We start from the raw sequence: 51447 nt of genomic DNA on the forward strand, positions 1-51447 counted from the left end.
TGCCTTGCATTATATTATTTCAGTCAGTCACCACTATTAATCTACTAGACTGAAAGTAGTTGCCATGCTGGGATAGATTCCCATAAAATCGATGACTGAACAAACTCCTAGAATATGTATCCTTGGTGGAGGCTTTGGTGGTCTCTACACCGCGCTGCGTTTAAGCCAGTTACCTTGGGAAAACGACGAAAAACCCGAAATTGTCCTAGTTGATCAAAGCGATCGCTTTATTTTTACACCTTTACTGTACGAATTACTCACAGGAGAATTGCAAACCTGGGAAATTGCGCCTCCTTTTGTAGAACTCCTGCAAAATACAGGTGTACGTTTTTGTCAAGGAATTGTATCCGGAATTGACACTGAGGAAAAAAAGGTACAACTACAAGATAATACAGAAATTCCCTATGATCGCTTAGTATTAGCTTTGGGTGGAGAAACACCATTAGATATTGTTCCCGGTGCTAGATATTATGCTTACCCATTCCGCAATCTTACTGATGTCTATCGTTTAGAACAACGATTGCGAGTGCTAGAAGCATCAGCAGCAGACAAAATTCGTGTAGCGGTTGTTGGTGGTGGTTACAGTGGTGTAGAATTAGCCTGTAAATTAGCTGATAGATTAGGAGACAGGGGACGTTTCCGGCTAATTGAAGTCAACGACCAAATTTTACGCACTTCTCCAGAATTTAACCGCGAAGCAGCCACCAAAGCATTAACAGCCAAAAAAGTATTTCTAGATTTAGAAACTAAAGTTGAATCCATAGAAGAGGAGACAATTTCCCTAGAATATAAAAATCAGGTAGATACAATTCCTGTAGATTTAGTAATTTGGACTGTAGGAACCAAAGTTGCACCTGTAGTTAAATCGATGGATTTACAGCACAATCAGCGTGGTCAAATTACGACTAATCAGACTTTACAAGTTGTAGAACATCCAGAAATATTTGCCTTGGGAGATTTAGCCGACTGTTGTGATGCTGAAGGTCAACAAGTCCCAGCCACAGCCCAAGTTGCTTTTCAACAAGCTGATTATACTGCATGGAATATCTGGGCTTCTCTGAGCGATCGCCCTCTGTTACCCTTCCGTTACCAGCCATTAGGAGAAATGATGGCATTAGGTAAAGATAACGCGACTCTCACTGGTTTAGGTATAAAGTTAGATGGTTCCTTCGCTTACCTGGCGCGTCGTCTAGCTTATCTCTATCGGATGCCGACTTTAGACCATCAACTCAAAGTTGGTTTTAATTGGCTAGTTCGTCCGATCATAGATACACTTTCACAGTAGAATTTGGTATATTCACCAAGGGTTCAAATCACAATTTACAATTAATAATACAAAGTTTGATGGAACGACCGCAAGTTATTCTGGTAGATGCTGTCGGCACACTCTTCGGCGTAAAAGGCAGTGTGGGAGAGGTTTATAGTCAAATAGCCCAGGAATTTGATGTGCAAGTCGCACCAGAAGTATTGAATAACAAATTTCTGGAAAGCTTTAAAGCTGCACCCGCTCCGATATTTCCTGATGCAGAGTTACATGATATTCCTCAACGAGAGTTTGATTGGTGGCGCAAAATAGCCTTCAATACTTTTAAAAGTGCAGGTGTGCTACCCCAATTTTCTGATTTTTCCAGTTTTTTTAGTGAACTGTATATTCACTTCGGCACTGCTGAACCTTGGTTTATTTATCCCGATGTCTTGTCATCTTTAAAAGAGTGGCGACAAAATGATATTCAATTAGGAATAGTGTCTAATTTTGATTCCCGAATTTTTTCAGTATTGGAAAGTTTAGAATTGAGTGGTTATTTTCGCTCAGTGACTATTTCTACTCAAGCTCGTGTGGCTAAACCTGATCCCCAAATTTTTGCGATCGCGTTAGAAAAACATGATTGTCTACCCTCGGCTGCATGGCACATTGGCGATAGCATCTTTGAAGATTATCAAGGAGCGAAAGCAGCAGGTTTAAGAGGTATATGGATTAATCGCCCAGGAAACTCTTAACAAGAAACCCACCCCCAAGCCCTTCCCATATCAAAGGTTTATCCTTTTCTTCCGCCCGTTGCGGGGGGATTAAGGGGGGTGCGAGGAGGGGAGATCAAACAAAAGTTTGGCATATTTTCGCGTTTCGTAAAAGGGAAACTTGGGGGAATTATTGCAAAAATGGGCGGGCTAACATAAAACTACATATAGATTTAGCATCCACCGCCTCACCTTGCAGGATAGCTGTATGAAATTCATCAGGAGTCATCAATACAGTTTCCATGTCTTCATCTGCATCTTGTTTGGGTGGGGTTTCTAACTTAACTAAATCTCTTGCTAAAAAAGCATAAATAATTTCGTCAGAATAACCTGGGGCTAGAAAAAACTCCCCTAATTTATCCCATTTTTGCGAAGTATAACCGGTTTCCTCCTCAATTTCGCGCTGTATTGTTTCTAGGGGATCTTCGTTCAGTTCCAGAGTGCCGGCGGGAAACTCTAATATCCTTCCCTGAATGGCAAAACGATACTGGCGAACGAGTACCAGTTTACCTTCTGCTGTCACTGGTACAGCTAAGGCTCCTCCAGGATGACGAATACATTCCCAATCTCCTACTGCTTTATTGGGTAAACGCAGGCGATTCACTTCAAAATCAAACTTGCGTCCTTTGTAAAACAAGCACTGCTTGAGTAATTGTGGTAATTCTCTACCTAATGGCATGGTTAATTTCTATTACAGGTACATAGATATACACACAGCGTGTAATTTGTCAAATCAGTATTTTTTACATTTATTTTGGGTAACTTTAATAGCTGCTGCATAACTCTACATCAGAACAGTCTACCTCTTTTACTAGATCTTTAATCACATATCCAGAAATTGGTTCTACCCAATCTGGGGCAATTTCTGCCAAGGGGATTAAGACAAAGGCTCTTTCTACCATTCGGGGATGAGGAATTTGCAGGTGAGGAGTATTTATGATTAAGTCATCAAATAATAACAAATCTAAATCAAGCGATCGCGCCCCCCAGCGCTGTTGACGCACCCGCCCAAATTTTTGTTCTGTGGCTAATAATGTCTCTAATAATAAATCTGGTGACATTGTTACTTGCAAAATGGCACAGCCGTTTAAATAATCAGGCTGCGGTGGTCCCACGGCTTTCGTGCGATACCAACTAGATTTAGTTTGCAATTTAATTCCCGGTGTTTGGGCTAATGTCTTGATAGCCTCTTCTAAAATCCGATATGAATCACCAATATTACCACCAAGGGCAATGGCACAAACCGCAACTCCACCAGATTTGTTGAATGAATTTATGGGGTTTAACAATGACTTAGATGTTTAGAAATATTTCAATACTCACACAAAAACGTTTTCGTATTTTTTAATTCATTTAATTACATATAGGGTAATATACTAACACAAGTATGGTGTGCTGACCCCAAGATTTTTGATAATAGTTAAATTTCAGGTACTTTAAAAATAGGCATTTGTGTGGGAAAGCTCACCTCCTAGTTCCAGGCAAAATCAACAAATTATAGAAACTCTTTCTCAATAGAGAAAGGGCTATTAATTCCTGATGATCATGAGAACAAGGAAGTCACAAATGAGAGATTACCACTGACAAAATTTATGAGTACAAGGCAGTTCTGGAGTCAAATCAACAGTGTTTCTTCTAGTATCACCAGGATGCTGAGAAGGTGCGATCGCCCCTGTTATCGTCAGGTGTGGTTTTGGACAAGCGTAAGTGTAACTGCAACTATTAGTGGTAGCATATTTGCTTCATACTACTTGATCAACCGAATCGATCAAAGTTTGCCAGATAGATCAGCACTAAAAGTAGTTAGTCGGGCCGAAACCTTGACTATCAAAGCTGTTGATGGAAGTATTTTACAGCAACAAGGGGAAGCTACCAGAGAAAGGTTAAGGCTAGAAGAAATACCCGAATCACTCCAACAAGCTTTTATTGCCTCAGAAGATCGAAGGTTTGCCAATCATCATGGTATCGATCCTCAAGGAATTGTCAGAGCAGCTGTGAAGAATGTGCGATCGCAAAGTGTGATCCAAGGTGGTAGCACCATCACCCAACAACTAGCCAGAATACTCTTCCTCACACAAGATCGGACAATTTGGCGCAAACTCAAAGAAGTGCGTCTAGCTCAAAAACTAGAGCAGGAATTAACTAAAAACGAGATATTAGAACGTTATCTCAACTTAGTTTATTTAGGCTCAGGAGCTTATGGTGTAGCAGATGCCGCCTGGGTATACTTCAGTAAACCAGTATACCAACTCACACTAGGGGAAACAGCGATGTTGGCTGGATTAGCACCCGCACCCAGTTTATATTCCCCCATCCAAAATCCCACACTGGCCATCCACAGGCGTAATTTAGTGTTGCAACGGATGTATGAAGACCAATTAATTACAGCCACCGCCAGACAAGCAGCTAGCACCGAAACTCTCAACCTGAATAGCAGTTTTCCCAAACGGTTACAAGTAGAATCTCCCTACTTCACCAGTTATATCCTTAAAGAATTACCAAAATATGTTTCTCCAGAATTGCTCATGCAAGGAGGATTACTAGTAGAAACCACCCTGAATCCCACTTGGCAAGAAGCCGCAGAAGCCGCAGTCAACAAAACCCTGCAAAACCAAGGACGGAGGCAGAAGTTTAATCAAGGAGCATTAGTAGCCATAGACCCCCGCAACGGTGAAATTCAGGTAATGGTGGGCGGAAAAGACTTTAGTAAAAACCAGTTTAATCGGGCTACCCAAGCCCAACGTCAGCCAGGTTCGACATTTAAAAGTTTCGTTTATGCCGCAGCGATCGCCACAGGCAAAAGCCCCAACAACAGCTACCTAGATGCACCTTTCATCGTTGATGGCTACGAACCACAAAACTATGCTAGAACCTTTCGCGGCTCCATGACCATTCGAGATGCCCTCAGCCGTTCCATTAACGTCATAGCCGTCAAAGTATTGATAGATACAGGATTTCAACCAATTATTAATACCGCTCAGAATTTAGGGATTAAATCACCACTCCAGCCCACCTACTCCTTAGCCCTCGGCGCGCATGAAACAAACCTACTAGAATTAACCAACGCTTATGGCTCCTTTGCCACTCAGGGATTACACATAGAAGCTCATGGCATTCGCCGTATCCTCGACCGTCAGGGAAACGTAGTCTGGTCAAATAACTCTCAACATCAGCGAGTCCTGGACACCACCACCGCCGGCATTATGACCTGGATGTTACGCCACGTTGTCGAATCCGGCACAGGTAGACCAGCCCAATTAAAAAATAGACCTGTTGCGGGTAAAACTGGAACCTCCGACGAATCAAGGGATTTGTGGTTTATTGGATACATACCCCAAATAGTCACAGGTGTATGGCTAGGTAATGATAATAACCAGCCCACTTCCGGTGCAAGTAGCAGTGCTGCTGTGACTTGGAGAGAATTTATGGAACAAGCAGTAGAAGGAATGCCGATAGAAAAGTTTCCTGAACGACCGAAACTAGAAGGGCGGGTAGGTAGCATTAAAGCCGAACCAATCAAACCCAAATCAATCCAGCATGGTTCTATTTCCCCTCCGACAAACCAGCAGTCATCACCCACATCACCTAATGTGAGGCTTTCATCTCCTTCGCCAAGACGTTCACGTCCACAACCCTCCAGCGCCTCTCCCCCTCGCAGACAGCCTAGAAGAGTACAATCAAATCCTGCACCCAGTACCAAAACTCCCCAAACTTCACCCCCTCCCAGCAATACTTCTCCTCCCGCAACTTCCCAACCTTCATGGAGAGAGAGACTTAGACCTGGATCAAGTTCTACCGATGACAATTAGTGGGGTAGAGAACAGGGAACAGGGAACAGTTTTATATCTATATCTTGTTGCAGAAGTGTTGAGGACATAAACTGCAATTAAAGAGTTTTAAGCCCACTTCCCACACTCCCCACACTCCCTACTCCCCACTCCCTACTCCCCAATTAACTTCCAAAATCTCTGTAGCCTTTTCCGCCGAAAGCGCTTTGTAAAAAAGAAACCCTTGGACATCCTCACAATCTATTGATGCCAAAAAATCTAATTCTTCTTGATTCTCTACCCCTTCGGCCGTTAATCTCAATCCGAGACTACGCCCCAAACTGACGATCGCCTGCACAATATGAGCAACTTTCACATCCTTAGTTAACTGACGGATGAAAGATTGATCAATTTTTAAATTGTGAAATGGTAACAGTTGGAGACGAGAGAGGGAAGAATGACCAGTACCAAAGTCATCAATAGAAAGATGAACGCCCATATCAGCTAAATGCTGCAACACATTGGTTGTAAAGTCTAAATCTTCAATGGCTATAGTTTCTGTAATTTCTAATTCTAACAACTCCGGTTTTAAACCAGTCTGTTCTAAAATATTAGCGACTATATTCACTAGTTTGGGTTGGCGGAACTGTTTAGGAGATAAATTAACGGCAATGGTCAACGGTGGTAGTCCTGCTGTCTGCCAAATTTGATTCTGAATGCAGGCTGTCCGTAATACCCATTCCCCTATAGGGATAATTAATCCAGTTTCTTCAGCTATGGGAATGAAAACACTGGGTGCGATTACTCCCATATCTGGATGGTGCCAACGTAATAATGCCTCCATACCAGTAATCTTTCTAGTTTTAATATTTACCCTGGGCTGATAATGTACCGTTAATTCTTTCCGTTCTAGGGCATAGCGTAAACTCTTCTCGAAAGTCAAAAGTTCCGGGTTTTTGGTATTTAAACTGGTTGTATAAAACTGGTAGTTATTCCTGCCTTTATCTTTGGCATAATATAACGCAGTATCTGCGTGTTTAATTAAAGTTTCGCCATCAGGACTGTGTTCATCAAATAGGGCAATACCAATACTGGCACTGACATAAAGCTCGTGTCCATCCAAATGAAATACATTTTCTAAAGATACTAAAATTCTTTGTGCAATCTGGCAAATCTCTTCCAGATATGTCATTCTAGGTAGTAGAATTGTAAACTCATCTCCTCCCCAGCGAGCAATAGTATCCCCGCTTCTCAGGGAATCTTTGACTCTTTGAGCTACTGCTTGTAACAATCGATCTCCCAAAGTGTGACCCAATGTGTCATTGATAACTTTAAAACGATCTAAATCCAGAAACATCACAACTAAACTTTCACCGTTACGGAGAGAATTGGGTAAAGCTATATCCAGCATTTCATTAAATAACAGCCGATTGGGTAATCCAGTCAGGACATCGTGCAGAGCCTGAAAACGGATTTTTTCTTCCACTTGCTGACGTTGCCAAGCCGCACTGATACTAGCAGCCATTGTCAATAGTGTAGATTCTTCATGGTTTGACCACAGGCGTTCCGTTGAACAATCTGCCAAGCCCAGAAAACCCCAAAAATTTTCCTCTAGCCGCAGGGGTAATAGCAGTAAAGATTGGATTTTGTCTGAGGAAAGTAATTCTTGCTCAGATGGGGGCAATTTTGTGATTAGTCCCTTAATGGGTTCTCCCCCAGATAGGACATTATACCAACGTTCTAATCCTGTTGACTGATAGGATTGATTGTGCCATTGGTTGAAGGTTGAGGGAGTTTTCTGGTTTGTCCACTCACACTTGAGGTTAACTACTATTTTTCCTGGAACTGCATTAATATCGTTAGTAAAAAGATAAACGCGATCTACGTTGGCTGCTTCACCTAACACAGCTAATGCTTTTTCAATAGCTATTTCGTAGTTCATTTCCACAAGTAAATAATTAACCGCTTCAGCAACAGCTTGTAGTAAGCGATCGCGTTGCTTGAGTTCGGCTTCAGCTTGTTTTTGCGCTGTAATATCTCTAGCAATAAAAGTTCTAATTAAATAACTCTCTGGAAGAAAATGTACTGATTGTTCAAAATATTTTTCTCCCACCTGTATTTCCCGCAGAAAAGGATTTTCTTGATTATTCACCACTAAAGTGATTAACCCTTTAATAGTCGGGTGGTCTTTCCCCATTTGCCTAATTCCAGGAAATTCCACAGAGGCTGCTGGATTTAAATAAGTCACCTTCCCCCTTAAATCCAACTCAATAATAGGGTTAGGAATTAATTCTGGAAAAGAAGCTAGACGAGCTAAAGCTGTATCATTCGATCCTTCGGAATCAGGATTCAGCACTAGAGTTTGAAGATTACCTATAGAGTTGGTTTGTTCTGTCAAGAAATGCGATGGGTCTTCAGCTTGACAAAATGCCTGAAATTCTGCTTCACAAAGGTTAGAAACAGCATAATATTTAGCTTGGGCTTGATAATCCCCAAATGTAATGATGTCTCCATGCTTGAGGTTATGAGAGAAGCATTTACTGCCATTGACTAATAAGCCATTACTACTACCTCTGCCTGAAAAGTTACCATCTATAATCCGAAAACTACATTGGTCAGTTTCGGGAATAGTTACCCGCAATAAAATGGCGTGTTGTCTGGATACTAAAGGAGAATTGAGGACGATAGAGTTTTTACGATGCCTTCCCAGAGAATAAGTAGCCTCTTGAAGGGGTATCGTCTGCTTTCTTTCCAAGTCTTTGACGACTAACAAATGGCGTATTTTTTTTCGTTCATTCACTGGCATTGCTCATCCTTCAATTTTGATATAGTAATCCGGTTTGATTTTTGATAGCTGGCGTAGCCATATTTATTTCCATAGGTGAGCAGTGGGGAGTAAGCTAGCCATGAGTGCAGTGGCAAAGCCCGGAAGGCTATAGCTGCCCTTACTACCTAGCATCTTGAAGAGCAAGGGAGTGGAAAAAACCCTTGTGGAATTGCACTGAAATTTTCAGAGGAAAGGCTAGGATAAACCAACAAAACTTCAATAGGAGTCCTATAGCTAGGAATTTTAACTGTAAAAATAATGGTAAATTAACATGATATTACGACTCTGTTTTTGGGAATATCTTTTATTTTTAGTCTTTGTGAGCAGTTAATGGTACTTCCTCAACAAGCTGTACTTAATCTAAAATAGCTTAAACGCGACTATGATCAGTCAATACGGATAAAAAAGCAAATTATTCATTGACTAGGACTCAATTTTTAGTATGCTGAAATTAATTACCGCGACCGAAAAACAGCGCTGCTAAAATAATGAGACTGAATAAAAATAAAGGCATCCACAAATTAGATATACAGCAGATTGTAGGTAAATGAGGTACAAGGAGGAATAGTGAAACTCTTGTGGGGTGGGCATCCTGCCAGCCCTTGTGTACCTCACTAAAATTAAAACTGCTGTATTTAATGGATTCATTAGGCAGCTCTTTTCATAGTCTTGAAGAACAATAATCCCTTTATATACGAACCCCCAGGGAGAATATTTGATGACATCTCCAGAAACGGTGATATGGCTACAAGAACGGACTCCTCTAGGGATTCTCTCATCTGGGGTGCTAGATGCGATCGCACAAGTAATTGAGGAAACAGTTTTTCCCGCCGCAACTAATTTAATTACTGAAGGTGCTACCCCAGAAGCACTCTATATTCTGCAACAGGGGCAACTGGAAAGTCAAACCAGCAATCAAAAAAACCCCTCCGGAACCTGTGGCTTTCTTCCTGGGGCAATTATTTTACTCAAAGAATTGCTCTTAGATGAATTAACTCCTAGTACAATTACCACTGTAACTGAATGCCAGTTGTGGGTAATATCTGCTACTAAATTTAACTCATTGGTTGCCCAATACCCAGAAATTGCTCAAGTTTTTTCCCGTTTATTAGCCCAAGAATTAGCTCAGGTAACATCTGCACTGGGTTATGAACAAGAACGTGCTGTAGCCTTGCGGCCATATTTGGTCACAAAAGCCCAACGAGGAATTGTGGGTACAAGTCGCTATGCTGTCCGTCTGCGAGAACAAATTAGAGAAGCTGCAAGCAACGGTAAGTCTGTAGAAATTTTTGGGGAACCAGGACTAGAAAAAGATAATATAGCCGCCCTGATTCACTACGGTTCACCCAAAAGGCGAGAACCAATTATTAAGGTTAATTGTGGGATTCTCCAAACTAGTGGGATGGATTTATTTGGTCGTGCTGGTGGTAAGCCGGGACTATTAGAATGGGTGGAGTCAGGGACTATTGTATTTAATAATATCCAAGAATTACCACCGGAATTATTACCATCTGTGACACAGTTGCTAAAAACAGGGAAATATACTCCTGTGACTCGTTCCGGAGAACCTGCTGCTGAACCTCTCCCCTGCAAAGCCCGCGTGATTATTGTTTCCGAAAAAACTCAATCGGATATAGAAAAGTGCGTTGCTAATATTATTAAAGTCCCGCCCTTAAGGGTAAGAAAAACAGATATTCAAGCCCAAGTAGAATATTATACTAGCCTTTATATTCGCGGTAAAAGTCTTCGTAAACCCCACATCACCCCCGAAGCTTTGCGCCGCTTGCAGTCTTACGATTTCCCCGGTAATCTCAAGGAATTAAAAAATCTTGTAGAACGGGCAATTGTACAGATAGGAGAGGGACGAGAGTTAACAGAAGAAATATTTTGGTCAGCCCAAACTCAGAAAAAGCAATTACGTCTCAATCTTTTAAATGCTTATCCGGGGTTAAGGAAATTTCTGCGGAGTCCTTGGTGGCCAGACCGGATTAATTATGGTTTTACAGTGGTTGGGTTTGCTGTAATTATCGCCATTTTATTTATTGGCCCGCAAACACGCGATCGCAATTTTGTTTTAAATTTCTTTTGGGCTTGGTGGTGGCCTTTGTCTCTCTTCCTCTTCCCCTTCTTAGGACGGATTTGGTGTTCTGTCTGTCCTTTTATGATCTACGGTGAAATTACGCAAAAACTTTCCCTGTGGTTGTTTCCCAGAAAACTCCAAAGCTGGCCGAGGCAAAAAGCCGAAAAATGGGGCGGATGGTTCCTGTTTGGACTATTTACCCTAATTTTCCTCTGGGAAGAACTGTGGGATTTACAAAATACTGCTTACCTGTCCGCTTGTTTACTACTGTTAATTACGGCTGGGGCGATGATTTTCTCAGCTATTTTTGAACGGCGGTTTTGGTGTCGGTATCTTTGTCCCATTGGGGGAATGAATGGTTTATTTGCCAAACTTTCCATGACAGAACTACGGGCGCAGCAGGGTATCTGTTCTGCTTCTTGTACTACCTATCAATGTTACAAAGGCGGACCCGAAAAGGGGGAAGGAATGGAAACTAATGGCTGTCCGTTATATTCTCACCCGGCGCAGTTGCAAGATAACAAAGACTGTGTATTGTGTATGACTTGTCTGAAAGCCTGTCCCCATCGTTCTGTAGAATTAAATTTACGTCCCCCTGCTATTGAACTCTGGACTACTCATACACCCCACAGCTATGAAGTGGCGTTGTTATTTTTGCTCTTAGGTGGAGTGTATCTGCATCGTTTACCAGAGTTACAAGCCTGGTTAGATTTACCACTGGATTTAACTGCGTTTTGGCCACATTTGGGATTTTCTGTAGTGACTTTAATTATTCCCACGGCGACAATTTTTGGGGCTTATGGCTTGATGCACTTAACTCAGTTTGGGCGCAAACCTCGACCATTTCTAGCACTTACCTATGGTTACTTACCATTGGTTTTGGGGGGTAACTTAGCTCATTATCTGCGTTTGGGTTTAGGAGAAGGTGGACGAATTTTGCCCGTATTTTTCGCTACTTTTGGTTTAAGTGGGGAACAGTTGCCAATTTTGGTGGCTCATCCGGCTGTGATTGACTTTTTACAAGGTTTTACGCTGATTTTTTCAGTTTTATGCACCATCATATTAACTCAAAAAATTGCTCGTCAACCGATGCGATCGCTCTTTTGGCAACATTTAGCAGCTATCGGTTTAGGAATTAGTATGTGGGTAATTATTCTCTCTTGATGCCAAAACTATAGCTAGGGAGTGGGAGGTGTGGGAAGTGTGGGGGGAAATATTCTCAAATACCCAGTCCCCAATCCCCAGTCCCCAATACCCAGTCCCCAGTCCCCAGTCCCCAGTCCCCAGTCCCCAGTCCCCAGTCCCCAGTCCCCAAATACACCAAAAAAGGTTAACAGATGTTAACCTTCTGTGGCTCAATCATATTAGGATCGGGACGGAAACTTCAATGTTAGAGAATACCCCAGAAGTGAAGGAAACCTTGACCAGAGAAGACTTCGATTAAAGCTGCGGCGACGAAACCAATCATTGCTAAACGACCGTTCCAGTTTTCGGTTTGGGTGGTGAATCCCCAATTCCAGGCGTTGCGGTTCTCTGTTGTTACTGTGGTGGTTGCGGTTGTACTTTTCATCGTTAAGGCTCCAGGTAGGACTTAGTGCAGGTTTTTCGTTTCCCTATTAAGCAATGTAACAGAGATTTTAAAAAATGTAACGGAAAATTGCTAAATTTTTTCAAATAGTATTCATAGAAATTGTCTCTGATCTATTCGATGGTGATCTTTTCAGCTATTCTCAACTTGGCGGAGCGCGATCGCGGATTATTTGCCAACTCTTCCTCTTGAGCAGTAATTGGCTTTTTTGTCAAGACCTTTAACAAAGGCGAATTACGTAACCCATGCTTCACCGGGCGGTCTTCCAGACTGTGAAAACTAATAATGGCAATTCGTCCACCTGTAACCAGGGCGTTAGGTGCTTGATCTAAAAAGGTTTCCAAAGCCTTTAACTCATCATTGACCACAATTCGCAAAGCTTGAAAAACCCGCGTCGCTGGATGAATCCGACCATAACGATATTGACGGGGGACAGCATAGGCGATCGCCTCAGCCAATTCTGTAGTAGTTGCAAAGGGTCGTTTTTCCACAATTCGTCTTGCAATCCGCCGGGAAAGTCTCTCCTCACCGTATTTAAAGAAAATATCAGCTAACTCCCCCTCATCCCACTCATTAATCACATCAGCAGCAGTTAAAGATTGACGCTGATCCATCCGCATATCCAAACTTGCAGCGTGGCGAAAGCTAAAACCCCGTTCTGGCTGGTCTAAATGGTAAGAACTTACACCCAAATCAGCCAAAATACCATCGAACGTGTTAGGAGTATATTTATAAGCCGAAAAATTACTGAGAATAAACTCTACCCGGTCGCCAAACTCAGCTAAATGCTTTTGCGCCGCCACTAAAGCATCCTCATCTTGGTCAATAGCCGTTAACCGCACATCCTTTGCAGCCTCTAAAATCAGGCCACTATGACCACCGCCCCCCACCGTTGCATCCAAATAATGACCGCCGGGACGTATCGCCAACCCTGCAACCACCTCTTGTCTTAAAACTGGCACATGAAGAAATTCAGCGCCTACAATTCCTGGAATCTCAAGCTCCATATAATAATAGTTGAAGAAGTGAAACAAAATGAAACAGCAAGTAAAATCTCTTCGCTGCCACCCCTCTCCAACATACTCCTGTATGGGCAATAGATGTAGACGCTTCTGAAGCGACTGCTCAAAAATATTTCCCCTACCTGATTTTGGCAGACTCGATAAATCGAGTCCAGTGGGTATTATCCAGTTCAAGTTGAAATTTTCATAACGGGAGAACACGGAACTTATGGCAAGACTAGAAACCCGCACCGAACCTATGGTGATGAATATGGGGCCACACCACCCCTCAATGCACGGGGTTTTGCGGTTAATTGTCACATTGGATGGCGAAGATGTCGTTGATTGTGAACCGGTAATTGGCTATTTGCACCGGGGAATGGAAAAAATTGCCGAAAACCGGACTACTGTTATGTACGTTCCCTACGTTAGTCGTTGGGATTACGCCGCCGGAATGTTTAACGAAGCAGTTACCGTCAACGCCCCAGAACAACTAGCAGGAATCACCGTTCCCAAACGCGCTAGTTATATTCGCGTCATCATGCTGGAACTGAACCGCATCGCCAACCACTTACTCTGGTTTGGCCCCTTTCTCGCGGACGTAGGCGCACAAACTCCCTTCTTCTACCAATTCCGAGAACGGGAAATGATTTATGACTTATGGGAAGCCGCCACTGGATACCGCATGGTAAATCATAACTACTTCCGGGTTGGTGGCGTAGCAGTAGATTTGCCCTATGGCTGGGTGGATAAATGCTTAGATTTCTGTGATTATTTCCTTCCCAAAGTAGACGAGTACGAACGTTTAGTTACTAATAACCCCATCTTTCGCCGTCGCATTGAGGGTATTGGGACTATTACCCGCGAACAAGCCATCAACTGGGGATTATCCGGCCCCATGCTACGTGGTTCCGGAGTGAAATGGGACTTGCGGAAAGTTGACCACTACGAGTGCTACGATGATTTTGACTGGGATGTGCAGTGGGAAACCGCCGGCGACTGTTTAGCCCGTTACATGGTGCGGATGCGGGAAATGCGCGAATCGGTGAAAATTATTCGCCAAGCCATTCAAGGACTACCTGGAGGCCCTTACGAAAACCTAGAAGCCAAGCGGATGGCGGCGGGTAAAAAATCCGAGTGGGATGGTTTTGATTACCAATACATCGGCAAAAAAGTTGCCCCCACCTTTAAAATGCCCAAAGGAGAAATCTATTCTCGTGTAGAGAGCGGTAAAGGTGAACTAGGAATTTATCTCGTTGGCGATGATAATGTCTTCCCCTGGCGCTGGAAAATTCGCGCTGCTGATTTCAATAACCTGCAAATTGTCCCTGAATTACTCAGAGGGATGAAAGTTGCAGATATTGTTGTGATTCTCGGCAGCGTTGATGTGATCATGGGATCTGTAGATAGATAGGGATTGGGGATTGGGGATTGGGAAGTAACAATCTCTCCCCCCACACCTCCCAAACTCCCCACACCTCCCCGGTTACTGAGCGCAGTCGAAGTACACCCCCCACACTCTGCCTCTGTGGTTCCAGAAAACATTAATATAAGAAACATCAGCCCATTCCCAGCGAGTAACTAACTGTGCCATCCATACCTATCTCGCGCCTAGTTACACTAATTGTTGGCTTAATCGTCATTTTAGGATTAAGCCTGTGGCTGATTGACTCCCTGTCTCGGCTTTACTGGCAGTTGTCTTATTCTCCACTGCTGGGAAATTTGCTGTTGCTGTTGCTGGTTATATTAATAGGCGGCTTGGTTGCAGCTTTTGTTTATTATGTATTGATCCTGCAAGCTGGGGAAAAGAGATCCCGAGGACAACGCCGAAGAGTTACAGCCGCAGAAATTCCCGCCGCTAAATCTGATGCAGCTTCCACAACTCTCCAAGCTGTGAAGCAACAGGTAGCCCAAATTCAAGATGAAGTTACACGACAGGCTTTATTAAGTAAGTCGCGGGAAATTGAAGTAAATCTGCAACGGGGTGAAATTCAAGTAGTTGTATTTGGGACGGGAAGTGCAGGTAAAACTTCTCTGGTTAATGCCATTATGGGGCGGATGGTGGGTCAGGTAAATTCCCCAATGGGAACTACTCAGGCGGGAGAAACCTATTGTTTGCGGTTGAAGGGGTTGGAACGGAAAATTTTAATTACCGATACGCCGGGGATTTTAGAAGCTGGGGTGGAAGGAACGGAACGGGAACAATTGGCGCGAGAATTGGCTACTTCAGCAGATTTACTGTTGTTTGTGGTGGATAATGATTTACGCCGTTCGGAATATGAACCGTTACGCAGTTTGGCAGAAATTGGTAAGCGATCGCTCTTAATTCTCAACAAAACTGATTTATACACAGATGTCGATCAAGAATCCATTCTCGCCCGGCTACGTCAACGGGTAGGGGGATTTATTGCAGCTAATGATGTGGTGGCGATCGCCGCTAATCCCCAAGCAGCAGAACTAGAAACAGGCGACACCTACCACCCAGAACCCGATATCATTCCCTTACTCCGGCGCATGGCGGCAATTTTACGGGCTGAAGGTGAAGATTTGGTAGCAGATAACATCCTTCTCCAATCGCTACGGTTAGGAGAAGAAGCCCGAAACTTGATTGATGTTCAGCGTCGCCGTCAAGCAGATAAAATCGTTGATCGCTTTCAGTGGATTGGTGCTGGGGTAGTATCTGTCACCCCTCTACCAGTTGTAGACTTACTAGCAACCGCAGCTGTCAATGCTCAAATGGTAGTAGAAATTGGCAGAGTTTATGGTTGTGAACTTAACATGGAACGAGGTAAAGAATTAGCTCTTTCTTTAGCTAAAACCATCGCTAGTTTAGGTATAATTAAAGGCGCAATTCAATTAATATCTACAGCTTTGCAATTTCATGTTGCCACCTTTGTCATTGGTAGGGCAATTCAAGGGGTAACAGCAGCATATTTAACGCGCATTGCCGGTAAAAGTTTTATCGAATATTTTCGCCACGATCAAGATTGGGGTGATGGTGGAATGACTGAAGTAGTTAAAGAACAATTTAAGTTAAATCGCCGAGATGAATTTATTCAAACTTTTATTCAAGAAGCGATCGCCCGCGTCGTCAAACCTTTAACAAATAACGCCGAAGTTATCGAACCAGATCAAGAATCAAAAAATTAAATTTACCCCAGCAAAATTTGTCATTGCGACCATAACCCAGTGTAGGGAAGCAATCCCAGCTTTTTAAGCAATTACGTCCCTAACGCTGGTAAATTTTGCCTAATTCCTAATTCAGTTATCAACGCTACAGCGATTTATTTTCCACCCTTCCGGAACACACTGGTAATTTCAAGAAACCTATTATGAGGACTTCTTAAGTAACCAGCTTATGAACTATCACATGATCGGTAAGGTGCTACAAGGACGTTACCAAATCGTCCAAAGTATAGGTGAAGGGGTATTTGGAGAGAAATACATCGCTATAGATCAAAATCATCCAGATAAAGCAAAATGTGTGATTAAAAACCTGGAAACTACCAGTCTTTCACCCAGCGAATTAGATATCTTAAGATTATCCTTTCTTACAGAAACAGTTACTCTTGATATTTTAGGAAATCATCCCCAAATTCCTCAATTAATCGCCTTTTTTGAAGAAGATCAACAATTTTATCTCGTACAAGAGTTTATCATCGGACACTCCTTGACTACGGAATTACCTGTTAACCAATATTGGGGATGTATTTGGAATGAAGCTGAAGTTGTAGAACTGCTACAAGATATCTTGCAAATTCTCGAATTTATTCACTCTCAAGGTGTAATTCATTGTGATATCAAACCAGAAAACTTGATCAGAAACACTGTTACTGGCAAGCTAGTTTTGATTGACTTTAGTTTTATCCAAACTACTGATCAGGATAAACATGAGAACTTACCGATAGATCGCATTCCCCTAAATTCACTAGGATACATAGCACCAGAGCAATTTATTGGACAAATACAGCCCAACAGTGATATTTACTCTCTGGGTATCATTGCTATTAAAGCCTTAACCGGGATAGAACCACTACAACTTAAAGTAGATCCTCAGACTCATGAGCTAATTTGGCGGACTCCAGATATCTTAGTGGACGATTATCTCGCTGCTGTTCTCAGTCAAATGATTCGCTATGATTACCGAGAGCGCTTTCAGTCTACTGATGAACTCATATATGTGGTTCAGCACATGGCGCAAGAAAGTAAAATCCAACCTGTTATTAAAACACGCCATCAGGTAAATCAAAATAGCGGTGCTAAAACTGATCATACAGAGAAACAATCCCTCTCTGGGCAATTATCCCCATTATTCACGGGAATGAAAGTCGGTTTGGCGGCTAATTCTTTATTAATGGGATTGGGAGTATATTCTGTTACTAATAATTATCCAGCCTACTCAGAAACCGAAACTTTATATAAAGCAACAGAAGAATATCAAACCGGAGATATAGAAAAAGCTCTCGCTTTGGTAAAATCAATTCCTGCTTATAGTAATGTTTATCCAGAGGCTCAAGCCATCATCGAAGAATGGGAACAGCAATGGCAAATTGCAGCTGAACAATACCAAATCGCTGAACAGGCTTTAAATGAGCGTCGATGGTCAGATGTGTTAGATGTTGCACCTAAATTACCAGATATTTTATATTGGCAATCAAAAGTAGATCAACTAGTACAGCAAGCACAAGTCAATATCGAAACAGAAACACAAAATTTATTATCGCAAGCTTACGAAAAAGCCATAGCTAGAGAATTTTCCACCGCTATAGAATATCTGCGTCAAATTCCCCCGGAAAGTTCTGCTGGTGCTTTAGTTCAAGAAAAATTAGCTGAGTACAATGAAAAGCGGCAAATTAGAGCAGCTTATTTTCTCTATAATGCTCAAATGAAAGCATCTGTTGGTGACTTTAATGGTGCTGTCAAATTTCTCCGCAAAGTTCCTAAAAATACTCCTGTTTACGCCCAGGCTCAGGCTAAAATCAATGAATATACTCAAAAACAGCAAAGAAGAAATAATAGTAAAAATCTGGCGTTAAATTTGCCTAATCCCACAAGTAATAATTTTCACCCAGAAAATTACTTGCAAGAAGTGAATATTCGTTAGAAAGTGGGGAGTAGGGAGTAGGGAGTGTGGGGAGTGTGGGGAGTGTGGGGGAAAGATTGTCCAATACTCAATACCCAATAGCCATTTTCTTTAATTGGGAATGGTTGGTACAATTATCGGCTGTAATTCTTCAGGGGGTAATTTACTTTGGGCTTCGTTGCGGGCTTTAATTGCTTCTCGATAATTGGGCTTGTATTTGATCGCTTGATCATAAGATTCAATAGCTTCTTCATATTTTTCTAACCTGAATAAAGCATTGCCCTTACTGTACAAACTTTCAGCATGATTGGGTTGATAACGAATTGCCCTATTATAAGATTGTATTGCTTGTGAATATCTCTCTAAAATATATTGAGAATTTCCTAAATTATACCAAATTTGATAATCATTTTCTTTAAGAGATGCGGCTTTAGTATAAGATTCTACGGCTTCTTCATAACGTTGACTTTGATGCAATGCCCAACCGCGACTATACCATGATTGATAATCTTGGGAATTACGTTTAATGGCTTGATCATAAGATTCAATGGCTTGGGAATAGCGGCGTAAAATAATTAAAATATTACTTCTAGAAAACCAAGCTGGGTAAAAGTTTGGTCTATATTGTATGGCTTTATCATAAGCTTTTAAGGCAGGATCAAAGCGATTTAAATTGAATAAAGAATTGCCGAGACTATACCAAGCTTGTCCATAGTCTGGCTTGATCTCAATGGCTGTTTCATAAGCTGAAACTGCGTCATCATATTGCTTTAAGCTATGAAAAGCTAAACCTTTACTATACCAAGCTTCATAATAGTTTGGTTGAATATCTATAGCTTTTGTATAGGATTGAATGGCGTTATTATATTGCTGCAAATTCCTAAAAATTTCTCCTTTGGCATTCCAAACCTCTGGAGCATTATCATCTAATCTTAATGCTTGATCAAAAGATGCGATCGCCTCGGAATAGCGCTGTAAATTTTGTAACACAAAACCTCTACCTGCCCATGCTTCTACATAATCAGGCTGAATTTGAATAGCTTGGTCGTAAGCCGCTAATGCGTCTTCATACTTTTTCAACTCAGTTAATGTTTTACCTTGACCATTCCATCCCGTCACAAAATCTGGACTAATACTCACAGCCTCTTGATAAGCAGCTAAGGCATCTTGATAGCGCTGTAATGCAAACAGGGTACTTCCTTTTTCTGATAAGGCAATGGCGTTATTGGCATTAATGGTATTAACAATAAAGATAGACCCTATGACGCTGACTGCGATCGCACCCACTACAGATGATGCTTTAATAACTATATCTTTGTTATACTTAGGCAATCTTAGCTGTTTAAATAGCGGATCAGGTTTAATTGATAAACTAGCATTTGGCGTTAAAGGGGGACTTAAAACTATAGTTCCAGAAGATGGAGGCTTTAAATCTCGAAGTTTCTCCAAGGCCACAGTGGCTGAACCATAACGCTGGCGGAAATCATAACACACCATTGTATTGATAAATTTGGCAAATTCTGGAGATACATTAGTATGAGGTTGCCAAATAATTTCATTGCTATCAATATCAATTTCTAATTGCTGTGGTGATAACCCTGTGAGGGCTTGAATGGCGATGATACCCACCGCATAGATATCACTGCTAAATTTTGGACTCCCCTGGGCTTGTTCACTAGGTAAATATCCGGGAGTACCGATAGCCACAGTTGATTTAGTTTGACTTTGAGAGTTAATTATCTGAGTAGCGATTTGCTTCACTGCGCCAAAGTCAATTAAAACTAATTTACCATCTTCCTCCCTTCTCAATAAATTATGGGGATTGACATCCCGATGAATCACCTTTTGTTGGTGGACAAATTCCAAAATTGATAAAATTTCTTCCACCAGAGACGTAACCTCGGCTTGACTGAGGATTTTTCCTGGGGTTAACTCTTGGCTGAGGTCATGACCGGGGATAAATTCCTGTACTAAATAGAATTGGGCATCTTCTTCAAAGTACGCCAAAAGTTGAGGAATGCGATCGTGGATACCCAACTTATACAGAACCTGCGCTTCTGTGTCAAATAAACGCCTAGCAGTCCCCAAGTTTACTGGGTCAGTGGCTTGGAGTTTGAGTTTTTTGACTACACATTGAGGTAAACCGGGCAAGTGTGTATCACAAGCCACAAAAGTTTCACCAAATCCTCCACTACTCAAGTGGCTAATAATTTGGTATCTTCCAACCAGTGTGTTTCCCAGCATCTCGTTTGCCTATTGGAGTCCATTGTGAACTGATTCCAATCTTGCCACAAATTAATTAAAACAGGGAGTGGGGAGTGTGGGGAGTGTGGGAGGTGTGGGGAGTGGGAAAAACCTTTTTTTTGTTATAAGAAAACAGGCTGAAAACCCTTGAGGTTAAGTTTTGGAGCATGGCGGAAAAACTTAAACGTGCTTTAGACAAGGGATGAAAGCCGACTAAGGCGTTTACGCCTCGGTGACTTTGTGGTAAAATAATTGTCACAGGAACGGTAATTAACCTGTATAAAAACCCAAGTGCCTCACGGCAATCTGTACCTTGACAACTAAATCTATGGGGTTCTACTTCGTAGTTCTAGTATCACCTGGAAGTAGGTAAAAGATTTACAGGTACTAGACGAAACAGAATTTAACTCAAACAAAATTTGCGGTAACGCAACTACCTCCGGGCAGGGGGAAAGTTAACGCTAAAGCCCTTCGGGCATGGCTGCGCGTCGGGGGAGAGAACCACCTCTGGGTTAGATACCGCAAGGAGTCTAATCTAAGTGGACTCTTTGAACCAAGAATCCTCGCACCTTTAGGTCGGGGAGTGTCAAGCAGGAGTCCTAAACTTCTAAAACAACCCAATATAAGAATGATAACAACATCACATATTCACAGCAATACCACGGACAAAAATATCCACAGAAGTGTGAATATAATCGTGAGAACTGTAGCGATTTTGCTGATATTTGGCGGTACGGCATAACATACCAGCTAATAGCATCCCCGTAAACATATCAACTGCTGGCTGAGGATCAAAATCTGTCCTCACAGTACCTTTTTCTTGACTAACTTCTAAGTAAGCAACTAACTTATCACCCAAAGGCTTCGCCGCATCTTGAATTATTTGTCTAGCCGCTTCTGGATGGCGTTTAGCTTCTCCGATAAAAGTCCGAATCAAATCTTCGTAGGCTTGCAGCATAGAGTTATAAAGCAGGGCATACTTTTTTAAATCTACATCCAAATTATATGTCCAAGCTTCTGGGTGAGCTAAGGCTTCTGTTTGCAAGGCTGAGACATTTTCAATTACTGCTTTCAGGAGTTGTTCTTTGCTAGCAAAGTGGCGAAATAAAGTCACCTCATTCACTCCAGCCACACGAGCTATTTCACGAGTAGTTGCTCCTTGAACACCTAAACTAGCAAATACTTGTGAGGCTGCTTCTATTAAACGTGTACGGGTAAGAGAGGATGAGCGGATAGTTCTAGTCATTTTGCTAGTCAATACTTGCCTCAATATTATGAGATTTTGTCAACAAAATTGTCAAATCAGTCAAACAAGTTTACAGATTTTTACTAAAGTTAAAGCATAACTTGGTCAAGCACTAGTCAAAGTTTTACTCATTTTGGTAACTGGTACAACGATCCCAGTTCTTAACTGCTGGGGCGCTCTTTTAATAGCAGTAAATCCCAGTTTACAATAAAATCCTTCCGCATACAGACTAGCAGTTGTGATCACTTTGTTTATACCTTGGTCGGCGGCCTGTTGACAAAAATGTGTAACTAAAGCTCGTCCTATACCTTTACTTTGATAACCAGGATGTACATATAATCTAATTAATTCATCAACAATGAAACTAGCAAAACCTGTGATCTGATAATTCTCCAAAGCGACAAAAAAAATTTCGGCTTGCATACTATGCAAAATATATTTACTATTAGGCTTATTGAGATAATTACGCCAAGCTAATAGTTGTTTGCGGGTGTAGAAGGTTGTGGGTAGAGCTTTGATAGCAGCAATATGAATTGCACTCATTACCCACGCATCGCTCCTTTGGGCGAGTCGCAGAAATATTTTCTTATCGCTCATATAGAACCCATTTGATTTCTTATAGCTTGCGTGGCGTAGCCATATAATCTCGGCATAACACAAGAAGGGTTTTCCCCACTCCCTACTCCCCATTCCCTACTCCCCAATTACTAGCCCCAGGCCAAAGCCTGTGGGCTGATGCTATTTCTCCTCTTCTTTTGCAGCCTCTGGAGAATGCTTTTTAATCACTGGTTTAGGTAAATTACTAGCAGGCTTGGGCTTATCCTTTTTCGCTGGTTGGGGGAGGGTGGCTTTGTTCTTTTTCGATTCTTGCAGTGCTGTGGCTTTATCCTTTTTCGATGCTTTGAGAAATCTGGGTGCAGTTTCTTGGGGTGGCGCTAAGAGTGCGAGAAAACCGAAGACATTCCGCCCAGGTAAAAATTTGGCTTTCAGGGAGACAAATACTGGATGTCCTTGGTCTTCTTTTTCCGCTTTGGGATTAAATCTAAAGGGTCTGACTGGTGCATCTTTCCAGAATAAAGGTAGATGGCTAGCCTTCATGAATTTTACCTTTCTCGTTGGCTCGGCTTGCTTAATATATTCGAGTCTTTCACGAGTAAAGTTGCGGAAAACAGAAATGCAGGGAGTTTGACAGACGGGGATAAATTGCCATAGTCCGGAAAATTTAAACTCGTTATCTTCTAACTCTGCGGAAACTGTCTGTTGTTCTCTTCCCCTATCAAAGCCTACTAACTGAAAAGTCATGGTGTGGGGTTGGTCTTTCCGTGGAAAATGAACGGCTTTAGGATAAACAACTAGTCTAAAAGTACGGTTCCCAGTTGTTTCTATTTCTTTGCTGAGAGCGTCAAATACTTTGCGTTTTTGGGGAATATAGAAGAGCGGGTATTCAAAAGTACCAATGGTGACTGTATTTTTACCATCTGTATTTAAGTTTACATCCCCGACAATTACCCCAATAGCTTGAAATATTGCGCCAGATTCTTCAATCTCTTCCTGAATTTCACTGCTGTCAGTATCACTGTTGTCAGTATCAGTAGTTACTGCTTCAGCTACTTCTTCAGTTACTTCTTCAGCTACTGCTTCAGCTACTTCTTCAGTTACTGCTTCAGTTACTTCTTCAGTTACTGCTTCAGTTTCCAGTGGGGTTTGAAGTTGAGTTTCAGCCTGATTTAACTCATTGGGGTTAGGTTCAGTAGATGACATAGTTGTTAGTTTTTTGTTCGAGCAATAATTTTTGGAGATAGAGGTGCATTTGATAGGCTGAAAATATCCCATAAGTACACACCAAACAATTTTACATACAAGTTGCTAAACTACCCTTGGTAGTGAGGTAGTGAAAAATGGGAGGAATTTAGCCTAAGCAAAAGCTAGCTTATGCTAACACCAACTAATTGCCTGGAAGCTAATGCTCTCTCTGTGAGAAGGTTATAGCTACTTGACATCCTTTCACAGCTAAAGCCAAGGAGATTTTTAGAATCACTCGGTAGATATTTTCAGAACTAGTATGACCCATGACCAACTATTTTCGCTCTAATATCGACGGAATGGCTATTTATATCCCCGGTGAACAGCCGCCACGGGGGAAAGATATCATTAAACTTAACAGTAATGAAAATCCTTATCCTCCCTCGCCTTCTGTCCTAGCTGTGCTGAAGAATATTCAGGGGGAATGGTTGCGACGCTATCCAGAACCGTTGGGGGGAGAGTTTCGCAGAGCTGCAAGCCAAGTCTTGGGTGTTCCTAGTGATTGGATTATTGTGGGGAATGGTAGTGATGAAGTTCTGAATTTGGTGATGCGGGCTTGCGTTGAACCGGGGCGAAGGGTGGTTTACCCGATACCAACTTATGTTTTGTATGTGACTTTGAGCCAAATGCAGGGGGGGGAAGTGGTGGAAATTCCTTATGGTGAGAATTACCAGTTACCTCTGGATCCACTAATTGCGGCTAATGGTGCTGTGACATTCATCGCTTCGCCTAATAGTCCTTCGGGGCATATTGTACCAATTGAGGATTTACGAGAGCTAGCAAGCCGTTTATCTGGGATTTTAGTGATTGATGAGGCTTATGTGGATTTTGCGGCGGAGAATGCTTTGGATTTGGTGAAGGAGTATGAGAATGTCATTGTGATTCGGACACTTTCTAAGGGTTATTCTTTGGCTGGTTTACGCTTGGGTTTTGGTGTGGCAAATCCGCAGTTGCTGCATGGGTTGTTTAAGGTGAAGGATAGTTATAATATTGATGCGATCGCCTGTGCTTTAGGAACGGCGGCAATTATTGATCAAGATTATAAAAACGCCTGTGCAGCAAAGGTGACAGCATCCCGGATTGAATTGGCTCAGGAGTTAAAAAATTTAGGTTTCTATGTTCGGGATTCTCATACTAATTTTTTGTTGGTACAGCCTCCCCACAACAATGCGGAATATCTTTATCAACAGTTAAAAGCCCGAAATATTTTAATCCGCTATTTCCCACAGCCAGGACTGGATGATAAGCTACGCATTAGTGTTGGTACAGATGCACAAAATAAAATTTTAGTAGAAACACTGACTACAATTTTATCTTAGTTATAATTTTAACTCTGCCTACTCCCTACTCCCTACTCCCTACTTTCTACTCCCCACTCCGTACTATTCTAAAATACTCAATGACAGCGTGGGCGATCGCCTCATTCCCATCTTTAGCTAAAGGTTGAGTTTGCTGTGGTATTTGGGGTGTTTGATGTAGAAAATCCCAGTTATCGTCAAAAAATTCTGAGGGAGTCAGGATTTGATGCTGATTGTAATTAACAATACCAGATAACAAAAACTCAGCTTCCGCAAAGTCATCTCGCGGAATGGTAACTATGGGTAAATCCAGTTTGGCTGCTTCCGAAAAAGTGCTGTAACCAGGTTTAGAAACCACACGCCCACATATTGGCATAAAATCCACCGGGCGATATTTCTTGTCGCTAATTTTGCAAACATTTGGTAAATCAGGTGCAGATTTATCAAAAACAATAAATTGCCAATGGGGGAAATTTCCTAAATTATCGTAGGGAATTTGTTGTACACCCAAACCGCCGAAGGTAAGCAAAATCGTTTTTTCTCTCGGCGCAGTAATTCCCCAATCAGCGCGGAGTTGATCGTTGCTGTAACGCGGAGAACCTCCAGTCAAGCCCACATCTGTAATATTACCGAAAGTTGACATGGATTCGTGAAAAGGTAAGCGAAACAGCTTGTCACACTGGGAATAACATTCACTAATCCAATCTGCAATGGGAATAAATTCCCCTCCCCAATCTCGGTAGATGAAGTCCCAGCCAAAATTGCTCATCATCCAACAGGGAATATTTGCGGCTTTGGCGAATAAAGGTGCTAAAAACGGGATATCTGCCAAGATTAAATTTACCCGGTTTTGACGGATAAAATTGACTTCTGAGGCGATTAAAGAGTTTTGGTTTTTTTTAATATCCTGCAACTTGGCTAAAGTCGCCGGTTTATCCATTGTCAAGCTATCTGACTGCACCACCCCTAAATCAAAAGCGCGGGGACGATGAATAAAGTCGCCTTCTATGTAGCACTCTAGCAACCACCGGGGAGCAGTTGTCACCATAATCAGCAAAATTTCTGGACATAATTTTTGAATTGTTGCTGCGACAGAAGCTGTGCGCGTCGCATGACCAAAGCCGTGGTTTGTAATAGCTACGTATAAAATAGGACGATTCATTGGGGGAGTGGGGAGTGTGGGGAGTGTGGGGAGTGTGGGAGTAGAACTTCTTTCTTTCTTTCTTTCTTTCTTTCTTTGTGTACTTTGCGTCCTTTGTGGTTCGATAATTCCGATCTAATCAAGAATTGAAATTATTTACCAAACTTTTGTACACCCTCAATTAGTTGGTCAATTTCTGATTCCAAAGTTAAGTAATGAACCGTGGCGCGGATACAATCAGGGTCAGCTATTGTGCGGGTTAAAATTTCTTGGGTTTCTAAGAATTGCACTAACTGAAAATGCAGTTTTGGTTGTGAATGGGTGAGTTGAAAAGACACTATCCCGCTTTCCGGTGGAAAGGTTCGCAGACACTGCACATCGGGGAGGTGTGTTAATTGTTGCCACAGATATTCACTGTTACGGCAAATTTGCTGATAACGTGCTTGTGCGGTTCCCCATTGCTGATGAATGGCGATCGCCTCAGTTAAACCCACATATAATGATGTAGCTGATGTTGATACTTCATATCTTCGGCCATCCGGTTGCCAATTTATCGGTTGACTGTGACTATCCACAACAACCCCACGCAAGCCAATAAATGTCGGTTGTAATTTTTCTCTAGCGGTAGGACTGACATATAAACCACCCACACCCGCAGGACCACATAACCATTTGTGACCTGTAAAGGCGTAAAAATCTGCCCCCAATTCGGTTAAATTTAACGGTAATAAACCCACAGACTGGGCAGCATCGACTAAAGCTAAAGAATTATTTTTCCTGCATACTTCAACGATTTTGTCAATAGGTAAAACTTGTCCAGTATTCCAGAACACATGACTTAAAATTACTAGGCGAGTCTGGGGGCGTAAGTTTTCCGCAATCACAGTCACGGGATCGCCAGCGTTTAAAGTTGCTTTCAGGGGACAGGTAGTAACTTCTACAGCAAATCTGCGGGCGATTTCTTGGGATGCTGCAATTACTCCTGGGTGTTCGCAGTCAGAAAGTAGGATATGGTCGCCAGCACGCCAGTCAATACCCCACATGGCAATATTACAGCCCACAGTGACATCTTCTGTCAGAGTAATGGTTTCTGGTGGTGCTTGCAATTCTCCGGCGATCGCATCCCGGAGATTTTCCTTAGCTTGGCTAACTTTAGCATAGGCTTGATTACCAAAAGGGCCAAGTTGTTGAATTTCCGCCTCACCTTGAGTAATAGCATCCATCGCCCCTTGAGGCATCGGCCCTTGTCCACCATAATTAAGATAAACCTTATTCCCTAAAGCCGGAAATTGGGCGCGATGTTGATCTAATTTAGTTTGTGTAGCAGGAATATTAGTCATAAATACTTCAAAATAGGGATTGTTTTAAAAGTTAAGAGAAAAGAAACCACAGAGTACACTAGGAAATGAGTTTTATAGAAACCGCCAAGGGCGTTAGGACATAAAATAATCATAAAACTTAGACACAAAAAGGCTTTTACCCTACTCCCTACTCCCTACTCCCTACTCCCCAGCTATAAAAGTGTTCTTGGTCGTAACCAGATTTAGGGAATTATTGTTAACTTAAAGGAATGTTAATCAATGCCGAACACCTACTGCAATATCAACGCTGTAAACGCCGACCTGTTTTAGATGCTCACGGCGATAGACCCCAGCGTGCTGCTCCTAACGAGTTGTTACTCAAGTTACAACAGGATAAAATCGCTCATCGTATGAGTATTTTGGCAGACTTGAGTGATAATCACAAACCAGATTTCCCACGGGGGGACTGGAAAGCAGGTGCATCAGCGACTTTAGAATTAATGCAGCGTGGAGTTACCTACATTTATCGCGGTGTACTGTTAGCTAATTACCAAGATTTGGCAAATGGGGAAGATCAAGATGTTTCCCTATGCTGTGAATATCCAGAATACACCTTTCTCAGCCGTCCCGATTTACTTGTCAAACAGCCTGGTGAGTCTCGGTTTGGCGATTGGATGTATGTCCCCGCTAATATCGAGTTGGGTAAGCGTCCTAAGCAAGAATATCAAATTGTGGCAGCGTTTCACGCTCAAGTGTTAACAAAGGTACAGGCAAAAATACCGGAAACAGCTTGGTTGTTGTTACGGAGTCAAGCCAGAAATTATACAGTGGATTTATCTAAATGGATACCACAAATGCAGGGGATTTTACTGGAATTTCTCCAAGCATTAGAGTTAGCTGAACCCCCAGAAGTGTTTATTTCTCGCCAAAAGTGTAATCTGTGTCATTGGTATAATCAATGTTATGCGATCGCGCAATCACAGCAACACCTTTCTTTGTTACCAGGAGTTACACCTGTTCGCTACCATCAACTACGGGCTTTATCTATTCACACTGTGGAATCTCTCGCTGATACCAGTCCTGTGATTTTGGAAAATCTCCCTGGTTTTGACAGAACTGTTTCACCCAAGCTGATTGTACAAGCCCAATCTGTCCTACAAAAACGCCCGTTTATTTTACCTAATGCTTTACCAAGAGAAGATATTATTTTTACCTCTCCTGTAGAGATGTATTTTGATATTGAAGCACAGCCAGATTTAGATTTAGATTATCTGTTGGGAATTTTGGTAGTTGATAAGCAAGCTAATACAGAAACATTTTATTCATTGTTGGCGGAAAGACCAGAAGAGGAAGAGTTAATTTGGCAACAATTTCTTGATTTAGTTTGGCAATATCCCCATGCGCCAATTTATCATTTTTGTGCTTATGAAGTTGATACAGTGAAACGACTGGCGAAACTTTACCAAACTCCTAATGCTTCAGTGCGTCCGGTGTTAAATCGGTTTGTGGATGTATACGAACAATTAACTAAAAGTGTGGTGTTACCTATAGAAAGTTACGCCTTGAAAGCCATTGCTAGGTGGTTGGGTTTTGAATGGCGTGAAAAGGAAGCTAGCGGTGCTAAATGTATTTACTGGTATGATCAATGGCTGGAAACTGGCGATCGCACTTTGCTAGAAGTGATTCAAAGTTACAATGAAGATGATTGTCGCGCTACCCGTAATGTTAAGGATTGGTTGGTAGAATTTGTCCAACTAAATTTGGTTTAAGAGGATGTTTTAAAAGTTTTAGGCGAATATAATATGGCTACGCTTCGCGTTAGCGATAAGCTACTACACAGGCCAAGTCCATCTGCGTGGACTAATGGAAAATCAAGGTTTTTTAACCCGCGCAGGCGGGTTTAGTTTGTGTAGCCGCGACTTCTAGTCGCCAGGGCTAGTAATAATCGATACTTTACTTCAGGTAAAAGACAGGTGTTATCCTCAAGCGCCCAAATTAAAGCGCAAGTATCAAGCAATAGCTTCATTATTATTCCATACCAAATTCAGCTAGAATATCCTTTGATAAATCATCGAAATCTTCGGACATTCTGACCTTACCTTTCCATATACCTAGAGGACGAGTAAGTTTTTCATCCTTGGCAGACTTTTGATTTAATGGTTCTACTTGAGATAAACTCACATCTTTTACAGTTTCTCTCATGACAGACCAATTATGCAAGGTTACAGGGTGGGAATATAAATTTTCTTGAGGTATTACAGTTCCATAACCAGATGCAGACATTTTGGAAATATGTTCTACATTTTCTACCCAAGTAGGATAAATATAGTTAAAATTTGTCTGATTTTTGTTGGCAATTATTGCATTAATTGTTTGTTGAATAACTTTTAACTCTGAATTACTAAAATCTGGTAATAATGATAGTATTGTTTTGAATTGTTGTGAAGTGTACATAATGCTACGGGTGTGAGATTAACTATTTTTAGCCGTGAAAAACTGAAAAATTAATGGCATCACTACCTTATTATATAAGACTCCTATTTGATTTCTGTTGGCGTAGCCTGCGCTTTGCGCTGACAACTGAAAGCGATCAGGGGGCTAAGATGTACCTTATATAATTGGAAAGAGAATTTTACAGAGCAAATTTTCTACCTCTAGTAGAGAATAATATTTTTTCTAGAAATAAAAATTAATATAGTGTATATAAACTTAACCAACTAGCTGAATTAGGAGAGGAAATTTGAACACTCCCCGCATTGTCATAGTTGGCGCTGGATTTGGTGGATTGCAGGTAGCCCAATCTTTAGCTAATTCTGGGGCGGATATCTATTTAATTGATCGTCATAATTATCACACTTTTGTCCCACTGCTTTATCAAGTAGCCACAAGTCAATTAGAACCAGAGTATATTGCTTACCCCATTCGCACCATTTTACGGCGGTTCTCTGGGAAAAGATATCAGCATAAGCCGAAAACGCGGTTTGTATGGGGGGAAGTACAACGCATTGATTTTGCAGCCCAAATTGTGCAAACAGATGACTGTGCGATCGCCTATGATTTTTTAGTAATTGCTACTGGGAGTAAAACTCAATATTTAGGTGTGACTGGCGCAGCAGAATACGCTTTTCCGATGCGGACTTTAGCAGAAGCAGTGAAATTACGTAATCAGATTTTATCTTGTTTACAACTGGCTAGTCAGGAATCAGATCCAGATATCCGCCAACAACTACTGACATTTACTATAGTCGGGGGTGGTGCTACAGGAGTAGAAATGGCTGGTGCTGTCATAGAAATGCTGCGGGGTAAATTGCGCCAAGATTATCCCACACTGGATTTAAAACAAGTCAGATTAATTGTCATCCATTCCGGCGATCGCCTATTAGGAGAATTTTCCCAAAAACTCGGAATTTACACATACAGAAAATTAACTAAATTGGGAGTAGAAATTTACTTACAAAGCCGAGTTAACCAAGTTACTAAAACATCTGTACATTTACATAACAACGAAATCATCCCTAGCGCCACCGTAATTTGGACTGCGGGATTAGAAGCCAACTTTCCCCCAACATCAGCAGACATATCCACCGCCAAAAAAGGCAAATTATTAGTTCATCCCACCTTACAACTACTAGAACACCCCAACGTCTATGCAATTGGGGATTTAGCTTATGTAGAGCAAAATAATACGCCATTATCTGGAGTAGCGCCCGAAGCACTTCAGCAAGGTGTCACCGTCGCCGGTAATATTCAACAACAACTGCGAGGTAAATCACCCCAACCCTTTAGCTACTTCAACAAAGGGAGATTAGCCATTATCGGCTGCTATTCTGGAGTAGGAAAAATTGGTAACTTTGAATTTACAGGCTTTTTAGCTTGGTTAATGTGGTTAGCCGTTCACCTAGTATATTTACCAGGATACCGGAGTCGCTTGCTAGTTTTACTCACTTGGCTGTATACATATCTACTAAACGATCGCGCCGTTCGCTTAATTTTGCCCATTTCCGACATTGAGAACCATGAAAGATCATCAAACTAACATTAGTCTCAAAGCCCAAGATATTGCGATCGCTTACCTCTTGCTACGGATTCTCATTGGTGTCAACTACTTTAATCATGGATTTACCCGCATCTTTGATATCCCAGAATTTGCAGAAGGTATAGTTGAACAACTCAAAGATTCTTACTTTCCCCCATTTCTTGTCAGAATTAACTCCTACCTCGTTCCCCCAGTAGAATTAATTGTGGGAATATTAATCACCATCGGTTTAGCAACACGTAGCGCCCTCATCGCCACATTTATCTTAATGATCATCTTAAAAATGGGCGTTACCTCAGTCCAGAATTGGGGTGCGGCTACATCCATGATTAGTTATGCTTTAGTCCTGTTTATCTTACTAGCTGGACATAGTTTTGATATTTACTCAATAGATCATTGGCGAAAAAAATCAAAAACCACTACAAATTCTACTGAACCAAGTACAAACCAATTCCGCCTATTATTTAACAAACTGACCAAAAAACGCCGTAAACAACATCGTTCCTACCTCCGCTAACTTGAGAATATTAGGGTGTGTTGTTCCATAGCGCAGCGCACCATTTTAAATTTATTAAGATAACCATAAAAAACTAGATGAAAATAATTAAAAAAAAGTTATTTTTACAACTAATTATTTACATTATTTTTCCCATTATCATCATCAGCTTTTTTCTGAATAATTCCTATACAAATTCCTTTGAAATTAGCAAAATTGAGTTTATAGGAGAAGCCACAATACCGCAAAAATCAACCTTAGAAAATACAGAAATTGGTGGATTATCTGGAATCACCTACGACCTTAAAAACGACCTCTATTATGCAATCTCCGACGACCGGGGACAAAAAGCACCAGCCCGATTTTACACCCTCAAAATAGACCTGAGCAAAGGTAAACTAGAAAACGGTGATGTTGTTCCTGTCGGTGTAACTACTCTCTTAAATCAAAATAATCAACCCTTTATTTCCGGAGAAACTGATACAGAAGGTATTGCTTTCACCAACCGAGATACTGTGTTTATTTCGTCAGAAGGGGATGTCAGACAATTAATTAAGCCCTTTATTCAAGAATTTTCCCTTACTGCTGGTAAATTACTCACAACATTACCCATACCACAGAAATTTTTACCAGATACAAACAGTCAGCAAGGTATCCGCAACAACTTAGCCTTTGAAAGTCTCACCATTACACCCGATCATCAGCATTTATTTACAGCCACAGAAAATGCGCTCATTCAAGATGGAGCAGCAGCTAAACCCAATACTGGCAATTCCTGCCGAATTTTACAGTACAATCTACTTACTAATTTACCAGAAAAAGAATTTTTATACCAAACAGAACCAGTATCCCAAACCCTCAATTTAACTGGTACATTTGCCAGTGGATTACCTGACTTATTAGCTTTAGATAATCATGGAAACTTTCTCAGTCTAGAAAGGTCTTTTGCTGGTTGGGGTTTCGCCATTTCCCTATTTCAGGTATCCTTAGCAGGAGCCGATCAAATTCAAGATATCCCCAGCCTTTTAGCTGTTGACTCCGAGAAAATTCAACCCGTTAATAAAAAACTGCTCTTGGATTTGAGAACTCTGGATGTATCATTAGACAATATAGAAGGCTTAACCCTTGGATCTCGCCTCCCTGATGGAAAGCACTCATTAATCCTGATTAGTGATGATAATTTTCATCCTCTCCAACGTAACCAAATTCTAGCCTTCAAAATTACCGTAGAATCACCAATTATGAGGTTGTTACGGCGTTTGATTCCTGGTTGAGAATAAAACCCTTGCAATTATAGAACTAATATTTGATTTCTGTTGGCGTAGCCTGCGCTTTGCGCTTACAAGTGACAAAGCTGTTTCCCACTCCCCACTCCCTACTCCCCACCTACGCAAGTAAGTTTAAAAATCAAAGCCGATTACTCTAGATAGTTTCCAGCTTTTTGCCTGCTGTAGCACTAATATTATTGCGGTATTTTTGCAGATATTGGTATAATTTTGACTAAATAAATTATTTCATAGCATAAAGCTTCCAAATATGCCGCAGCAAAAAAGCGAAACAGATGTTTACATTGGCAAATTTTTGAACAATCGCTATTTAATAAAAAGTCTGATTGGTTCAGGAGGAATGGGTAGAGTTTACCTAGCAGAAGATTTAGCCAAAGGAAGAATACAAGTTGCTGTCAAAATTTTGGTAGTGAGTCTAGGAAGTGAGAAAATATCCCAACGCTTTGCTAGAGAAATTTTTATTGGCGCTCAACTAGGCCGTAAAAGTAAAAATATTGTCCGTGTTTTGAGTTATGGGATGACAGATGACAAAACACCTTTTTATGTAATGGAATATTTGCAAGGTCAAAACTTAAAAAAAATCCTGAAAGTTAAGCCATTGACACTTAAAAGATTTTTATATATTTCTTATCAAATCTGCTTAGGATTACAACACGCTCACCAAGGTATCAGCTTTAAAGGTAAGGTTTACCCCATTCTTCATCGAGACATTAAACCAGAAAATATATTTATTACTCAAGATGCTAAACAGGGCGAAATTGTGCGGATTCTTGATTTTGGAATCGCCAAATTTTTAACCGAACGCAGTGGGGTGACAGTTACTGATTCTTTTGTTGGTAGTTTACCTTACTGCTCTCCAGAACACATGGAAGGAAGTAAATTGCTGGATGTCCGCTCTGATATTTATAGTTTAGGCGTTTTAATGTTTGAAATGCTTACAGGTAAACATCCCTTTAAAACCCCAAGTCAATCCTTTGGTAGTTGGTATCATGCTCACCATTTTCAACACCCACTAGGGTTTGAAGAAGTTAACTCACAGGTCAAAATACCACTAGAATTACAACAATTAGTCTTGAATTGTTTAGCAAAAAAACCACGCGATCGCCCACGAAATATTACTAAAATTCTCGCAACTTTTAAACAAATCCAGTTCCAAATAGTCAAGAATCAAACCATACAGGATAGTGAAATTAACGAAAATTCATCTTCTGTACAATTAGTCCCTGTCACCTCAGAATCAGAAAAAGAATGTTGGAAAAAAACCTGGCCGAAACATAAACCTATTTCTCCCATTGCTTTTCCGCACTTGTTGCGTACTAAACAAGGTTTATTACCAACTTTCTGGGCGATGTTACCCCAAGCAGAAATTTCTCAATTGATTGATAAAACCCATCGCACTGAATTGATTGGGAAAATGGATATATATCCTATGTTATTATGGGTAACAGTATTGTTTGATACTCAATCTTCTTTAGTACGCTGGCTATCTTTTTTCTTGGATATGAGAGATCCTCACGGTCAAAAGATTACGCGTGTTTTAGTCGATACAGGCTATTATCATCTCCTGTTTTTTGCCATTGAAAATCCAAATCATTGCGCTCATGTGATGACTTTAAATTTAGCGGATAGTCAGCGTCAAGAACTTACTGACTGGCTAATGCTGAAACTCAAACCCTATGAATTGATTTCTTCTAGTCAAGCTAAAAATATTTTAAAAGCCGAATACAAGAAATTAAAACTGCAAATTCTCAAAGAAAATTCAGGGACTACTACAACAGAAAAAAATCCTTGGAAAACTTGGGCTTCAAATTTGTTATGTCAAATTTTTCAAACTTTTTCCCATCCGGAAAACCACTAATCAGTGATTAATTAATATATTATAGAACTACTATTTCATTTTTTTGCCTGAGCTTGCCTTAAGTAGTTCATCATCAATAATTAAAAGTTTCTAGTTAGCGTGGTTTTGGGGGTCTACCCCATGAATGACTAAGAGTCGGGGTTTGAGTCCTGAGTTAAGGGCTAAATTACAATATTTTTACATCACTTCTCATAGTTAGCTTTATTTTAACCAACTTACTTATGCACTTAAAAGCTTATCATAAAACAAAAAGGTTTACCCCAATCTCTAACTACTCAAACTATCAGAAATTAAACTAAATTAAACTAGATTACTCTAATAGTGATAAAACTATATATAATCTAAATAGTGTAGGAAAAACAGAGGTTGTAAAATTGAACCCAAGTGCATTTGCTTCCCCACAGCATACTGCTTTGCTCGCTAACCGCTATCAGCTCAAAAAGTTGATTGCTAAGGGGGGAATGGGTGAAGTTTTTCTGGCGGATGATATTTTATTAGGTGGTATACCAGTTGCTATTAAGTTTTTAGCAAAAACTGTTGCTAGTGCCAAAATAAAACAGGCGTTTATTCATGAAGCTTTAGTGAGTGCAGCTTTAAGTCAAAAAAGTTTACATATTGTCCGAGCTTATGATTATGGTGTGAGTGAAAGCGGGAAACCTTATTATGTGATGGAATATGTGAACGGTAAGACTTTAAAAGATTTGATTCCCACACCTTTACCGCAATTTGTGCATCTGACAAGGCAAATTTGTTGGGCTTTAGAATGCGCTCATCAAGGTATTGATATTGATGATAGAATATGTCCTTTAATTCATAGAGATATTAAACCAGCTAATATATTAGTGGTTCCTGATGCGATATTAGGTGAATTAGTCAAAATTTTGGATTTTGGGATAGCAAGTTTTTTAAACTATACCGCAAAAGTTAGTAACCATCAACAATTTTATGGGACTCTGCCTTACGCTTCCCCAGAACAGTTGGACGAGGGAGAATTAGATAGTCGTTCTGATATTTATAGTTTGGGTGTGGTGATGTTTGAAATGCTCACAGGGAAGAAACCTTGGGAGCCGGAAACAGATTTATTTGGCGCTTGGTATAAAGCACATAACTTTCAAGAGCCACGCGCGATCGCACAAGTAGAACCCCAACTACAACTACCTCAGCAAATCAATGATTTAATCATGGCTTGTCTAGAGAAAAAACCCAGCGATCGCCCCCAAAGTATGAAAGAAATATTACAAATTTTAAATACTGTAGAAAAACAAGTACCTTATGCTGCACCTACAACTCCAGCACCGAAATTTCACCACCAACCGCCAGTTTCTGGGTTAACCCCAGCTATAGAGAAAAAATGCGGGGAACTCACATGGCCAAAAAATAAACCTATCCTGGAAATTGTTTTTCCCCACCTGCTGAATACTGCACAGCCAAGTATTGTCACCATCTGTTTAATGTTGTCTGCACAAGAAATTAATCAACGTGCTGGTGATTGTCAGTTGCATAACGAGTTTATTTGGCTGAAATCTCCTCATCCCATGTTGCTCTGGGTGACAATTATCCAGACTCCAGCCCTGGGTTTTAAGTGGCTCCCCTGTTACTTAGATTTACAAAATCCGCAAAATCATCAACTGGTGGATTCATTAGTCACTCATGAACGTTATCCAGTAATTTGCTTTACCTTAGAATCACCCCACTCCTGTGCCAAGGTTCTCAGCAGCTACATCCCAGATGAAAAAAGGGAAAAGTTAAAAACCTGGGTACTAGAAAGTAAAAATATACCCCCCTCAAATCAAGCTCATGTGAGCAAAAATCTCTTAAAACAACAGTATAAACAGATGCAATCTCAAAGGTTGCAACAAATGGTATGAATGTGGAAATAAATAAAGCTATGTGTTATTTTATACTGTAATAACTGTATTGAAATAGCTGTTGAAAAAAAATTCCTTTCTTACCAAAAAACACTTGACAAATGCAAGTTAAACAGCCATAATAGTGAAGTTGGAAATCAAGGGACTGTAGTTCAATTGGTTAGAGCACCGCCCTGTCACGGCGGAAGTTGCGGGTTCGAGCCCCGTCAGTCCCGTTATCATAGCGAGTAATAATTTTTAAGTTCCCTGGCAGTATCTGACTGGGGATATTTATTTATAGGAACATTGATCATCCTTTCTGAAAAAGAGAAACAATTGTGACCATTAGAGTTCGGATTGCACCGAGTCCAACCGGTAATTTACATATTGGTACAGCCAGAACTGCTGTATTTAATTGGTTATTTGCTCGCCACCACGGAGGAAAATTTATTCTCCGCATTGAAGATACAGATTTAGAGCGATCGCGTCCCGAATATACAGAAAATATTCTAGAGGGTTTTCGCTGGCTAGGACTGAACTGGGATGAAGGGCCATTTTTCCAATCCCAACGCTTGGATATATATAAAGAGGCGGTAGAAAAACTTTTGGCACAAGGTTTAGCTTATCGCTGTTACACTACTTCCGAAGAATTAGAAGCGCTACGAGAAAGACAAAAAGCCAGAAACGAAGCCCCCCGTTACGACAATCGCCACCGTAACCTGACTCCAGAACAAGAAGCAGCTTTTCAAGCTGAAGGGCGTAGCTGTGTGATTCGGTTTAAAATTGCTGATGACCGAGAAATTGTCTGGAATGACTTAGTTAGGGGAACCATGACTTGGCGCGGTAGTGATTTGGGGGGAGATATGGTCATCGCCCGCGCTTCAGAAGCAGGTATTGGTCAACCACTGTACAACTTCGTTGTTGTCATCGATGACATCGATATGCAAATTAGCCATGTTATCCGGGGAGAAGATCACATTGCTAACACCGCCAAGCAAATTCTGTTATATGAAGCTTTAGGTGCAACAATTCCAAAGTTTGCCCACACGCCTTTAATTTTAAATATGGAAGGGCGGAAACTGTCTAAACGGGATGGAGTTACTTCCATTTGTGATTTTCAGAAAATGGGTTTTACGGCGGAAGCTTTAGTTAATTACATGACTTTGCTGGGTTGGTCACCCCCAGAATCCACTGAAGAAATTTTCACTTTAGATACCGCAGCGCAAAAGTTTAACTTTGAGCGGGTGAACAAAGCTGGTGCTAAATTTGACTGGGCAAAGTTGGATTGGTTAAATAGTCAGTATCTGCATAGTATGCCCACAGATCAACTGACAGATTTAATTATCCCCTTTTGGCAAGCCGCCGGATTTACCTTTGGGGAAGGACGAGAACGCCCTTGGTTAGAGCAGTTGGTGACTTTACTGAGCCAGAGTTTAACTCGTCTGGTAGATGCTGTGGAGATGAGTAAACCTTTCTTTAGTGCAACGGTAGAATTGACAGCAGAAGCTACCGAACAATTACAAAAAGAAGGGTCAGCAGTGGCACTTGAGGCGATTCTGGCAGCTGTGGCCAGTCAACCGGAATTTTCGGAAACCGCCGCCCAAGATATCATTAAGCAGGTGGTAAAAGAGCAAAAACTGAAGAAAGGATTAGTGATGCGATCGCTCCGAGCCGCTTTAACTGGAGATGTTCATGGCCCAGATTTAATTCAATCCTGGTTACTCTTAAATCAGATTAATTTAGATCAGCCACGTTTACAACAGGCGATCGCCGTCAATTAGAGGCAGGGGAGCAGGGAGCAGGGAGCAGGGAGCAGGGGGAAAAAGTTCCTAGTCCCCAGTACCCAGTCCCCAATCCCCAATCCCCAATCCCCAATACCGGGAACTTACGGTGTAAAATTCGTGTCATAAAAAAACACTGAGCAAATTATGTAACCACAATGTCCAAAATAGTGCTAAACCAAGGCATAAGATTATCGTTGATGATCATTACGCTCGGCATGACATCAGTAATTCATCCCGGAGCCGATGCTCAAGACACACCACCGATATTTGGAGATATCACTATCAACCAGCAATTTTCTCCAGATCCTTTCACAGTTAGAGGCATGAGTGGTGGCTCAGTACCCGGTAGAAAAGTGGCTGGACGGGCTGAAACCCCCACTGGCCCTTGTACAGGCTTTGTCGATACAACCCCAGGACATACATTGAATTTAACCAATAGATTTGAGTATTTAAAGCTACTAGTAGAAAGTCCTCAAGATACTACAATGATTGTCAAAGGCCCTGGGGGAACTTGGTGTAATGACGATTTCGAGGGCAAAAATCCCGGTATAGTCGGGGAATGGCTACCGGGAATTTACCAAATTTGGGTTGGTTCATACGAAAAAGACAAATATTTTCCCTATACGTTACAAATCACAGAGGTTGAATAGGGAAAGGAAAATTTGGGAAATGAGATATCTTCATTTCCCACTCAGGTAATTTTTTAGTGGTACAGAAATGCTGTAATGACTGGGATATAGGGCTTGTGGTGGTTTTATCAATCTTTTGATCCCCCCAGTCCCTTCACTTCTGGTGCAAAGTTGTATTAAAATTAAGTTAACTTTAATTAAGATACTTTTTGAGATCGTCGTCATAGCCTTATAGCTATACGATTTAGGATCAAAGATCAAATTAAACAAAATGGCACACCTATCTAGTGACAGGTGATCAGATCATCGGTTCCTAGAGATGGTTAATTGTATTGGCATCTAGAGGCAAATTAAAATGAAATTCTCTTGGAGAGTCGCAGTACTCTGGACATTGCCTGCTTTGGTAATTGGCTTTTTCTTCTGGCAAGGGGCCTTTGCTGGCGCTCCTGCTGACATGAGTAGAAATACAGCTAATACCCGCATGACTTATGGCCGCTTTCTGGAATATTTGGACGCTAATCGTGTTACCAGTGTGGATCTATATGAAGGTGGTAGAACGGCAATTATCGAAGCAAATGATCAAGATATCGAAAATAGTGTACAACGGTGGCGGGTTGATCTCCCCATTAATTCTCCTGAGTTAATTACCAAGCTCAAAGAAAAAAACATTAGTTTTGATGCCCACCCCATGCGTAATGATGGCGCGATTTGGGGACTACTGGGAAATCTAATTTTTCCAATTTTATTGATTACCGGATTGTTCTTTTTGTTCCGTCGCTCTAGCAATATGCCCGGTGGCCCTGGTCAAGCGATGAACTTTGGCAAGTCTAAGGCTCGCTTTCAAATGGAAGCTAAAACCGGAGTCAAGTTTGACGATGTAGCAGGTATTGAAGAAGCTAAAGAAGAACTACAAGAAGTTGTAACTTTCTTAAAACAGCCAGAAAAATTTACGGCTGTAGGCGCACGCATTCCTAAAGGGGTGTTGTTAATTGGGCCTCCAGGAACTGGTAAAACTTTACTAGCAAAAGCGATCGCTGGGGAAGCTGGTGTACCTTTCTTCAGTATTTCCGGTTCGGAATTTGTGGAAATGTTTGTGGGTGTGGGTGCATCCCGTGTCCGCGATTTGTTTAAGAAAGCGAAAGATAACGCTCCCTGTATCATCTTCATTGATGAAATTGACGCAGTGGGTCGCCAACGGGGTGCTGGTATTGGTGGCGGTAATGATGAGAGAGAGCAAACCCTTAACCAATTGCTCACCGAAATGGATGGCTTTGAAGGCAACACTGGTATTATTATTATTGCTGCCACAAACCGTCCTGATGTCCTAGACTCAGCATTGCTACGTCCTGGTCGTTTTGACCGTCAAGTAACTGTGGATGCACCAGATATTAAAGGACGTTTGGAAGTTTTACAAGTCCACGCCCGGAATAAGAAGCTCGATCCTAGTGTATCTTTAGATGCGATCGCCCGCCGGACACCCGGTTTCACAGGTGCAGATTTAGCTAACTTACTCAACGAAGCCGCAATTCTCACCGCCAGAAGACGTAAAGAAGCAATCACCATCCGCGAAATTGATGATGCGGTGGATAGAGTAGTTGCGGGTATGGAAGGTACTCCATTGGTAGATAGCAAGAGCAAACGCTTGATTGCTTACCATGAAGTCGGACACGCTTTAGTGGGGACTTTGTTAAAAGAACATGACCCCGTACAGAAAGTTACTCTCATCCCACGGGGACAAGCACAAGGTTTAACCTGGTTTACTCCCAACGAAGAACAAGGATTAATTTCCCGTTCTCAACTGAAAGCCAGAATTACTGGTGCTTTGGGTGGACGCGCTGCTGAAGAAGTGGTATTTGGTGCGGCGGAAGTCACAACTGGCGCAGGTGGAGACTTGCAGCAATTATCAGGAATGGCGCGTCAAATGGTAACTCGCTTTGGGATGTCTAACTTAGGGCCACTTTCACTGGAAAGCCAACAAGGTGAAGTCTTCTTGGGTCGTGATTGGACAACCCGTTCTGAGTATTCGGAATCCATTGCAGCTCGCATTGATGCTCAAGTCCGCGAAATCGTAGAAGAATGCTATGACAACGCTAAGAAAATTATGCGTGATCACCGCACAGCCTGCGATCGCTTAGTAGATTTGCTCATCGAGAAAGAAACTATAGACGGCGAAGAATTTCGCCAAATTGTCGCTGAGTACACTGAAGTACCTGATAAAGCTCAGTATGTACCCCAACTGTAATTGTTAAATCAGCTAAAAAACAAATTCAATGGGGATGATATATATCATCCTCATTTTTTTATAGGTGGGGATTGGGGACTGGGGATTGGGGACTGGGGATTGGGGACTGGGGATTGGGGACTAAAAATCATTATTTTTTCACAAGCCTATCAAGTAAAATAGGGGAATTTACAAATTTTATATGGCATAAATTGATGTTTTCATTTGTGATAATAAATTCAATATTTTAGTGAATCTCAAGTTTATTTATCAGGCAATAATATTATGACCGCATTTAATTTAGAAGTTGAAGAAACAGGTGTTGGAGAAGCTATTACTAACGGTCAACGCCTTGACCTTTACCTTTCACAAGAATTACCAGAGTTATCCCGTTCTCGCATTCAACAATTAATTGAACAGGGTCAGGTTCAACTGAATAATCAAATCTGCAAAACTAAAAAAATTCCTGTCAAAGTAGGCGATCGCATTATTTTAGAAATTCCAGAAGTCCAACCCCTGCAACTAGAAGCCGAAGATATCCCCCTCGATATTCTCTATGAAGACGACCAATTACTAATTCTCAACAAACCAGCCGGTTTAGTGGTTCATCCTGCACCTGGTCATCCTGATGGGACTTTAGTAAATGCTGTATTAGCACATTGTCCCCATCTTCCCGGAATTGGCGGTGTCCAGCGTCCAGGAATTGTGCATCGATTAGATAAGGATACAACCGGGGCGATCGCCATTGCTAAAACTGACCTTGCATATCACAGCCTACAAGCACAACTCCAAGCAAAAACCGCACGGCGAGAATACTTAGGTGTCGTTTACGGTGCGCCACAAACCGCTACTGGCATCATCGATTTCCCCATTGGTCGTCATCCCCAAGATAGAAAAAAAATGGCAGTAGTCCCTATAGAAAAAGGCGGTAGGTCTGCCATCACTCATTGGCAGGTACTAGAACGTTTAGGAAACTATACATTAATCCATTTTCAATTAGAAACCGGACGTACCCATCAAATTCGTGTCCACAGCGTTAAAATCGGTCATCCCATTGTTGGCGACCCAGTTTATGGTTCTGGTCGTTCTGTAGGGGTCAATTTACCAGGTCAAGCACTGCACGCTTGGCGACTGAAGTTACAACATCCCGTTTCTCAGGATTGGATTTCAGTCACAGCTACCCCTCCTCAAACATTCACTACTTTGCTAGAAATTCTCCGGCGGCGAGTTGCTACCTGAAGCGACGGCACAACCCATAATCGGGATTCCTAATTAGTCCCTAATATTGAGATTTGTAAACTTTTCTCCAGTTTTTCCCTCCCCAAAGATAGACCACAACGACTTATAGCAAAATTAAGCAACATAAAATTAACAACATTTAATAAAAACAGCACTCACTCAGAATACACCCAAAAACTCTCATGTCCTGTATTTTCAACAGTTCTGGAAAAATTAATAAAATATAAAATTTATAAATTCTTCAGGTATTTATCCGAAATGTAAAGCAATATTACGATTTTTTTGGCATTTTCTCAGGCAAAGTCCTTGTATGTAAAGGATTTGAGGGGGTTCTTATTCCGGCATCTTATTTATTCATAATTTGTAACAAATAAAGGAGCTGTGGCATTGTATAAACATAAACTGAAGGGGTTAAATGACAGACAAAAGTCAAACAAAGCAATTAGTTTATACAAATTTGCCGATTTCTCATAAAATAACCCCAGGTTCTCATAATTGCTTGTTGCTCTGGTGACAGGGAATCAAGAGACAAAAGTGAGAAGCGGTTTGATCCCCAGTCTGTTTTTAAACATTCCCAATTTGATTAATCGCTGTTGGTGCAAAAGAGACGCGAGACCCTATGGAGAATCTATAAGACCTGGAATAATTCCGGCAAGACTCAGAGAAATAGGAATCGCTTAAGCTCTAAACCATGCGAAGTTCAAAAAACACCGCCAGTTTTAATCTAGACATCTCAAGAAATTAGGAGATTAAATTCCATGACATTAGATGTATTTACCAAGGTAGTTTCTCAAGCTGACTCCAGAGGCGAGTTTTTGAGCAACGAGCAACTAGACGCTTTAACCAACGTTGTTAAAGAAGGTAACAAGCGTTTAGACGTTGTTAACCGCATCACCAGCAATCAATCAGCTATTGTTACCAACGCAGCTCGTGCTTTGTTTGAAGAACAACCCCAATTGATCGCTCCTGGTGGTAACGCTTACACCAACCGTCGTATGGCTGCTTGTCTGCGCGACATGGAAATCATCTTACGTTACGTTACCTACGCTATCTTGGCTGGTGATGCGAGTGTTTTAGATGATCGCTGCTTGAACGGCTTACGCGAAACCTACCAAGCTCTAGGAACCCCTGGATCTTCCGTAGCTGTAGGCGTACAAAAAATGAAAGAAGCTGCTGTTGGTCTAGCTAACGATCCTAACGGCATCACCAAAGGCGATTGCAGCCAATTGATGTCTGAAGTAGCTAGCTACTTTGATCGTGCTGCTGCTGCTGTTGCTTAAGATTAAGCACAAAGCCCAGCACCTAAACATTTAGGTAATCAGACCAAAAATTTACGAAATACCAAGGAGATTTTAGAAGATGGTTAAAACACCAATTACCGAAGCTATTGCAGCTGCTGATACCCAAGGCCGTTTCTTAGGCAACACCGAACTACAAGCAGTTAACGGTCGTTACGTTCGCGCTATTGCTAGCATGGAAGCTGCTCGTGCTTTGACCTCCAATGCACAAAAATTGATTGATGGTGCAACCCAAGCTGTATACCAAAAATTCCCCTACACCACCCAAACACCAGGACCTCAGTATGCTGCTGACAGCCGTGGTAAAGCTAAGTGCGCTCGTGATGTCGGACACTACCTACGCATCGTTACTTACAGCTTAGTTGCTGGTGGTACTGGTCCTATGGATGAATTTTTGATTGCTGGTTTGGCTGAAATCAACAGCTCCTTCGATTTGTCCCCCAGCTGGTACGTTGAAGCTATCAAATACATGAAAGCTAATCATGGTTTGAGCGGACAAGCTGCTAACGAAGCAAACACCTACTTTGACTACGCTATCAACGCTCTTAGCTAGATAGTACCTTGCCCGGAGAGGGGTGCAAGTGCTGGATGGAATTAACCAGTCGCTCATTTGGGAAACCAAAAAGACCGAACTGGCTCACCTAGCAGTTGGATCTCGCTCCGGGCAGACTTTTATTCAGCAGAGAAATAAAAAATAACAGATTTAGTAAAGTCAGCAGTCGGTATAAATAGCCGAAATGCAAATAAATAGGTGAACCACAATGGCAATTACAGCAGCAGCATCCAGGCTAGGAACAGAGCCTTTTAGCGATGCACCTCGAGTTGAACTGCGCCCTAACGCCAGCAAAGATGAAGTAGAGGTTGTTATCCGCGCCGTTTATCGGCAAGTTTTGGGTAACGACTATTTGATGGCCTCCGAACGTCTCGTAAGCGCTGAATCACTCCTGCGGGATGGTAATTTGACAGTGCGGGAGTTTGTCCGGAGCATTGCCAAATCAGAACTCTACAAAAGCAAGTTTTTTTATTCTAGTTTCCAAACTAGATTAATTGAACTCAACTACAAGCATCTTTTGGGACGCGCTCCCTACGATGAGTCAGAAGTGGTATACCACTTAGACTTGTACCAAAACAAAGGGTACGACGCGGAAATTGATTCCTATATTGATTCTCAGGAATACCAAAATAACTTCGGTGATAGTATCGTCCCGTATTATCGTGGTTTTGAGACTCAACCAGGGCAAAAAACAGTAGGTTTTACCCGTTTATTCCGATTGTACCGGGGTTATGCCAATAGCGATCGCGCCCAAGTAGAAGGTACTAAGTCTCGTTTGGCAGAGGATTTAGCTAGTAATAAATCTTCCACAATCGTGGGACCATCGGGAAGCAACGATAACTGGAATTTCCGTGCTTCCTCAGATGTAGCTCCCAAGAAGAATTTGGGAAATGCTGTTGGTATGGGCGATCGCGTGTATCGCATCGAAGTAACAGCAATCCGTGGTTCTGGCTATCCCAGTGTTAGACGGAGTAGCACAGCAATTATCGTACCTTACGAGCGCCTTTCTGACAAGATTCAGCAAATTCATCGGCAAGGTGGCAAAATTGTTAGCATAACCTCAGCTTAAGCTGGAGTTACTCAACGGCAGTCATTAATGGGGTTTTTCCCTATCAGCGACTGCCTCAACCATATAGGAGATAGAGAAGTAATGTTCGGTCAAACCACACTTGGGGCTGGTAGCGTTTCTTCATCTGCAAGCCGAGTATTTCGTTATGAAGTTGTAGGCTTGCGCCAAAACGCAGAAACAGACAAAAATAAATTCGATATCCGTCGCAGTGGTAGCGTGTTTATCACCGTACCATACAGTCGGATGAACGAAGAAATGCAACGCATTAACCGACTAGGTGGCAAAATTATTAACATTTCCACATTGAGCGCTGATAGCTTAGATGGCGTAGCCGCAGAAAACTAAGATCCTGGCAATGAAAGCACCCAGTGGAGAAGACTATTCAGCAGAAAACACCCCCCAATTGACACCAGAGTTAGCACTGGCCAACCTGCAATCATCAGATTTAAGTCTCCGCTATTACGCAGCTTGGTGGTTAGGCAAATTTAGAGTCAACCGCCCAGAAGTTGTACAGGCGTTAATTGCAGCGTTGGAGGATGAAGCTGACAGAACAGAAATGGGAGGTTATCCACTCCGCCGCAACGCAGCCAGAGCATTGGGGAAATTAAGTGATGTCAGTGCTGTTCCCAGCTTAATTAAGTGCTTGGAATGTTCTGACTTTTATGTCCGGGAAGCAGCAGCTCAGTCTCTGCAAAAGCTAGGTGATAAAACTGCTGCACCAGCACTAATTAAAATGCTAGATGGAGGCTTGGGACAAGCTGTGCAAGTACCAGGTAGACCCCATCTAACCCAACCCTATGAAGCGGTAATAGAAGCCTTGGGAGCTATTGGTGCAACTGAGGCTATTTCTTTAATTTCACCGTTTTTAGGGCATGAAATCCCTGGTGTACAGTGCGCCGCGTCTAGGGCAATGTACCAGCTAACCGAAGACTCTAGTTATGGGGATAGGTTAGTAAAAATGTTGTCCAGTGACGATCTGAAACTGCGCCGCCTAGTTTTGGCAGATTTGGGGGCAATTGGCTATATGCCAGCAGCAGAGGCAATTGCGATCGCCAAAGTAGAAAATAGCTTCAAACTGATGGCCCTCAAAGGATTACTAGAGCATCAACTCACCCCAGAGTTAGATGCCTTATCTGTTTCTGATCATGCTATCCAGGTGATGAACTTGATGGATGGACTCTTGTAATAATTCGTAGTGCCTCTTGCTCCCTTTGGGAGAGCTTCGCTAACAGAGGAGCTTCGCTAACGTAGTTCGTAATGCCTCCTTTCCTGCGGAACGCTACGCGAACAGAGGAGCTTCGCTCTAAGCGCAGCTATGCCGAAGGCTTTACGTAATTCGTAACTACTTCCTATGAATTATCAATCATGAATTGGAGCGTAGGATTTGACTGATGAATTAATCCATGCCGTCACCCTGGCAGATACACCAGAAAAAATGGTGGCGGCAGTACAAAACTTAGCAGCAGCTGAAGATATCGCCGTCATTCCCACATTAATTGCGGTGTTTGGATATAACAACCCAGCCGCAGCAGCAGTGGCAGTGACAGCATTAACAGCAATGGGAGAAATAGCAGTACCACAATTGCTCTCCGAAATCGACGATTATAACTATGGCGCACGGGCTTATTCGATTCGTACTTTAGCAGCGATCGCCGATCCCCGTGCCTTAGACGTTTTAATCACAGCCGCAGCCACAGACTTCGCTCCCAGTGTCCGCCGTGCAGCTGCCAAAGGATTGGGAAATTTAAACTGGCATCAACTCAACTCTCCCCACAGAGAGACAGCCCAGCAAAAAACTTTAGAAACCCTGCTTTTAATTTCCCAAGACTTAGAATGGTCAATCCGTTACGCTGCCGTTGTCGGGTTACAAGCCTTGGCTCAAATCCCTGACTTACAGCAGCCCATTCAGGCTAGACTTCAGCAGATGTTGGTCACTGATCAAGAAAAAGCAATTCGCGCTCGTGTCCAACTAGCTATTGCCTAATTCCTGATTTACATACCATAAAACAAGGAAAAAGTAAATATGTCAATACCATTACTCAATTATTCATTTACCACGCAAAATCAGCGTGTCGAAGGCTACGAAGTCCCCAACGAAGACACACCAACCATATATCGGTTAGCAGATGCTACCTCAGATACAGATATTGATGCCATTATTTGGGCAGCATATCGGCAAATCTTTAGCGAACACCTAATCATTGCCAGCAATCGCCAAAAATTTCTCGAATCTCAACTACGAAATCGGGCAATTAACGTCCGCGATTTTATCCGGGGATTAGGTAAATCTGAAGTTTACCGCACACAAGTAGCAGATATTAACACCAACTACCGCTTAGTTGACATCACCTTAAAGCGGTTTATAGGACGCGCCGCCTACAACAAAGACGAAGAAATTGCTTGGTCAATTGTGATTGGTACAAAAGGATTACATGGTTTCATCGATACCTTATTAGATAGTGAAGAATATCTGGATAACTTTGGCGATGACATCGTACCTTTCCAACGCCGTCGCTACAAAGACCGACCCTTTAACTTAGTTAACCCCCGTTATAGTTCATACTGGCGCGATCGCATGATGTTGGAATCCATCGGTGGTCGTTCCTTCTATAGCGCCCGCACCACAGGCTTTGCTAGTAAACAAGAAATTCGACGCATCATTCCCGCCAATTTCATGAGCATGGCCGGAGAAATTATCGCCCCAGAATGGAACTACCAACGGACAATAGCTACAGTTACCGCCCAAATCAAAGACATCAAGATTCCCGACAACTCCCGTGAAATTGGTACACCCCAACCAACCATGAAACCCGTAGCTGTGGCTCTACCTTATCGTTACATCCCCGCAAATCCCACAAATTAAGACCTGAGCTAAGACATCAAACTCAAACAACTGATAACTGAAATGACAATTCCTTTACTAGAATACAAACCTAGTTCTCAAAATCAGCGCGTTGCTGGTTACGAAGTTCCTAACGAAGACACTCCCCGGATATACCGCATCGAAGACTGTGCCTTTGATAGTGAAGCCCAAGAATTAATTTGGGCAGCCTATCGGCAAGTTTTTAGCGAACATGAAATCCTCAAATTCTATCGCCAAAGCAACCTAGAATCCCAGGTAAAAAATCGCGCCATTACCGTCCGCGACTTTATCCGGGGTTTAGCTAAATCCGAAGCCTTTCGGAATCTAGTTGTACAAACCAACTCCAACTATCGCCTTGTAGAAATTGCTCTCAAACGGCTTTTAGGTCGTGCATCCTACAACAAAGAAGAAGAAATTGCCTGGTCAATCAAAATAGCCACCCTCGGTTGGGATGGATTTGTTGACGCTTTAATCGACTCTCAAGAGTATCAAAGCAACTTTGGCGATAACATAGTTCCCTACCAACGCCGACGGTACAAAGATCGACCCTTTAACCTAGTCACACCCCGCTACGGTAACTACTGGCGCGACAAATTAGAAGATGCCCGCTATAAAGCCGGAGACATCAAAAACTTCATGGAATTAGCCAACTCCATCGAAATCAAGATGCTGAAATTTACTCCAGTAAACCTAGCCAGCATTGAAATTCCCGACATGGCTAGAGATATCAACCCCGAAGGTATTCCCGTTTCCATCAACTCCAGCGCCAATTTCCCCGTCCGGTAAATAGCTGATTGTCAGCTGTATTACTACGACCCCCAGCAAAAATAAGTTTCTTCTTGATACTAAATTGCTGCAAAATTAGCTCTACCCATCAACATAATGGGGGAGAATAAGTAAAGCATCAGTGAGGATTCGAGGATTTAAAAAGCCTTCAATTTTCCCACCTAGCTTTTTGTTTAAATTCTTAATAAGAGGAAGAAAGCAGTATGTCTCTGCCATTACTTCAATACAAACCCAGCAGTCAGAATCACCGAGTCAGCAGCTTTGGTGTAGCTGACCAGAATGAAGATACACCATATATCTACCGCATCGAAGATGTCAGTTCTTACACTGATATTCAGAGTATTATTTGGGCAGCCTATCGCCAAGTTTTTAGCGAACATGAAATTCTCAAATTCAATCGCCAAACAGCTCTAGAATCTCAGCTAAAAACTGGCTCTCTATCCGTGCGTGACTTCATCCGAGGTTTAGCCAAATCTGAAGCCTTCTATCGTTTAGTTGTCTCATCCAACAACAACTACCGTTTAGTAGACATTACCCTCAAGCGGTTATTAGGCCGTGCGTCTTACAACAAAGACGAACAAATTGCTTGGTCAATTGTCATTGGTACTAAAGGTTTTGGTGGCTTTGTTGATGCTTTAGTAGACAGCGAAGAGTACAGCAACAGCTTTGGTGATAACATCGTACCTTACCAACGCAAACGCATGGAAGGTCGTCCTTATAACTTGGTAACACCTCGTTACGGCGAAGACTTCCAAGAAAGAGAAGGTACAGTTCAAACCGATTGGCGCTTCACCTTGGAGAAGTTCTACACCCGCAAGTTCCAAGAAAAACGACTACCCGAAGGCGACCCCCGCAAATATGCGGATATGGCAGAATCCGTTAGTGGTAAGGGTAACTACGCCCAAAAGCTATCTGCATTTGATATTGATTATCTGAATGCAGTTCCTTACCGTGGTGGTAGCAGACGCTAGGATTTAACATCTGACTGTCTAAAATTTTATACTGGGTCTGGTTTTTGCATTGATGTGACGACGGGTTGGCAGTTTTTCTGTTAGCTAGGCGTTACTTTAAGTGGAAACTAGACCCAGTAGCTTTTTGTACGATTAATAATATAGTGTTGGCTTTCTATAAATTTGTAGTGGCGTGGCACGCTTAAAATAGTGCATTATGTTTCTCTTGTGGAACAGGCATCTTGCCTGTTCTGGGAGGGCTAGAAGCCAAACCCACAATATTTATGCTTATGCACAAAATTAGCTCTGTCACGCCAGTAGTTGGGGGCATGGCTGCGCTAAAGCGATAGCGTAACCCACCATGAATATTGATAATTATCTAAGACGTGAAGTAATTTGGTTAGGCGTTCCGATTTACCCTATTAGCAATTTTTGAAACCTTTCATCATTGCGAATGCTGTCAAAATCAGGGTTATATTTCGCTTCCCTCCGACATCGTAAAGCATTGATATTAATTGCTTGTTGTAGATTTTCAAGGGCTAAATTAACAACACCTTGCAAGGCATAAAAGCAAGCTTTAGCATAATAACCACTTTCATCTTGAGGATTTAATTCTAAGGCTTTGTTGCAATTTTCCAAAGCTTCTTGATAGCGTCCTGCGCGGCCTAATATAATACCATTATTCGCCCACCACAATGGTTCTTTTGGTTCAAGTTTTAAAGCTTCTTTGAGATTATTTAATGCTTCGTCATAATCACCTAATAAACTGAGAATTAAACCTTTATAACTGAAAAAATTAGATTCGTTTAATTTTATTCTTAAAGCTTTATCAATACTAATTAGTCCATCTTTATAACGATGTAATTTCGTCAGTACCTCACCTCGATTACTCCAAAGGTCGGGGTCATCATCTTGAATAGCTAAGGCTTTGTTGAAACTATGGAGTGCCTCTTCATGTCGCTCTAAGTTGCCCAACGCTGCACCTCGATTCTTCCAAAGGTTGGGGTCATCATCTTGAATAGCTAAGGCTTTGTCGAAACTATGGAGTGCCTCTTCATATCGCTCTAACTTGAGCAACGGTACACCTCGATTCTTCCAAAGGTTGGGGTCATCATCTTGAATAGCTAAGGCTTTGTC

At 41.8% G+C, this 51447-nt stretch carries 40 protein-coding genes and 1 tRNA gene; 28 read left to right on the forward strand and 13 right to left on the reverse strand.

The features are described 5' to 3' along the window. The first annotated feature begins 91 nt into the window (after nt 1-91). Nucleotides 92-1285: an NAD(P)/FAD-dependent oxidoreductase gene (locus tag ACM0OP_RS10025; protein WP_414528267.1), complete on the forward strand. Its 1194-nt coding sequence runs from the start codon at nt 92-94 to the stop codon at nt 1283-1285. 59 nt (nt 1286-1344) lie between these two features. After that, nucleotides 1345-1998 (forward strand): HAD-IA family hydrolase, encoded by a 654-nt coding sequence (locus ACM0OP_RS10030; protein WP_414528268.1) that lies wholly within the window; start codon nt 1345-1347, stop codon nt 1996-1998. Nucleotides 1999-2146: 148 nt separating this feature from the next. On the opposite strand, the gene ACM0OP_RS10035 is transcribed toward ACM0OP_RS10030, so the two are convergent. Beyond that, on the reverse strand, nt 2147-2695 hold the full coding sequence (locus ACM0OP_RS10035) for an NUDIX hydrolase (RefSeq protein WP_414528269.1): 549 nt from the start codon (nt 2693-2695) through the stop codon (nt 2147-2149). Nucleotides 2696-2780: 85 nt separating this feature from the next. Beyond that, nucleotides 2781-3305 carry a 2-amino-4-hydroxy-6-hydroxymethyldihydropteridine diphosphokinase gene (gene folK / locus ACM0OP_RS10040; RefSeq protein WP_414528270.1) on the reverse strand — a complete coding sequence of 175 codons (525 nt, stop codon included), beginning with the start codon at nt 3303-3305 and terminating at the stop codon, nt 2781-2783. Between the two features lie 303 nt (nt 3306-3608). Between folK and ACM0OP_RS10045 the strand changes: the two genes are divergently transcribed. Further along, the gene (locus ACM0OP_RS10045) at nt 3609-5825 is read left to right on the forward strand and encodes a transglycosylase domain-containing protein (protein WP_414528271.1); all 2217 of its coding nucleotides are present in this window, start codon (nt 3609-3611) and stop codon (nt 5823-5825) included. A 118-nt stretch (nt 5826-5943) separates the two neighbouring features. Here ACM0OP_RS10045 and ACM0OP_RS10050 read toward each other — a convergent pair whose 3' ends face one another. After that, a complete protein-coding gene (locus ACM0OP_RS10050) occupies nt 5944-8589 on the reverse strand; it encodes an EAL domain-containing protein (RefSeq protein ID WP_414528272.1) in 2646 nt (881 codons plus the stop codon). A gap of 739 nt (nt 8590-9328) precedes the next feature. On the opposite strand from ACM0OP_RS10050, the gene ACM0OP_RS10055 reads away from it, so the two are divergent. Next, nucleotides 9329-11854 carry a sigma 54-interacting transcriptional regulator gene (locus ACM0OP_RS10055; protein ID WP_414528273.1) on the forward strand — a complete coding sequence of 842 codons (2526 nt, stop codon included), beginning with the start codon at nt 9329-9331 and terminating at the stop codon, nt 11852-11854. A gap of 226 nt (nt 11855-12080) precedes the next feature. Here the strand turns inward: ACM0OP_RS10055 and ACM0OP_RS10060 are convergent, their stop codons facing one another. Next, nucleotides 12081-12260 carry a high light inducible protein gene (locus tag ACM0OP_RS10060; protein WP_414528274.1) on the reverse strand — a complete coding sequence of 60 codons (180 nt, stop codon included), beginning with the start codon at nt 12258-12260 and terminating at the stop codon, nt 12081-12083. A 131-nt stretch (nt 12261-12391) separates the two neighbouring features. Beyond that, the gene (gene rsmH / locus ACM0OP_RS10065; RefSeq protein WP_414528275.1) at nt 12392-13285 is read right to left on the reverse strand and encodes a 16S rRNA (cytosine(1402)-N(4))-methyltransferase RsmH; all 894 of its coding nucleotides are present in this window, start codon (nt 13283-13285) and stop codon (nt 12392-12394) included. A 223-nt stretch (nt 13286-13508) separates the two neighbouring features. On the opposite strand from rsmH, the gene ACM0OP_RS10070 reads away from it, so the two are divergent. The 3 genes from ACM0OP_RS10070 to ACM0OP_RS10080 all read left to right on the forward strand — a co-directional run bounded on the left by ACM0OP_RS10070 (nt 13509) and on the right by ACM0OP_RS10080 (nt 18383). Beyond that, nucleotides 13509-14693, forward strand: coding sequence for an NAD(P)H-quinone oxidoreductase subunit H (locus tag ACM0OP_RS10070; RefSeq protein WP_414528276.1), 1185 nt, complete (start codon nt 13509-13511; stop codon nt 14691-14693). Between the two features lie 182 nt (nt 14694-14875). Beyond that, on the forward strand, nt 14876-16429 hold the full coding sequence (locus ACM0OP_RS10075) for a YcjF family protein (RefSeq protein WP_414528306.1): 1554 nt from the start codon (nt 14876-14878) through the stop codon (nt 16427-16429). A gap of 208 nt (nt 16430-16637) precedes the next feature. Continuing rightward, the gene (locus tag ACM0OP_RS10080) at nt 16638-18383 is read left to right on the forward strand and encodes a protein kinase domain-containing protein (protein WP_414528277.1); all 1746 of its coding nucleotides are present in this window, start codon (nt 16638-16640) and stop codon (nt 18381-18383) included. A 90-nt stretch (nt 18384-18473) separates the two neighbouring features. Here ACM0OP_RS10080 and ACM0OP_RS10085 read toward each other — a convergent pair whose 3' ends face one another. The 4 genes from ACM0OP_RS10085 to ACM0OP_RS10100 form a co-directional block, all read right to left on the reverse strand. Next, a complete protein-coding gene (locus ACM0OP_RS10085) occupies nt 18474-20606 on the reverse strand; it encodes a tetratricopeptide repeat protein (protein WP_414528278.1) in 2133 nt (710 codons plus the stop codon). A gap of 640 nt (nt 20607-21246) precedes the next feature. Continuing rightward, complete coding sequence (locus tag ACM0OP_RS10090) at nt 21247-21852, reverse strand: TetR/AcrR family transcriptional regulator (protein ID WP_414528279.1); 606 nt, start codon at nt 21850-21852, stop codon at nt 21247-21249. Nucleotides 21853-21957: 105 nt separating this feature from the next. Beyond that, complete coding sequence (locus ACM0OP_RS10095; protein ID WP_414528280.1) at nt 21958-22449, reverse strand: GNAT family N-acetyltransferase; 492 nt, start codon at nt 22447-22449, stop codon at nt 21958-21960. A 141-nt stretch (nt 22450-22590) separates the two neighbouring features. After that, nucleotides 22591-23613: a hypothetical protein gene (locus tag ACM0OP_RS10100; protein WP_414528281.1), complete on the reverse strand. Its 1023-nt coding sequence runs from the start codon at nt 23611-23613 to the stop codon at nt 22591-22593. Nucleotides 23614-23921: 308 nt separating this feature from the next. On the opposite strand from ACM0OP_RS10100, the gene hisC reads away from it, so the two are divergent. Beyond that, entirely contained in the window at nt 23922-24974 is a 1053-nt protein-coding gene (gene hisC / locus ACM0OP_RS10105) for a histidinol-phosphate transaminase (RefSeq protein WP_414528282.1), read from the forward strand. Nucleotides 24975-25020: 46 nt separating this feature from the next. On the opposite strand, the gene ACM0OP_RS10110 is transcribed toward hisC, so the two are convergent. Both ACM0OP_RS10110 and ACM0OP_RS10115 read right to left on the reverse strand, forming a co-directional pair. Next, on the reverse strand, nt 25021-26115 hold the full coding sequence (locus ACM0OP_RS10110) for a glycosyl transferase (protein WP_414528283.1): 1095 nt from the start codon (nt 26113-26115) through the stop codon (nt 25021-25023). A gap of 131 nt (nt 26116-26246) precedes the next feature. Beyond that, nucleotides 26247-27434, reverse strand: coding sequence for an aminotransferase class V-fold PLP-dependent enzyme (locus ACM0OP_RS10115; RefSeq protein ID WP_414528284.1), 1188 nt, complete (start codon nt 27432-27434; stop codon nt 26247-26249). 230 nt (nt 27435-27664) lie between these two features. On the opposite strand from ACM0OP_RS10115, the gene ACM0OP_RS10120 reads away from it, so the two are divergent. Beyond that, nucleotides 27665-29164, forward strand: coding sequence for a TM0106 family RecB-like putative nuclease (locus tag ACM0OP_RS10120; RefSeq protein WP_414528285.1), 1500 nt, complete (start codon nt 27665-27667; stop codon nt 29162-29164). Between the two features lie 259 nt (nt 29165-29423). Here the strand turns inward: ACM0OP_RS10120 and ACM0OP_RS10125 are convergent, their stop codons facing one another. Beyond that, entirely contained in the window at nt 29424-29849 is a 426-nt protein-coding gene (locus ACM0OP_RS10125) for a hypothetical protein (RefSeq protein ID WP_414528286.1), read from the reverse strand. 286 nt (nt 29850-30135) lie between these two features. Between ACM0OP_RS10125 and ACM0OP_RS10130 the strand changes: the two genes are divergently transcribed. The 19 genes from ACM0OP_RS10130 (at nt 30136) to ACM0OP_RS10220 (ending at nt 50331) form a co-directional block, all read left to right on the forward strand. Next, entirely contained in the window at nt 30136-31431 is a 1296-nt protein-coding gene (locus ACM0OP_RS10130; protein WP_414528287.1) for an NAD(P)/FAD-dependent oxidoreductase, read from the forward strand. Continuing rightward, a complete protein-coding gene (locus ACM0OP_RS10135; RefSeq protein ID WP_414528288.1) occupies nt 31412-31948 on the forward strand; it encodes a DoxX family protein in 537 nt (178 codons plus the stop codon). Before ACM0OP_RS10130 ends, ACM0OP_RS10135 begins: the two co-directional genes overlap by 20 nt. 77 nt (nt 31949-32025) lie before the next feature. Further along, nucleotides 32026-33201 (forward strand): esterase-like activity of phytase family protein, encoded by a 1176-nt coding sequence (locus tag ACM0OP_RS10140; protein WP_414528289.1) that lies wholly within the window; start codon nt 32026-32028, stop codon nt 33199-33201. A 262-nt stretch (nt 33202-33463) separates the two neighbouring features. After that, a complete protein-coding gene (locus tag ACM0OP_RS10145) occupies nt 33464-35071 on the forward strand; it encodes a serine/threonine protein kinase (RefSeq protein WP_414528290.1) in 1608 nt (535 codons plus the stop codon). A 374-nt stretch (nt 35072-35445) separates the two neighbouring features. Then, on the forward strand, nt 35446-36939 hold the full coding sequence (locus ACM0OP_RS10150; protein ID WP_414528291.1) for a serine/threonine protein kinase: 1494 nt from the start codon (nt 35446-35448) through the stop codon (nt 36937-36939). A 141-nt stretch (nt 36940-37080) separates the two neighbouring features. Continuing rightward, nucleotides 37081-37154: transfer RNA gene (locus ACM0OP_RS10155), tRNA-Asp, on the forward strand. A gap of 102 nt (nt 37155-37256) precedes the next feature. Next, the gene (gene gltX, locus ACM0OP_RS10160; RefSeq protein ID WP_414528292.1) at nt 37257-38699 is read left to right on the forward strand and encodes a glutamate--tRNA ligase; all 1443 of its coding nucleotides are present in this window, start codon (nt 37257-37259) and stop codon (nt 38697-38699) included. A gap of 158 nt (nt 38700-38857) precedes the next feature. Continuing rightward, entirely contained in the window at nt 38858-39352 is a 495-nt protein-coding gene (locus ACM0OP_RS10165; RefSeq protein ID WP_414528293.1) for a hypothetical protein, read from the forward strand. Between the two features lie 334 nt (nt 39353-39686). Continuing rightward, nucleotides 39687-41573, forward strand: coding sequence for an ATP-dependent zinc metalloprotease FtsH2 (gene ftsH2, locus ACM0OP_RS10170; protein WP_414528294.1), 1887 nt, complete (start codon nt 39687-39689; stop codon nt 41571-41573). A gap of 264 nt (nt 41574-41837) precedes the next feature. Further along, nucleotides 41838-42791, forward strand: a complete 954-nt coding sequence (locus ACM0OP_RS10175) for an RluA family pseudouridine synthase (protein WP_414528295.1) — start codon at nt 41838-41840, stop codon at nt 42789-42791. Between the two features lie 758 nt (nt 42792-43549). After that, nucleotides 43550-44071 carry a phycocyanin subunit beta gene (locus tag ACM0OP_RS10180; RefSeq protein ID WP_414528296.1) on the forward strand — a complete coding sequence of 174 codons (522 nt, stop codon included), beginning with the start codon at nt 43550-43552 and terminating at the stop codon, nt 44069-44071. A gap of 79 nt (nt 44072-44150) precedes the next feature. Further along, nucleotides 44151-44642, forward strand: a complete 492-nt coding sequence (gene cpcA, locus ACM0OP_RS10185; protein WP_414528297.1) for a phycocyanin subunit alpha — start codon at nt 44151-44153, stop codon at nt 44640-44642. A 208-nt stretch (nt 44643-44850) separates the two neighbouring features. Next, nucleotides 44851-45711, forward strand: a complete 861-nt coding sequence (locus tag ACM0OP_RS10190; RefSeq protein ID WP_414528298.1) for a phycobilisome rod-core linker polypeptide — start codon at nt 44851-44853, stop codon at nt 45709-45711. 81 nt (nt 45712-45792) lie between these two features. Beyond that, on the forward strand, nt 45793-46056 hold the full coding sequence (locus ACM0OP_RS10195; protein ID WP_414528299.1) for a phycobilisome linker polypeptide: 264 nt from the start codon (nt 45793-45795) through the stop codon (nt 46054-46056). 10 nt (nt 46057-46066) lie between these two features. Continuing rightward, nucleotides 46067-46897: a HEAT repeat domain-containing protein gene (locus ACM0OP_RS10200; RefSeq protein WP_414528300.1), complete on the forward strand. Its 831-nt coding sequence runs from the start codon at nt 46067-46069 to the stop codon at nt 46895-46897. A gap of 198 nt (nt 46898-47095) precedes the next feature. Next, nucleotides 47096-47695: a HEAT repeat domain-containing protein gene (locus ACM0OP_RS10205; protein ID WP_414528301.1), complete on the forward strand. Its 600-nt coding sequence runs from the start codon at nt 47096-47098 to the stop codon at nt 47693-47695. A 39-nt stretch (nt 47696-47734) separates the two neighbouring features. Then, nucleotides 47735-48574 carry a phycobilisome rod-core linker polypeptide gene (locus tag ACM0OP_RS10210; RefSeq protein WP_414528302.1) on the forward strand — a complete coding sequence of 280 codons (840 nt, stop codon included), beginning with the start codon at nt 47735-47737 and terminating at the stop codon, nt 48572-48574. 42 nt (nt 48575-48616) lie between these two features. Further along, nucleotides 48617-49360, forward strand: coding sequence for a phycobilisome rod-core linker polypeptide (locus ACM0OP_RS10215; RefSeq protein ID WP_414528303.1), 744 nt, complete (start codon nt 48617-48619; stop codon nt 49358-49360). Between the two features lie 203 nt (nt 49361-49563). After that, nucleotides 49564-50331 carry a phycobilisome rod-core linker polypeptide gene (locus ACM0OP_RS10220; RefSeq protein ID WP_414528304.1) on the forward strand — a complete coding sequence of 256 codons (768 nt, stop codon included), beginning with the start codon at nt 49564-49566 and terminating at the stop codon, nt 50329-50331. A gap of 393 nt (nt 50332-50724) precedes the next feature. Here ACM0OP_RS10220 and ACM0OP_RS10225 read toward each other — a convergent pair. Further along, the coding region (locus ACM0OP_RS10225) for a tetratricopeptide repeat protein (RefSeq protein WP_414528305.1) at nt 50725-51447 on the reverse strand (723 nt) is incomplete at its 5' end.

This window comes from Nodularia chucula CCY0103, assembly GCF_963923915.1.
Classification (GTDB): Bacteria; Cyanobacteriota; Cyanobacteriia; order Cyanobacteriales; family Nostocaceae; genus Nodularia; species Nodularia chucula.

Bases quoted from the DNA above. Each gene is read 5' to 3' on its own strand.
- ACM0OP_RS10025 (WP_414528267.1), top strand. From the start codon at position 92: ATGACTGAACAAACTCCTAGAATATGTATCCTTGGTGGAGGCTTTGGT.
- ACM0OP_RS10030 (WP_414528268.1), top strand. From the start codon at position 1,345: ATGGAACGACCGCAAGTTATTCTGGTAGATGCTGTCGGCACACTCTTC.
- ACM0OP_RS10035 (WP_414528269.1), bottom strand. From the start codon at position 2,695: ATGCCATTAGGTAGAGAATTACCACAATTACTCAAGCAGTGCTTGTTT.
- ACM0OP_RS10045 (WP_414528271.1), top strand. From the start codon at position 3,609: ATGAGTACAAGGCAGTTCTGGAGTCAAATCAACAGTGTTTCTTCTAGT.
- ACM0OP_RS10050 (WP_414528272.1), bottom strand. From the start codon at position 8,589: ATGCCAGTGAATGAACGAAAAAAAATACGCCATTTGTTAGTCGTCAAA.
- ACM0OP_RS10055 (WP_414528273.1), top strand. From the start codon at position 9,329: ATGACATCTCCAGAAACGGTGATATGGCTACAAGAACGGACTCCTCTA.
- ACM0OP_RS10060 (WP_414528274.1), bottom strand. From the start codon at position 12,260: ATGAAAAGTACAACCGCAACCACCACAGTAACAACAGAGAACCGCAAC.
- rsmH (WP_414528275.1), bottom strand. From the start codon at position 13,285: ATGGAGCTTGAGATTCCAGGAATTGTAGGCGCTGAATTTCTTCATGTG.
- ACM0OP_RS10070 (WP_414528276.1), top strand. From the start codon at position 13,509: ATGGCAAGACTAGAAACCCGCACCGAACCTATGGTGATGAATATGGGG.
- ACM0OP_RS10080 (WP_414528277.1), top strand. From the start codon at position 16,638: ATGAACTATCACATGATCGGTAAGGTGCTACAAGGACGTTACCAAATC.
- ACM0OP_RS10085 (WP_414528278.1), bottom strand. From the start codon at position 20,606: ATGCTGGGAAACACACTGGTTGGAAGATACCAAATTATTAGCCACTTG.
- ACM0OP_RS10090 (WP_414528279.1), bottom strand. From the start codon at position 21,852: ATGACTAGAACTATCCGCTCATCCTCTCTTACCCGTACACGTTTAATA.
- ACM0OP_RS10095 (WP_414528280.1), bottom strand. From the start codon at position 22,449: ATGAGCGATAAGAAAATATTTCTGCGACTCGCCCAAAGGAGCGATGCG.
- ACM0OP_RS10100 (WP_414528281.1), bottom strand. From the start codon at position 23,613: ATGTCATCTACTGAACCTAACCCCAATGAGTTAAATCAGGCTGAAACT.
- hisC (WP_414528282.1), top strand. From the start codon at position 23,922: ATGACCAACTATTTTCGCTCTAATATCGACGGAATGGCTATTTATATC.
- ACM0OP_RS10110 (WP_414528283.1), bottom strand. From the start codon at position 26,115: ATGAATCGTCCTATTTTATACGTAGCTATTACAAACCACGGCTTTGGT.
- ACM0OP_RS10115 (WP_414528284.1), bottom strand. From the start codon at position 27,434: ATGACTAATATTCCTGCTACACAAACTAAATTAGATCAACATCGCGCC.
- ACM0OP_RS10120 (WP_414528285.1), top strand. From the start codon at position 27,665: ATGTTAATCAATGCCGAACACCTACTGCAATATCAACGCTGTAAACGC.
- ACM0OP_RS10125 (WP_414528286.1), bottom strand. From the start codon at position 29,849: ATGTACACTTCACAACAATTCAAAACAATACTATCATTATTACCAGAT.
- ACM0OP_RS10135 (WP_414528288.1), top strand. From the start codon at position 31,412: ATGAAAGATCATCAAACTAACATTAGTCTCAAAGCCCAAGATATTGCG.
- ACM0OP_RS10140 (WP_414528289.1), top strand. From the start codon at position 32,026: ATGAAAATAATTAAAAAAAAGTTATTTTTACAACTAATTATTTACATT.
- ACM0OP_RS10145 (WP_414528290.1), top strand. From the start codon at position 33,464: ATGCCGCAGCAAAAAAGCGAAACAGATGTTTACATTGGCAAATTTTTG.
- ACM0OP_RS10165 (WP_414528293.1), top strand. From the start codon at position 38,858: ATGTCCAAAATAGTGCTAAACCAAGGCATAAGATTATCGTTGATGATC.
- ftsH2 (WP_414528294.1), top strand. From the start codon at position 39,687: ATGAAATTCTCTTGGAGAGTCGCAGTACTCTGGACATTGCCTGCTTTG.
- ACM0OP_RS10175 (WP_414528295.1), top strand. From the start codon at position 41,838: ATGACCGCATTTAATTTAGAAGTTGAAGAAACAGGTGTTGGAGAAGCT.
- ACM0OP_RS10180 (WP_414528296.1), top strand. From the start codon at position 43,550: ATGACATTAGATGTATTTACCAAGGTAGTTTCTCAAGCTGACTCCAGA.
- cpcA (WP_414528297.1), top strand. From the start codon at position 44,151: ATGGTTAAAACACCAATTACCGAAGCTATTGCAGCTGCTGATACCCAA.
- ACM0OP_RS10190 (WP_414528298.1), top strand. From the start codon at position 44,851: ATGGCAATTACAGCAGCAGCATCCAGGCTAGGAACAGAGCCTTTTAGC.
- ACM0OP_RS10195 (WP_414528299.1), top strand. From the start codon at position 45,793: ATGTTCGGTCAAACCACACTTGGGGCTGGTAGCGTTTCTTCATCTGCA.
- ACM0OP_RS10200 (WP_414528300.1), top strand. From the start codon at position 46,067: ATGAAAGCACCCAGTGGAGAAGACTATTCAGCAGAAAACACCCCCCAA.
- ACM0OP_RS10210 (WP_414528302.1), top strand. From the start codon at position 47,735: ATGTCAATACCATTACTCAATTATTCATTTACCACGCAAAATCAGCGT.
- ACM0OP_RS10215 (WP_414528303.1), top strand. From the start codon at position 48,617: ATGACAATTCCTTTACTAGAATACAAACCTAGTTCTCAAAATCAGCGC.
- ACM0OP_RS10220 (WP_414528304.1), top strand. From the start codon at position 49,564: ATGTCTCTGCCATTACTTCAATACAAACCCAGCAGTCAGAATCACCGA.